The sequence below is a fragment of the Sphaerisporangium perillae genome, assembly GCF_023276435.1.
Classification (GTDB): Bacteria; Actinomycetota; Actinomycetes; order Streptosporangiales; family Streptosporangiaceae; genus Sphaerisporangium; species Sphaerisporangium perillae.
The window spans coordinates 1-56,204 of record NZ_JALLPO010000011.1; the positions used below are offsets into that span (position 1 = coordinate 1).

The 56,204-nt window shown below is 70.9% G+C and carries 51 protein-coding genes and 2 pseudogenes (1 of these 53 running past the window's edge); 30 read left to right on the plus strand and 23 right to left on the minus strand.

Features of this window, described 5'->3' with window-relative positions; all coding sequences use genetic code 11:
- Nucleotides 1-142: 142 nt before the first annotated feature.
- A complete protein-coding gene (locus MYF83_RS12480) occupies nt 143-1,759 on the minus strand; it encodes a recombinase family protein (RefSeq protein WP_248960617.1) in 1,617 nt (538 codons plus the stop codon).
- A 67-nt stretch (nt 1,760-1,826) separates the two neighbouring features.
- Nucleotides 1,827-1,931, minus strand: a pseudogene (locus MYF83_RS12485) (endonuclease NucS); the annotation flags it as partial.
- Nucleotides 1,932-2,040: 109 nt separating this feature from the next.
- Here MYF83_RS12485 and MYF83_RS12490 point away from each other — a divergent pair.
- The 4 genes from MYF83_RS12490 to MYF83_RS12505 all read left to right on the plus strand — a co-directional run bounded on the left by MYF83_RS12490 (nt 2,041) and on the right by MYF83_RS12505 (nt 5,523).
- The gene (locus tag MYF83_RS12490; RefSeq protein ID WP_248960440.1) at nt 2,041-3,513 is read left to right on the plus strand and encodes a 3-hydroxyacyl-CoA dehydrogenase; all 1,473 of its coding nucleotides are present in this window, start codon (nt 2,041-2,043) and stop codon (nt 3,511-3,513) included.
- Nucleotides 3,514-3,549: 36 nt separating this feature from the next.
- Nucleotides 3,550-3,870 (plus strand): Rv1322 family protein, encoded by a 321-nt coding sequence (locus tag MYF83_RS12495; RefSeq protein WP_248960441.1) that lies wholly within the window; start codon nt 3,550-3,552, stop codon nt 3,868-3,870.
- Nucleotides 3,871-3,950: 80 nt separating this feature from the next.
- A complete protein-coding gene (locus tag MYF83_RS12500) occupies nt 3,951-4,655 on the plus strand; it encodes an alpha/beta hydrolase (RefSeq protein WP_248960442.1) in 705 nt (234 codons plus the stop codon).
- Nucleotides 4,656-4,764: 109 nt separating this feature from the next.
- The gene (locus MYF83_RS12505) at nt 4,765-5,523 is read left to right on the plus strand and encodes an SDR family NAD(P)-dependent oxidoreductase (protein WP_248960443.1); all 759 of its coding nucleotides are present in this window, start codon (nt 4,765-4,767) and stop codon (nt 5,521-5,523) included.
- Nucleotides 5,524-5,583: 60 nt separating this feature from the next.
- Here the strand turns inward: MYF83_RS12505 and MYF83_RS12510 are convergent, their stop codons facing one another.
- From MYF83_RS12510 to mce, 3 genes are all read right to left on the minus strand, one after another.
- Nucleotides 5,584-6,969, minus strand: coding sequence for an AI-2E family transporter (locus tag MYF83_RS12510; protein ID WP_248960444.1), 1,386 nt, complete (start codon nt 6,967-6,969; stop codon nt 5,584-5,586).
- 198 nt (nt 6,970-7,167) lie between these two features.
- Nucleotides 7,168-8,460 (minus strand): DivIVA domain-containing protein, encoded by a 1,293-nt coding sequence (locus MYF83_RS12515; RefSeq protein WP_248960445.1) that lies wholly within the window; start codon nt 8,458-8,460, stop codon nt 7,168-7,170.
- 276 nt (nt 8,461-8,736) lie between these two features.
- Complete coding sequence (mce, locus tag MYF83_RS12520) at nt 8,737-9,165, minus strand: methylmalonyl-CoA epimerase (RefSeq protein WP_248960446.1); 429 nt, start codon at nt 9,163-9,165, stop codon at nt 8,737-8,739.
- 158 nt (nt 9,166-9,323) lie between these two features.
- Here mce and MYF83_RS12525 point away from each other — a divergent pair, with 158 nt between their 5' ends.
- A complete protein-coding gene (locus MYF83_RS12525; RefSeq protein WP_248960447.1) occupies nt 9,324-10,538 on the plus strand; it encodes an acetyl-CoA C-acetyltransferase in 1,215 nt (404 codons plus the stop codon).
- 22 nt (nt 10,539-10,560) lie between these two features.
- On the opposite strand, the gene MYF83_RS12530 is transcribed toward MYF83_RS12525, so the two are convergent.
- Complete coding sequence (locus MYF83_RS12530) at nt 10,561-11,811, minus strand: NAD(P)/FAD-dependent oxidoreductase (protein ID WP_248960448.1); 1,251 nt, start codon at nt 11,809-11,811, stop codon at nt 10,561-10,563.
- A gap of 148 nt (nt 11,812-11,959) precedes the next feature.
- On the minus strand, nt 11,960-13,504 hold the full coding sequence (locus tag MYF83_RS12535; protein WP_248960449.1) for a PucR family transcriptional regulator: 1,545 nt from the start codon (nt 13,502-13,504) through the stop codon (nt 11,960-11,962).
- 119 nt (nt 13,505-13,623) lie between these two features.
- Here MYF83_RS12535 and MYF83_RS12540 point away from each other — a divergent pair, with 119 nt between their 5' ends.
- Nucleotides 13,624-14,433, plus strand: coding sequence for an inositol monophosphatase family protein (locus MYF83_RS12540; RefSeq protein ID WP_248960618.1), 810 nt, complete (start codon nt 13,624-13,626; stop codon nt 14,431-14,433).
- A 98-nt stretch (nt 14,434-14,531) separates the two neighbouring features.
- Here MYF83_RS12540 and MYF83_RS12545 read toward each other — a convergent pair whose 3' ends face one another.
- From MYF83_RS12545 to MYF83_RS12575, 7 genes are read right to left on the minus strand one after another with little or no spacing between them, the layout of a single operon-like run.
- Complete coding sequence (locus tag MYF83_RS12545; RefSeq protein WP_248960450.1) at nt 14,532-16,190, minus strand: ABC transporter ATP-binding protein; 1,659 nt, start codon at nt 16,188-16,190, stop codon at nt 14,532-14,534.
- A 2-nt stretch (nt 16,191-16,192) separates the two neighbouring features.
- Nucleotides 16,193-17,368, minus strand: a complete 1,176-nt coding sequence (locus tag MYF83_RS12550; protein ID WP_248960451.1) for a serine hydrolase domain-containing protein — start codon at nt 17,366-17,368, stop codon at nt 16,193-16,195.
- 13 nt (nt 17,369-17,381) lie between these two features.
- Nucleotides 17,382-18,572: an anhydro-N-acetylmuramic acid kinase gene (locus MYF83_RS12555; RefSeq protein WP_248960452.1), complete on the minus strand. Its 1,191-nt coding sequence runs from the start codon at nt 18,570-18,572 to the stop codon at nt 17,382-17,384.
- Nucleotides 18,569-19,492, minus strand: a complete 924-nt coding sequence (gene murQ / locus MYF83_RS12560; protein WP_248960453.1) for an N-acetylmuramic acid 6-phosphate etherase — start codon at nt 19,490-19,492, stop codon at nt 18,569-18,571. The genes MYF83_RS12555 and murQ overlap by 4 nt, the downstream gene beginning before the upstream one ends.
- Entirely contained in the window at nt 19,489-20,376 is an 888-nt protein-coding gene (locus MYF83_RS12565) for an ABC transporter permease (protein WP_248960454.1), read from the minus strand. Before MYF83_RS12565 ends, murQ begins: the two co-directional genes overlap by 4 nt.
- A complete protein-coding gene (locus MYF83_RS12570) occupies nt 20,373-21,344 on the minus strand; it encodes an ABC transporter permease (RefSeq protein WP_248960455.1) in 972 nt (323 codons plus the stop codon). The genes MYF83_RS12565 and MYF83_RS12570 overlap by 4 nt, the downstream gene beginning before the upstream one ends.
- A 60-nt stretch (nt 21,345-21,404) precedes the next feature.
- Entirely contained in the window at nt 21,405-22,964 is a 1,560-nt protein-coding gene (locus MYF83_RS12575) for an ABC transporter substrate-binding protein (protein ID WP_248960456.1), read from the minus strand.
- Between the two features lie 167 nt (nt 22,965-23,131).
- Between MYF83_RS12575 and MYF83_RS12580 the strand changes: the two genes are divergently transcribed.
- Both MYF83_RS12580 and MYF83_RS12585 read left to right on the plus strand, forming a co-directional pair.
- On the plus strand, nt 23,132-24,037 hold the full coding sequence (locus MYF83_RS12580; RefSeq protein ID WP_248960457.1) for a MurR/RpiR family transcriptional regulator: 906 nt from the start codon (nt 23,132-23,134) through the stop codon (nt 24,035-24,037).
- Nucleotides 24,038-24,176: 139 nt separating this feature from the next.
- A complete protein-coding gene (locus tag MYF83_RS12585; RefSeq protein ID WP_248960458.1) occupies nt 24,177-26,975 on the plus strand; it encodes an FAD-binding and (Fe-S)-binding domain-containing protein in 2,799 nt (932 codons plus the stop codon).
- A gap of 46 nt (nt 26,976-27,021) precedes the next feature.
- On the opposite strand, the pseudogene MYF83_RS44250 reads toward MYF83_RS12585, so the two are convergent.
- Nucleotides 27,022-27,093: pseudogene (locus tag MYF83_RS44250) on the minus strand (hypothetical protein); the annotation flags it as partial.
- Nucleotides 27,094-27,182: 89 nt separating this feature from the next.
- Between MYF83_RS44250 and MYF83_RS12595 the strand changes: the two are divergent.
- Both MYF83_RS12595 and MYF83_RS12600 read left to right on the plus strand, forming a co-directional pair.
- On the plus strand, nt 27,183-28,016 hold the full coding sequence (locus MYF83_RS12595) for an alpha/beta fold hydrolase (RefSeq protein ID WP_248960459.1): 834 nt from the start codon (nt 27,183-27,185) through the stop codon (nt 28,014-28,016).
- 285 nt (nt 28,017-28,301) lie between these two features.
- On the plus strand, nt 28,302-29,408 hold the full coding sequence (locus tag MYF83_RS12600) for a CapA family protein (protein WP_279339457.1): 1,107 nt from the start codon (nt 28,302-28,304) through the stop codon (nt 29,406-29,408).
- Between the two features lie 150 nt (nt 29,409-29,558).
- Here the strand turns inward: MYF83_RS12600 and MYF83_RS12605 are convergent, their stop codons facing one another.
- Nucleotides 29,559-29,789 (minus strand): hypothetical protein, encoded by a 231-nt coding sequence (locus MYF83_RS12605; RefSeq protein ID WP_248960461.1) that lies wholly within the window; start codon nt 29,787-29,789, stop codon nt 29,559-29,561.
- 180 nt (nt 29,790-29,969) lie between these two features.
- Between MYF83_RS12605 and MYF83_RS12610 the strand changes: the two genes are divergently transcribed.
- The 5 genes from MYF83_RS12610 (at nt 29,970) to MYF83_RS12630 (ending at nt 34,614) form a co-directional block, all read left to right on the plus strand.
- Complete coding sequence (locus MYF83_RS12610) at nt 29,970-31,367, plus strand: sensor histidine kinase (RefSeq protein WP_248960462.1); 1,398 nt, start codon at nt 29,970-29,972, stop codon at nt 31,365-31,367.
- The gene (locus MYF83_RS12615) at nt 31,364-32,047 is read left to right on the plus strand and encodes a response regulator (RefSeq protein WP_248960463.1); all 684 of its coding nucleotides are present in this window, start codon (nt 31,364-31,366) and stop codon (nt 32,045-32,047) included. Before MYF83_RS12610 ends, MYF83_RS12615 begins: the two co-directional genes overlap by 4 nt.
- Nucleotides 32,048-32,083: 36 nt before the next feature.
- A complete protein-coding gene (locus MYF83_RS12620) occupies nt 32,084-32,728 on the plus strand; it encodes a protein-L-isoaspartate O-methyltransferase family protein (RefSeq protein ID WP_248960464.1) in 645 nt (214 codons plus the stop codon).
- Nucleotides 32,729-32,845: 117 nt separating this feature from the next.
- Nucleotides 32,846-33,418: a hypothetical protein gene (locus MYF83_RS12625; RefSeq protein WP_248960465.1), complete on the plus strand. Its 573-nt coding sequence runs from the start codon at nt 32,846-32,848 to the stop codon at nt 33,416-33,418.
- 404 nt (nt 33,419-33,822) lie between these two features.
- Nucleotides 33,823-34,614: an NUDIX hydrolase gene (locus MYF83_RS12630; RefSeq protein ID WP_248960466.1), complete on the plus strand. Its 792-nt coding sequence runs from the start codon at nt 33,823-33,825 to the stop codon at nt 34,612-34,614.
- Nucleotides 34,615-34,704: 90 nt separating this feature from the next.
- Here MYF83_RS12630 and MYF83_RS12635 read toward each other — a convergent pair whose 3' ends face one another.
- Together MYF83_RS12635 and MYF83_RS12640 are read right to left on the minus strand one after the other, a co-directional pair.
- On the minus strand, nt 34,705-35,394 hold the full coding sequence (locus tag MYF83_RS12635; RefSeq protein WP_248960467.1) for a DUF4230 domain-containing protein: 690 nt from the start codon (nt 35,392-35,394) through the stop codon (nt 34,705-34,707).
- 45 nt (nt 35,395-35,439) lie between these two features.
- The gene (locus MYF83_RS12640) at nt 35,440-36,873 is read right to left on the minus strand and encodes a hypothetical protein (protein WP_248960468.1); all 1,434 of its coding nucleotides are present in this window, start codon (nt 36,871-36,873) and stop codon (nt 35,440-35,442) included.
- Nucleotides 36,874-37,229: 356 nt separating this feature from the next.
- Here MYF83_RS12640 and MYF83_RS12645 point away from each other — a divergent pair, with 356 nt between their 5' ends.
- The 3 genes from MYF83_RS12645 to MYF83_RS12655 all read left to right on the plus strand — a co-directional run bounded on the left by MYF83_RS12645 (nt 37,230) and on the right by MYF83_RS12655 (nt 40,658).
- Nucleotides 37,230-37,841: a MarR family winged helix-turn-helix transcriptional regulator gene (locus MYF83_RS12645; protein WP_248960619.1), complete on the plus strand. Its 612-nt coding sequence runs from the start codon at nt 37,230-37,232 to the stop codon at nt 37,839-37,841.
- A gap of 216 nt (nt 37,842-38,057) precedes the next feature.
- On the plus strand, nt 38,058-39,017 hold the full coding sequence (locus MYF83_RS12650; RefSeq protein ID WP_248960469.1) for a tetratricopeptide repeat protein: 960 nt from the start codon (nt 38,058-38,060) through the stop codon (nt 39,015-39,017).
- Between the two features lie 231 nt (nt 39,018-39,248).
- Nucleotides 39,249-40,658, plus strand: a complete 1,410-nt coding sequence (locus tag MYF83_RS12655) for an NAD-dependent malic enzyme (protein WP_248960470.1) — start codon at nt 39,249-39,251, stop codon at nt 40,656-40,658.
- A gap of 40 nt (nt 40,659-40,698) precedes the next feature.
- Here the strand turns inward: MYF83_RS12655 and MYF83_RS12660 are convergent, their stop codons facing one another.
- Complete coding sequence (locus MYF83_RS12660) at nt 40,699-41,415, minus strand: hypothetical protein (protein ID WP_248960471.1); 717 nt, start codon at nt 41,413-41,415, stop codon at nt 40,699-40,701.
- A gap of 172 nt (nt 41,416-41,587) precedes the next feature.
- Here MYF83_RS12660 and MYF83_RS12665 point away from each other — a divergent pair, with 172 nt between their 5' ends.
- Nucleotides 41,588-42,166 (plus strand): YqgE/AlgH family protein, encoded by a 579-nt coding sequence (locus tag MYF83_RS12665; RefSeq protein ID WP_248960472.1) that lies wholly within the window; start codon nt 41,588-41,590, stop codon nt 42,164-42,166.
- Here MYF83_RS12665 and MYF83_RS12670 read toward each other — a convergent pair.
- A complete protein-coding gene (locus MYF83_RS12670) occupies nt 42,109-42,771 on the minus strand; it encodes a TetR family transcriptional regulator (protein ID WP_248960473.1) in 663 nt (220 codons plus the stop codon). The two genes, MYF83_RS12665 and MYF83_RS12670, sit on opposite strands and share 58 nt — an antisense overlap.
- A 136-nt stretch (nt 42,772-42,907) precedes the next feature.
- Between MYF83_RS12670 and MYF83_RS12675 the strand changes: the two genes are divergently transcribed.
- The 5 genes from MYF83_RS12675 (at nt 42,908) to MYF83_RS12695 (ending at nt 48,924) form a co-directional block, all read left to right on the plus strand.
- Nucleotides 42,908-44,479: a DHA2 family efflux MFS transporter permease subunit gene (locus MYF83_RS12675; RefSeq protein ID WP_248960474.1), complete on the plus strand. Its 1,572-nt coding sequence runs from the start codon at nt 42,908-42,910 to the stop codon at nt 44,477-44,479.
- 152 nt (nt 44,480-44,631) lie between these two features.
- Nucleotides 44,632-44,883 carry a DUF3039 domain-containing protein gene (locus MYF83_RS12680; RefSeq protein WP_248960475.1) on the plus strand — a complete coding sequence of 84 codons (252 nt, stop codon included), beginning with the start codon at nt 44,632-44,634 and terminating at the stop codon, nt 44,881-44,883.
- Between the two features lie 106 nt (nt 44,884-44,989).
- Complete coding sequence (locus tag MYF83_RS12685; protein WP_248960476.1) at nt 44,990-46,063, plus strand: zinc metalloprotease; 1,074 nt, start codon at nt 44,990-44,992, stop codon at nt 46,061-46,063.
- Between the two features lie 132 nt (nt 46,064-46,195).
- Nucleotides 46,196-46,879 carry a hypothetical protein gene (locus MYF83_RS12690; protein WP_248960477.1) on the plus strand — a complete coding sequence of 228 codons (684 nt, stop codon included), beginning with the start codon at nt 46,196-46,198 and terminating at the stop codon, nt 46,877-46,879.
- A 287-nt stretch (nt 46,880-47,166) separates the two neighbouring features.
- Nucleotides 47,167-48,924 (plus strand): DEAD/DEAH box helicase, encoded by a 1,758-nt coding sequence (locus tag MYF83_RS12695; protein WP_248960478.1) that lies wholly within the window; start codon nt 47,167-47,169, stop codon nt 48,922-48,924.
- 88 nt (nt 48,925-49,012) lie between these two features.
- Here MYF83_RS12695 and MYF83_RS12700 read toward each other — a convergent pair whose 3' ends face one another.
- Nucleotides 49,013-49,588, minus strand: coding sequence for a nicotinamidase (locus MYF83_RS12700; protein ID WP_248960479.1), 576 nt, complete (start codon nt 49,586-49,588; stop codon nt 49,013-49,015).
- A gap of 56 nt (nt 49,589-49,644) precedes the next feature.
- On the minus strand, nt 49,645-51,003 hold the full coding sequence (locus tag MYF83_RS12705) for a nicotinate phosphoribosyltransferase (protein WP_248960480.1): 1,359 nt from the start codon (nt 51,001-51,003) through the stop codon (nt 49,645-49,647).
- Nucleotides 51,004-51,048: 45 nt separating this feature from the next.
- On the opposite strand from MYF83_RS12705, the gene clpS reads away from it, so the two are divergent.
- The 5 genes from clpS to MYF83_RS12730 all read left to right on the plus strand — a co-directional run bounded on the left by clpS (nt 51,049) and on the right by MYF83_RS12730 (nt 53,791).
- A complete protein-coding gene (gene clpS / locus MYF83_RS12710; protein WP_248960481.1) occupies nt 51,049-51,339 on the plus strand; it encodes an ATP-dependent Clp protease adapter ClpS in 291 nt (96 codons plus the stop codon).
- The gene (locus MYF83_RS12715) at nt 51,336-51,863 is read left to right on the plus strand and encodes a DUF2017 domain-containing protein (protein WP_248960482.1); all 528 of its coding nucleotides are present in this window, start codon (nt 51,336-51,338) and stop codon (nt 51,861-51,863) included. The genes clpS and MYF83_RS12715 overlap by 4 nt, the downstream gene beginning before the upstream one ends.
- A gap of 9 nt (nt 51,864-51,872) precedes the next feature.
- On the plus strand, nt 51,873-52,283 hold the full coding sequence (locus MYF83_RS12720; RefSeq protein WP_248960483.1) for a M67 family metallopeptidase: 411 nt from the start codon (nt 51,873-51,875) through the stop codon (nt 52,281-52,283).
- A gap of 279 nt (nt 52,284-52,562) precedes the next feature.
- On the plus strand, nt 52,563-52,841 hold the full coding sequence (locus MYF83_RS12725) for a MoaD/ThiS family protein (protein WP_248960484.1): 279 nt from the start codon (nt 52,563-52,565) through the stop codon (nt 52,839-52,841).
- A gap of 2 nt (nt 52,842-52,843) precedes the next feature.
- Nucleotides 52,844-53,791 (plus strand): PLP-dependent cysteine synthase family protein, encoded by a 948-nt coding sequence (locus MYF83_RS12730; RefSeq protein WP_248960485.1) that lies wholly within the window; start codon nt 52,844-52,846, stop codon nt 53,789-53,791.
- Nucleotides 53,792-53,959: 168 nt separating this feature from the next.
- Here the strand turns inward: MYF83_RS12730 and MYF83_RS12735 are convergent, their stop codons facing one another.
- Nucleotides 53,960-55,585, minus strand: a complete 1,626-nt coding sequence (locus tag MYF83_RS12735) for a DUF3352 domain-containing protein (RefSeq protein ID WP_248960486.1) — start codon at nt 55,583-55,585, stop codon at nt 53,960-53,962.
- A gap of 212 nt (nt 55,586-55,797) precedes the next feature.
- Between MYF83_RS12735 and MYF83_RS12740 the strand changes: the two genes are divergently transcribed.
- Nucleotides 55,798-56,204: the 5' portion of a thioesterase family protein gene (locus tag MYF83_RS12740; RefSeq protein ID WP_248960487.1), read on the plus strand. The gene runs 385 nt beyond the window's last position; 407 of the gene's 792 nt are visible here — the first part of the coding sequence; it begins with the start codon at nt 55,798-55,800; the stop codon falls past the right edge of the window.

Consider the following 56,204-nt stretch of genomic DNA (forward strand, 5'->3'; position numbering starts at 1 on the left):
CTACCCCCCTACCCCCCTTCCCCACAGGTATCTGTAGGACTTCCCTGGGATGGTCCGGAGCAAGAAGAAAGGGAGGTCGGCCACCGGCCGTCCCTCCCCGTCCTCGTCACATGTGTATCGTGCGGACTTCTCGCGGATGGTCCTAACGCGCCTCGTCCCTCAGGGCCGCGTCGCTGTCCCTGCGCTGTGCCATGGCTTCGGCCGCCCAAAGGTCGGCCGCGTCGATGAACCCCGGTTCCACCGCGTCCGACAGCGCGTCGATGATGCGCTGCTGTAGGTCTTCGGGGATGAACAGGTCGAGGTCGGGAGCCTTGGGGTTGCCTGCCACGTACAGCCGGACTCCGGCCTTACGCAGAAGCTCGCAGCGGGTTTCCCAGGCGGGGTTGCGCTCCCAGAACTGGCGGAACGTCTCGCCGGTGCCGGACTCCTCCCACCGCGACGGGACCATGGGCAGGGCCTCAAGCTCGGCCAGGGCCGCCTCGTGTTCCTCGATCCCCTTGATCACCGCGTTCGCTCCGGCGCTCCCAGGCTTCATATGGACGAGGTTGCCGGCCAGGTTGTCCAGGGCCTCCCGGAGTTCCTTGATGTCGGAGGAGCGGTCGGAGCCTGGCACGTAGGTCTTGATCGTGATCTCAAGGTCGCCTGCGGCGGAGAGGAAGGCGTCCTCCAGATGGAGTTGCAGGACCTCCCTCTCCCAGGACTTCTGGTACTGACATTTGGTGCCGACCCGGATTGTCTTGCACAGGTAGTACGAGTAGTGCCTTGTCGAGCCATTGGCCAGTTTCCGGTCGGCCGAGTTGGCATACATCATCTCGCCGCACGCGCAGTAGAGGATGCCGACCAGGGGTGTGGTTTCTCGGTCAACGTTTCGGTACGCGCTGCCGCGACGGTCCAGCACATCCTGGAGCTTGTCGAATTCCTCGCGGGTGAGGATCGGTTCGGCCCACTGCACGGGTAGGCCGTTCTTCTTCAGAACCTCGCCCCGGTGGATTGCGTAGCCCATGAGGGCGGGCTTGGACAGGACCGCCTTGAGCGAGGAGGTCGCCCACTTGGTCCCCTTCACCTTGCTCATGGTTCCCTCGCGGCCTTCGGTCGCGTTGGTGTGCCGCTGATAGTCCAGGGTGGTCAGGATGCCGCGAGCGTTCCAGTCCTTGGCGATGCCGCCCATCGACTGGCTCTTGTTGACCAGGCGGTCGTAGGCTTCCCGGACCAGTGGGCCGGTGACGGGGTCGACGTCGAGCCGCCAGCGCATCCCGCCCTTGTGTTCCACGCGGACCGCCCGGTATCCGAAGGGCCACGTGCCGCCCGCCCAGAGCTGTTCTTCCCGGTACCACTCAAGCTGGTTGAGCTTCTTCTCCTGGACGGACTTCCGGTAGTTGGCTGCCTGTGTCGCTTTGATGTTGGCGATCATTCGGCCGTTGGGGGTGGACAGGTCGAAGGCGGGGTCATCGAGGATGACGACCGTCTTGTTGTTCTCCAGCACCCAGCCGACGAAGGCGGCCCAGTGCAAGTCGTCGCGGGTGATCCGGTCTTGGCTGGTGACCATCATGGCGTCCCATTCGTGGATCAGCGGCTCGCGTAGCCACTTCCCGAGGGATGGTCGTTTGTCCAGGTTGACCGCGCCGGAAACGGTGGCGTCCTCCACCCAACCGGCCACTGCGTGCCGGCCCTTCCTGATCGCCTCTGCTAGCTGAACGTCCTGGCGCTCAAGCGCCGAAGACTGCTCTGTGTCCCTGCTGATCCGCTTGACTGCCAGCACACGCAAGGCATGTCTCCCTAGTGCTCGTGGGTAACACCAGGGTAAAGGGAAGTTTGGACTACTGCAAAACCGAACCGTCCGTCTTTATCAGGATCAGCTGGGGCGCCATCGGGAGATGCGCCGTGAGCCTTCCCGCGTAATCCACGCTGCAACGCGCGATGACCAGCCGCATGACCGCCAACCCTACCGCCGCCCCGGCCCGGGCGGGCGCCGTTCGCGGGGCCGTTGGACGGCGGCGCCGGCCCCTCTGGGAGACTTGCCGGCAGGACAAGGAGGGCAGGATGGCACGCACGTTCCAGACCGTCGGCGTCGTCGGGCTCGGCACCATGGGCGCCGGCATCGCCGAGGTGTTCGCCCGCGCCGGGCTCCAGGTGATCGGGGTCGAGGTGAACGCCGAGGCGCTGGAGCGCGGGCGCGGCAACCTCGACCGGTCCCTGGACAGGGCCGTGAGCCGGGGCCGGCTGAGCGAGACCGAGCGCGACGGGATCTTCGGCAGGACGACGTTCACCGGCGCCCTCGACGACCTGCGCGACGCCGACCTGGTGATCGAGGCGATCCCCGAGATCATGGACTTCAAGCGCGCCCTGTTCACCGACCTCGACCGCGTCTGCGGGCCGGAGACCGTGCTCGCGACCAACACCTCCTCCCTGTCGGTCACCGCGATCGCGGCCACCACCTCCCGCCCGGGCCGAGTGATCGGCATGCACTTCTTCAACCCGGCCCCCGTCATGAAGCTCGTCGAGGTCGTGCACACGGTGGTCACCGAGGAAGGACTGGCCGGCGACGTCGCCACGCTCGCCCGGCGCCTCGGCAAGACCCCGGTCACCGTGGGCGACCGGGCCGGGTTCGTGGTCAACCGGCTGCTGCTCGGGTACCTCAACCACGCCGCGACGCTCCTTGAGCGCGGAGTGGCCGCCAAGGAGGACATCGACGCCGCCATGAAGCTCGGCGCCGGGCTGCCGATGGGCCCGTTCACGCTGCTCGACCTGATCGGCCTGGACGTCTCCCACGAGGTGTGCGAGGTGCTGTTCCAGGAGAGCCGCGACCGCGTGCACGCGCCCGCGCCCATCCTGCGGGAGCTGGTGACCGCCGGGCTGCTCGGGCGCAAGACCGGCCGGGGCTTCCACTCCTACGACGACGTGGCCAGGCCCGCCGCCGGGGCCGGGGGCAAGCTCGGCGTGGGGTCGGTCCACGTGCTGGGCGAGGGCGCGGACGAGCTGTCGGCCCGGCTGTCCGCCGCCGGCTTCAAGCAGGGAGAGGCGCACGAGGCCGACGTGGTCATCGCGCTGTCCAGCACGCCCGTCATCGAGCACGCCGTGCTGCTGCCGCATCCCGAGCGCCTGGTAGGGCTCCACCTGGTGGGCGAGGACATCGCCGAGGTCGTCTCGACGGTGCTCACCGTCCCCGAGGTGGCGCGGGCCGTCGGAGACCTGGTCAGAGTGCTCGGGCGCACCCCCGTTCCGTGCGCCGACCGCGCCGGGTTCGTGGTCGAGGCCCTGCTGTACCCCTACCTCAACGACGCCGTGCGGATGTACGACGCCGGATACGCCTCCATGGAGGACATCGACACCGCGATGCGGCTCGGGTGCGGGTACCCCGCGGGGCCGTTCGAGATGCTGGACGCCATCGGGCTCGAGGTCGTGCGCGACGGGCTGCGGGCGCTCTACGCCGAGTACCGCGAACCCTTCTTCGCCCCCACCCCGCTGCTCGATCGCCTGGTGACCGCCGGAGTGACCGGCATCAGGGACCGGTGACGGAAGAACACCTTCGGCATCGACGTTTGTGCTGTCATGAGCCCCCGCCGCGCCCGCCGTCCGGCCCCCCGAGACAAGGGGCGCGGCCTCGACGCGCCGCGTCCGCTCGACGGGGTGCTGCGCGGCATGGAACGGGTGGAGGAGGGGCCCGACGGCGAGTGGAAGGTGCGGAGCGTCTCCGGCGCGGGCTCGGACAAGATCTACCGCTGCCCGGGCTGCGACCAGGAGATCCGCCCGGGGCTTCCGCACGTGGTGAGCTGGCCGAACTGGTCCGGCGGCGAGGGGGAGCGCCGCCACTGGCACACCGCCTGCTGGCGCAAGCGGATCGACCGCGGCCCCGGCCGTTCCCGTTATTGACCCGTCCCGCCTGCCCTCCCTCCGGTCTCGGCCCGTTGCGCCGAGCCGGTGCCGGAGAGGCGATACCTGAGGAGTCCGCGTTGGAGATTCGCTCGTCGACGGTGCTGCCCGCCGTGCGGGAGGACATCGAGCTGCACACGGCCGACGGCCTGACGCTGGTGGGGGAGCTGGCCCGGCCCACAGAGGGAACCCCGGCGGCCACGCTCATCTGCCTGCACCCGCTTCCCACGGCCGAGGGCATGATGGACAGCCACGTGCTGCGCAAGGCCGCCGCCCGGCTGCCGGCTCTGGCGGGTGTCGCGGTGCTGCGCTTCAACACCCGGGGGACCGCCTCCGCGCGGGGCAAGTCCGAGGGCGCCTTCGGCGACGGCGAGGAGGAGCGGTTCGACGTCGCCGCGGCGCTGGAGTACGCCGAGTTCCACGACCTGCCGAACCCGTGGCTGCTGGGCTGGTCGTTCGGCACCGAGCTGGCGCTCAAGTGGGGGCACGACCCGCTGGTCCGGGGCGCGATCCTGCTGTCGCCTCCCCTGAAGCGGGCCAAGGACGCCGACCTCGCGGCGTGGGCGGAGTTCGGGCGGCCGCTGGTCGCGCTGGTCCCGGAGTTCGACGACTATCTCAGGCCCGAGGAGGCGCGGCAGCGGTTCGCCGCCGTCCCGCAGGCCGAGGTGGTGGGCGTCGACGGCGCCAAGCACCTCTGGGTCGGCGAGCCCTACGTCCGGATCGTCCTCAACGAGATCGTCAAGCGCGTCAACCCGGCGGCCTATCCTCTGCCCACGGAAGTCTGAGTCCCGTCCCCTGTGCCCCACGGAAGTCTGAGTCCCGTCGCCGGATGTCCGGTGACGCCGGGCCCGCGCCCCCCATAGAATCTTGTTCGGTTCTATCGAGGAGGCTGCCGTGCAGGCGTTTGATCTATCCGGGCGGAACGCGTTCGTGACCGGCGCGTCGCGGGGCATCGGGCGGGCGATCGCACTGGCCTACGCCGAGGCGGGCGCCGACGTGGCGCTGGTCGCGCGGACGGCCGAGACCCTGGCCGGGGTCGCCAAGGAGATCGAGGCGTTCGGGCGCCGTGCGCACGTCATCCCGTGCGACCTGACCGACAGGGACGCGGCCGCCGCGGCCGTGACGCAGGCGATCGAGGCGCTCGGGCACCTGGACATCGTCGTGAACAACGCCGGCGGATCCAACTTCATCGTGCCCTTCAACGACCTGCGGCTGTCCGGGTGGGACAAGATCATGAAGCTGAACCTGGACTCCGCGATGGCGGTGTGCCACGCGGTCGGGCCGCACCTGCTGGAACGCGGGACCGGTTCGGTGATCAACGTCGCCTCCGTCGCCGCCCTGGGCGCCCCCTTCATGGCCCCGTACGCCGCGGCCAAGGCCGCCGTGGTCGCCCTCACCAAGACCCTGGCGCTGGAGTGGGCCGGGAGCGGCGTGCGGGTGAACGCCCTGTGTCCCGGCTGGACCGCAACCGAACTCAACCGCAGCCTCTGGGAGGACGAGAACGCGAGCAAGACCCTGATGGCCGGCGTCCCCATGAGCCGCTGGGGCACCCCCGAGGAGATGGCCCACCCCGCGGTCTTCCTGGCCGGATCCGCCTCCGCGTACATGACCGGCCAGGTCCTGTTCATCGACGGCGGCGCCGCCGCCACCTGACCCCCGCGACGGCCGGACGCGTCTCCGGAACCCCAGGAGTGACAGGACCATCCTCGGCGGCTAGAGCTGCGCCTGGCGGGGCAGGACGACTTCGCGGATGATGAGCGCCACCGCGGCGGCCACGGGGATGGCGAGCAGCGCGCCCACCGCGCCGAGGAGCGCGCCGCCGAACAGGGCGGCGATCACGGACACCGCCGGGGCCACGTCCACCGACCGGCTCATCACGCGGGGGTAGATGACGTAGTTCTCGACCTGCTGATAGATCACGAAGAAGATGACGCAGGCGATGCCGAGCGGTGCCGACTGCAGGAAGCCGACCGCCGACACCAGCACCGCCCCGACCGTCGCGCCCACCAGCGGGATCAGGTCGGTCACGGCCACGACCAGCGCCAGGGCGAGGGCGTACTTGGCCCCGGCGATCGTCAGGAACAGCCAGGAGAGGCTGCCCGCGATCACCGAGATCAGCACGTTGCCCGCCACGTACCCGCCGATCCCGGCGAGGATCTCATCGCCGATGGCGCGCGTGCGGGGACGGCGGGTCGCCGGCACCAGCAGAAGCAGGTACTCCTTGATCGTGGGCAGCGACCCAAGGAAGTAGAGCGTCAGCACGAGCAGGGTGAAGCCGGAGAAGAACGCGTCGAGCACGACCGCCCCCGCGCCCAGGATCCCGCCGGCCACGGTCGCGCCCAGGCCGCCGCTGGTGATGTACGACTGGAGGTTGGCGAGGATCTGGTAGTCGGTGTCGAGCTGTTTGATCGTCGGGTTCGACGTCAGGCTCTGCACGTAGCCGGGCACGGCGCCGACGAAGTCACTGGTCTCCTGGCTCACCGGCGGGACGATCGCCAGGCCGAACAGCGCGAAGAGCAGGGTCACGCCCAGGAACACCAGGGAGATCGCCCAGCGCCGGCTCATGCCGCGCCGCTGCAGGGCCTCGACGATCGGGTTCAGCCCCACGGCGAGGAAGGCGGCCACCACGATCAGCACGATCACGCTGCGGGAGCTGACCAGCGCCTGGGCCAGACCCCAGGCGGTCAGCACGCCCAGCGCCGCCGTCAGCCCCCACAGGAACGGTCCTCTGGTGAGCGGCTTGCCGGGCAGGCCGTACGGCATCGCCGCGTCGTCTTCGGCCCCGTCTTCGGCGGGCCCGCCGGTCCGGCGGTCGCGAGAGCCCTGGCGTCCTGGCCCGGTCTCCGGGCGTGCGGAGTCGGTCGTCCGGGACCGCGAGGAGTCGCTCGCCCGGGGCCGCGTCGGGGCCGCCGTCGCGGATCGTGCGGGTTCGGCGGCGCTGGTGTGGGAGGACGTGGCACCGCGGCCCGCGCCGGGAACGGCGGCCGTCGCAGGCAGGATGGCGGTCACCTCGGCCGCGTCGGGGCGGGCGTCACGCGCGCCCGGGGCCGTTCCGGGACCAGGGGGGACGGGCACCGCATCGGGAGCGGGGTCGGGCACGGGGTCTGCTCCTCGGCGTCGGAGGTCGGGGGGGCGAGCGTTGACGGCCTGCCAGGGAGACGGCAGCCGGCGCCAGGGGCGGACCGCCGGCGTCGTACACAAGGGGGCGGACAACACAGGAGAGCCTAGCGACCATGTGATCGCCAGGCTCTCCCGGTAGCCGTCCCTAAAGCCCCCTGTGCGGTGAGGAGCCGGTGCCTACTCCTGCCACCACTCCGAGTCGTCCTCAGCCGGTGCGGCGGCCCGCTGCGGAGCCGGCGCGGGGCTGGGCTTGTCGTTCACGACGGGCGTCGCCGCGAGCGCCGGCTTCGGCGCCGGGGCGGCGACCGCCGGGGCCTCGTCCATGCCCGGCAGGGCCGCGCCGCCGAGCAGCTGGCGCAGCTGGGCGAGGTGGCTGGTGATGCTGTCGCGCTGGCGGGTCAGCTCGTCCACCTGGCGCTGGGCGATCGTCCTGTTGCGCTCGGCCTCGGACTTGGCCTCGGACACGATGGACTCGGCGCTGGCCTTGGCCTCGGCGACGAACTGGTCGGCGTTCTTGCGGGCGTTGGCCAGCAGCTGCTTGGCGTGGGTGTCGGCCTCGCGGCGGGTCTGGTCGGCCTGCTGGGTGGCCTTGGTGGCCCGCTGCTCGGCGGTGGCGGCGCGCTGCTCGGCCTCGGCGACGAGCTTCTGCGTCGCGGCCTGGGCGGTGGCGTGGCGCTCGGACTCCTGGCGCTCGGCCTCCTCGCGGCGGGCGGCGAGCTGGATCTCGAACTCGGCCTCGTCCTGGGCGCGCTTGGCCTCGGACTCCTCCAGGACGCGCTGGGCCTGGGCCCGCATCTCGTCGGCCTGGCGCTTGGCCGTGGTGAGCACCTCGTCGCGCTCACGCTTGGTCGAGGCGCGGAGCTGGGCGACCTCGCGCTCGGTGGTGGTGCGCAGCTTGGCGATCTCGCGCTCGGCGTCGGCGCGCTTCTCGGCGACCTCGTGGTCGGCAGTGGCGCGGAGCTTGGAGACCTCGCGCTCGGTGGTGGAGGTCAGCTCGTCGGCCTCGCGCTTGGCGGTCGAGCGGATCTCCTCGGCCTCCCGCTCGGCCATGGTGCGCATCTCGTCGGTCTCGCGGGTGGCGAGCGCGCGCTTCTCAGCGGCCTCGTTCTCGGCGGCCGCCCGGACGTCCGCCGCGTCGACCTTCGCGGCGGCCTTGATCTCGTTCGCCTCGGACCTCGCGGCCTGGACGAGCTCGGTGGCCTGCTCCTCCGCGAGACGCAGCAGCTGCTCGATGCGGGCACCGAGACCGGAGTAGGTCGGGCGCTCCTGCTCCTGCAGCTGGCGCTGAGAGTCGGACAGCTCCCGCTGCAACGCGGAGAGCTGCTCACGAGTCTGCCGCAGGTCGGTGTCGAGCTGCTTCAGGTGGTCGTGAACCTGGTGCCGGTCGTAGCCACGGAGAACCACGTCGAATTCCCGCGTGGGGGCGTCTTCAAAGAAATTGTTCAGCTGGGCGTCGATGTCGGACTGCATGAGGCTCGATCCTGGGTTGTCGAGACGGCTACACGGGCCGGACGGGGGGGCGGACATCCGAGGCGGGAAACCCGCCTATGGTCGCGCTCGCTCGGGCACTCGCCTACGGGGGCCGGCTGTCGCTGGCCCCTGTCGTTCTCGTGCTCGGCTCGCCCGTCCATGGCGAGGATCCACGTCCGGATGGTAGGCCAGCGTACTCTGGTGTTGCCGAATTGGAGGTCCCGTCCGACTTTCTGCGCGACTTGTTACGAATAAGCCATTGTTGAGTTTCGTCAGCTAGGAGGGGCGAGGAGGGGACTCGACCAGCTCTGTCAAGACTCCTCCCACATCTTTCGGATGAAGAAACGCGATCGAGGTGCCCATTGCGCCGTGCCGGGGGTGTGAGTCGATCAAACGAACACCCCTGCCCCCGATCTCTTCGATGGCTGCGGTGACATCCGTCACGCCGTAGGCGACGTGGTGGATGCCCTCACCTCGCTTGGCCAGGAACCTCCCGACGGGCGTGTCGGGGTGCAAGGGCTCCAGCAGCTGGATGTAGGAGCCTCCGCCTTCGCCGTCGGCCACGTGCAACATGGCCTCTTTCACCCCCTGCTCCTCGTTGAGCTCCTGGCTGACCACGGTCACGCCGAAGGTCGACTCGTAGAACGCGATCTTCTCTTCGAGATTCTCGCAGGCGATGCCCACGTGGTCGATTCTCAGCAGCATTGCGTGTCCTTCCGTCCGTGCCCGGCCGTAGCGGCCGGAATCCCCGGGAGAGCCGGTCCCGGGCCGGGTGGCCGTCCGGGGTGAGACCTCCTTGGGGGCATGTGGTGCCTCATGGGTATGGTGGCAAAGTCGCCGCAGACCCCATCATGGAGGCCCTGGTGTCCCGTCCTTCCACCCCGTCCGGCACTTCGCGGTCCGTCATCGTCGCCGGGGCGCGCACGCCCATCGGCCGGTTGCTCGGCTCGCTGTCCGGCCTGTCCGCCGTCGAGCTCGGCGGGCTGGCCATCAAGGCGGCCCTGGAGCGTTCCGGCGTGGCTCCCGAGCAGGTCGAGTACGTCATCATGGGGCAGGTCCTGCAGGCGGGCGCCGGCCAGATCCCCTCGCGCCAGGCGGCCGTCAAGGCGGGCATCCCGATGAGCGTGCCGTCGGTGACGATCAACAAGGTCTGCCTGTCGGGGCTCGACGCGATCGCCCTGGCCGACCAGCTGATCCGCGCCGGGGAGTTCGACATCGTGGTCGCGGGCGGCATGGAGTCGATGACCAACGCCCCCCACCTGCTTCCCGGGCTGCGCAAGGGTGTGAAGTACGGCGGGTCCGACATCCTCGACGCGATGGCGTTCGACGGGCTCACGGACGTGTTCGACCAGGTGTCGATGGGCGAGTCCACCGAGCGGCACAACACCCGTCTCGGCCTCGGGCGCGAGGAGCAGGACGCCTTCTCCGCCCGCTCCCACCAGTTCGCCGCGGCCGCCATCAAGGACGGCAGGTTCGACGACGAGATCGTCCCGGTCTCCCTGCCGCAGCGCAAGGGCGACCCGCTGGTCTTCTCCACCGACGAGGGCGTCCGCGGCGACACCACCGTGGAGACGCTCGGGCGGCTGCGGCCCGCGTTCGCCAAGGACGGCACGATCACGGCCGGCTCGGCGTCCCAGATCTCCGACGGCGCCTGCGCGGTCGTGGTGATGTCCCGGGCCAAGGCCGAGGAGCTCGGCCTGACCTGGCTCGCCGAGATCGGCGCCCACGGCAACGTCGCGGGCCCGGACAACTCGCTGCAGTCGCAGCCGGCCAACGCCATCCGCCACGCCCTCGGCAAGCAGGGGCTCGCCGTGGACGATCTCGACCTGATCGAGATCAACGAGGCGTTCGCCGCGGTCGTGCTCCAGTCGGCCAAGGAGCTCGGCGTGCCGGAGGACAAGATCAACGTCAACGGCGGCGGCATCGCCCTCGGTCACCCCATCGGCGCCTCGGGCGCGCGCATCGTCCTGACCCTCGCGCACGAGCTCCGCCGCCGTGGCGGCGGCACCGGCGCCGCGGGCCTGTGCGGTGGCGGCGGCCAGGGCGACGCCCTGATCATCACCGTTCCCGCTTCCTGACCCGCGGCGCCCGGCCGATCGGTCAGCGGGTGGGGTCGAGGTCCCGCAGGGCCAGAGGCTGCTTGCCCGTGGTGATCTGCTCGGCGAGCATGCGGCCGGTGATCGGCCCGTGGGTGAACCCCCACATGCCGTGCCCTCCGGCGACGTACCTGCCCGGAGCGCGGGTGGCTCCGATGAGGGGCCGCCCGTCGGGCGTGACCGGGCGCGGCCCGACCCAGGTGTCGGTGCGCTCCTCCCAGGAGACGCCGGCGAGCAGCGGCCGGGCGGACTCGATGATCGCCTCGACGCGCTTCGGGTACAGGGGGGCGTCGGCGTCGCGGAACTCCATGGTCCCCGCGACGCGCAGCTTGCCCTGGTACGGCGTGCACGCCACGCGCACGGCCGGCAGGTAGATCGGGCCGGGCACGGGCTGGTCGGTCGGCACGGTGAAGGAGTAGCCACGCCCGGCCTGCACCGGTACGCGGACGCCCCAGTCCTTGCCGAGCCGGTTCAGCCAGGCGCCGGTGGCCAGGACGACGGCGTCGGCGCTCACGGAGTCGCCCGCGCCCGACCGCACCGTGAGCCTGCCGGAGGCCTCGTCCACGCCGGTGACGCGGAAGCCGGACCTGATCGTGCCGCCGCGGGCGACGACCGAGTCGGCCAGCGACCTGGTGAACGCGCCGGGGTCGACGTAACGCTGCCCGTCCAGCCGGACGCCGGCCTTGGCGTGGGCGGAGAGCTGCGGAGCCTGCCGGGCGAGGTCGTCACCTTCGAGCGCGGTGTACTCGATGTGCAGCCCGGAGCCGTTGATGCGCTGGAGTTCGTGCAGGAGGCTCACGGCCTGCCGCGGCGTCTCGAACGCGGCCATGATCGGGGCCTCCACGGTGGCCGCCTCGACGCCGTTGGAGGTGAGCACGTCGAACGCCTCCAGGCACTCCTCGTTGAAGGGGAGGTTGGCGCGCACCGCGCGGCCCCACGACTTCCAGCCGCAGTTCAGCGCGAACCTGGTGAGGAAGGACCACAGGCGCACGTCCGGAGTGACCGGCACGTGCAGCGGGGCGGCCGGGTCCATGAGGGAGCGCAGCCCGTAGCGCAGCACCCCCGGCTCGTTCAGCGGGATGGCGAGCCCGGGGGAGAGCCAGCCCGCGTTGCCCCACGAGGCGCCCGAGGCGACCCCGTCGCGGTCGACCACGGTGACCTCGACTCCGCGCTCCTGAAGGAACCAGGCGGTGGAGAGTCCCACCACGCCCGCGCCGATGACCACCGCCGTGCGCGGCCCGCCGTCGATACCCATGACCACATATCTCCGCTCTGACGTCCTGATACCTGCCCTTCAGCATCACTGGTGCGGCGCCGGAACGGTTTGTCCGTTCCGACAAGGACGAGGGCGGCCGTTGTCCGGCGCCGACAATGCCCGCGCCACGCCCCGGCCTCGCCGAGGATCAGCGCCGCCCGGCCTGCGCGACGGCCAGGGCGATGATCATGGCGAGGCGCTTCTCCGGCTCCTCCAGCCGCAGGTCGGTGATCTCGGCCATCTTGCGCAGCCGGTAGCGCACGGTGTTCGGATGGACGTCGAGGCGGCTCGCGGCCAGCGCCAGGTCGCCCTGGGCCTCCAGCCAGGCGCGCAACGTCGGGATGTAGCGGGTTCCCTGCTCGGCGTCCCGCCGGGTCAGCTCGGCCACCGGCCCGCGCGCGGGAATGCGTCCCGCCGAGGCCGCCGCCCTGAGGCGTTGCAGCAGGATCTCGTCCCACGACTCGTCGTAGACGACCGGCCGCGCGTCACCGGGCGCCGCCGCCCGCAGGGCCAGGCTCTCGTCGGCCTCCTGCCTGCTCGCGGGCAGCTCGGCCGGCCCGGCCACGCCCCCGACGCCGGCGTACACCGTGACCCCGCGCGGCAGGGCGTTCCCGACCGCGGCGAGCCAGTCGCGGGCAGGCGCGGCGTCGTTGCCGCAGGGCAGGACCGTGTACAGGGTGTTGCCGAAAAGAGTGCTGCGTCCGGGCCGCGACCAGCCGAAGCCGGTGGTGGCGCGCTCGTAGGCCAGCAGGATCGCGGCGTGCCGCTCCTCGGCGACGTGCGCCTGCAGGGCGATCACCCGGTACGCGTCGTGGGGCAGCCCGAGCCTGCTGATCAGGGCGGGCGCGTCGGCCGTGCCTTCCAGCAGCCGGATGACCAGGTCGGACTCCACCTGACGCTCCAGGTCCGCGCCGACCCGGGAACGCAGCAGGTGCAGCGCGACCGCCCGCGCCCCGTCCGCCAGGGCGGTGCGGCGCTCGCCGGACAGCGGGCGCTCGCACTCCACCCAGATCGACCCGAGCAGTTCGCGTCCGGCGCGCACGGCGACGACCATGCGCCCGCGCAGGCCGTGCGCCGGCGAGGGCTCGACGAACAGCGGCTCGTCGGAGGCCGCCAGGTGGGCGAAGACGCCTCGCTGCTGGAACAGCCGGCTCATGCCCTCGGGCACCCGCCGGCCGAGGATCGTCTCCAGGCGGGCCGGGTCGGCGGCGTGCTGGGAGCCGGAGTAGGCGAGGACGCGCGACATCTGGTCCTCGATCGTCACCGCGTAGCCGAGCGTCCCGGCGAGGGTGTCGGCGAAGGCGAGCAGGTCGGTCGGCCCTCGCCCCGCCTCGGTCTCGCGGCCTTCGAGCACCAGGCCGTACACCACGCCGAACAGCTGGCTCCAGGAGACCTCCGGTTCCACCAGCAGCACGGCGATGCCGGCGTCGCGGGCCTCGGCCAGCGCGTCCTCGTCGAGCGGCGGGTTCCCGCGCACCAGCACCGCGGCGGCGCGCGCCGACCGCGCCAGCCGTACCGCGCCGGCCGCCGAGTCGACTCCGACCGACAGGAAGACATCACCGGTGGCGGGGCGGGTGTCGGTCGGGTCGTGCACCACCACGCTGCGCAACTCGACCTCGCGCGACGCCGGGGCGCAGCACAGCCGGGCCCCGTAGCCCCCGAGGACGTTCACCAGCCGGTCGAGGTTCAGCATCCGCCTACCGCTCGTCCGGATTCATCCGTGCCACACCGTTGATTCTCCCCTGATTCCGCCGAGCCCCCGTCGTCGGGCCGGCGCCTGAAAACGGCCGAGGCTATCCTGCTCGCGTGCCGATGGTGAATGCGGAAACTGATGCGGAGCTGGCCGTCACTGCGGCGCAGGCGGGAGCCGCCGTGGTGCGCGATATGCACGGGGGGTCGCTGACGCGGTTTGAGAAGTCCGCCGGTGACTTCGCCACGGTCGCTGATCTCGAAGCGGAGAAGGTCATCCTCGACGTCATTCGAACCGCTCGACCAGATGATGCCATGACGGGCGAGGAGAGCGGACGCACGGGTGCGGACCGCACGGAGCGTATGTGGCTGGTCGATCCCTTGTGCGGCACCCTGAACTACGCCGTACGGAACATGCTGGTCGCGGTGAACGTCGCCCTGCTGGTGGGGACCGACATCACCGCGGCGGCATCGGCCGATCCGTTCGCCGAAGAGGTGTTCTGGACGGACGGCGAACGCGCCTATGTCCGTAGGGACGGCGTGGACGAGGAACTCAGGCCGTCGCCCGAGTCACGGTTGGTGGATGTCAACCTCGATCCCCCGTTCCCGAACGAGCCGGGCTTCCGGGCGGTCCGCCTTCTCGCCGGCACAGAGTTCGCCGAGCGGTTCCGGCCGCGCGTCGTATCCACCACCCTCGCGGTGGCCTGGGTCGCCGCCGGCCGGCGAGCCGCCTACGTCACCGACGGCCATCTGCGCGACAACGTGCACTTCGCCAGCGGGATCGCATTGTGCCAAGCGGCCGGATGCGTGGTGACCGGCATCCACGGTCAACCGCTGCACACCGGTGCGGGCGGGCTCGTCGTGGCGGCCGACCAAGAGACGCACGCCGCATTGCTGCGGATGATCGGCGATCAGGTCCCATCCGACCAGTAGCCGACCTGCCTGTTCCAGACTCAGAACGCCGAAGTGGCCGGGCGCGCGCAATAGTGATCACACCAACCTCGTCCACAACTTGGTCGCGCCAGGGCGCGTCAGGCCGCTCGGCGGGTGCCGGGGATCGCGGCCAGGAGTTCGCGGGTGTACTCGGCTCCGGGATGCTCGAAGATCTCGCGCGGCGTGCCGGTCTCCACGATCCGCCCACCCTGCATCACGTGCACGGAGTGCGAGATCATCCGGACGACGGCGAGGTCGTGGCTGATGAACAGATAGCTGAGACCGAGCTCCCGCTGGAGCTCGGCGAGCAGCTCGAGGATCTGTGCCTGCACGAGCACGTCGAGCGCCGACACGGCCTCGTCGAGCACGACGAGCTCGGGTGAGAGCGCGAGTGCTCTCGCGATCGCGACGCGCTGGCGCTGCCCGCCGGACAGCTCGTGCGGCAGCCGTCCGGCCATCGACGAGGGGAGGTTGACCTGGTCGAGGAGGCGGGCCACGGCCTGCTTGCGGCTCGCCGCCGTGCCGACGCGATGCACGCGCAGCGGTTCGCTGATCGACTTCTCCACCGTGTAGCGAGGGTCGAGGGACGCGTAGGGGTTCTGGAAGACGGGCTGGACCCGGCGGCGGAACGCGAACAGCTCGCGTCGCCGGAGCGAGGTGAGGTCGGTGCCGTCGAACAGGATCCGTCCCGAGGTGATGTCGTCGAGGCCGAGCAGCAGGTTCGCGGTCGTCGACTTGCCCGAGCCGGACTCGCCGACGATGGAGACGGTCTCGCCGCGCGGAATGCCGAAACTGACCCCGTCGACCGCCGCGAACCGGGTGGGCGCGCCGGTGCCCGCGGCGCGGATCGTGAAGACCTTGCGCAGGTCCTCGATCCGGACGAGGTCGCCCGCCGGGGCGGGGGGCGGCGTCTCGGTCCGTTCCCGTGCGGTCGTGGCTGGCGCGGTGACCATGCTGGTGGAGGACAGGCTCGGAACCGCCCTGAGCAGGCGCTGGGTGTACTCGTGCCGTGGACGGGCGAGGATCTCGGCGGCGGCGCCCGCCTCGACGATCTCCCCGTGGTACATGACCACGACGGTGTCGGCGCGTTCGGCGGCGAGGGCGAGGTCGTGCGTGATGAGGAACACCGCCGTGCCCATGTCCGTGGTGAGGCTCTCGAGCTGGTCGAGGATGCGCCGCTGCACGGTGACGTCGAGTGCGGAGGTGGGCTCGTCGGCGATGAGGAGCTTCGGCCGGCAGGCCAGGCCCATGGCGATGAGCGCTCGCTGGCGCATGCCACCGGAGAACTCGTGCGGGTACTGGTAGGCCCGTCGTGCCGGGTCGGGGATGCCGACCATCTCCAGCAGTTCGACCACCCGTTCGCGGGCCGCCTTGCCGGTCGCACGGCCGTGGACTTCGAGGGCTTCGGCGATCTGGTCGCTGATGCGCATCAGCGGGTTGAGGTTGGACATCGGATCCTGCGGCACGAGCCCGATCCCCGCTCCGCGGATCGCGGTCATCTCCCGCTCGCTCGCACGGGCCAGGTCGCGTCCCTCGAAGAGCACCTCGCCGCCCGTGATGCGGCCGGTCTCGGGCAGGAGCCGGTTGACCGCCGCGGCCGTGGTCGACTTCCCGGAGCCCGACTCGCCGACGACCGCGACGGTCTGGCCGGGCACGATCTCCATCGAGACGTTCTTCACGACCGTGACGTCCTGGCCGCCCGTGCGGAACGCGACCGACAGGTCACGGAGTTCCAGGAGTGGGGTGGGGGTCGTCATGGTCACCTCGGTCGTTGCGTGAAGGGGACGGGTGGGGCGGGGACGGCCGTCAGCAGCTCGTGCCAGAGCGCCTCCCCGGGTACGGGGGTGCCTTCGACCAGCAGGCGGTTGCTGGCGAGGGCGAGGGCGACATCCCGGTCCGGCACGAAGCCGACGGCGCATCCGACATGACCGGGGTGACCGAGCACGGTGAGGGTCTCGCCGGGAAGTTCCAGCCGGTACCTGCGGAAACCGAGCGCCTGCCCCTCGTCGGGGCCCGGCGCGAAGAACTCCCGCGCGACCTGCGGCCGGATGAGGGTGTCGTGCTCCCGGTAGCGGGAGAGCGCGGTCGCGAAGCGCAGCAGGTCGGGGACCGTCGAGAAGAGCCCGGCGTGGCCGGAGATCCCGCCGAAGGCGTGGTAGGCGTTGCCGTCGGCGACCTGCCCGTGCACGGGCTCGCGGCGCCAGCCTGCGAAGTCGCCGCTGCGGTAGGGCACGGGGTACGGCTGGCCCGAGTCGAGCATGGCGATCTCGATCCGGTCGTCACGCGCCCCCGTCGCCACGGGGTCCCCCGCCGGTGCCGCGTACCGGGTCGCGCCGAGGCCGAGCGGCTCGGTCACGAGATCGGACACCGCCTGTTCGAGGCTGAGGCCGGTGACGGAGGCGATGACCCGCCCGAGCAAGATGAAACCGAGGTCGGAGTAGTGACGCTCCTCGCGCGGCCGGTATCGCAGGGGCAGCTCTTCGACGAAACGGTGCGCCTCCTCCGGGCTGCCGGCCGGGATGTAGAGCGGATGCCACTCCCACAGCCCGCCGCGGTGCAGGAGCAGGTCGCGTACGGTGACGCCGTCCCGCCCGCCGCCGCGGAAGCCGGGAAGGTGGCGGCGCACCTCCGTGTCGAGGTCGACGAGCCGGTCGGAGACGAGGCGCATGAGCGCGGTCGTGGTGCCGAGGACCTTGGTGACGGAGGCGAGGTCGTGGTACGTGCCGATCGTCATGGGCTCTTCGCCCACGCGCACGCCGTCCTCCCAGCGGACGGTGCGGTGGCCGGCGCACGCGGCCACGTCGAACCACGGGGTCCGGGCGGCCAGGGCGACGCCGGGCGGCGGCCGCATGCCGTCCGTGGAGCCCGGCGGGGTGCCGGGCCCGTGGGGGACGGCCGAGACGAGGCGTTCCGCGGTCGCGGCGAGGGCGTTCATCGGTGACGCTCCTTCACGTCCGCGCCGGATGCGAATCCCGCCCGGTGAGGGTGAGCGCGCGGGGAGCCTCGGTGGCAGGGGAGGGCAGGACGAGCGGTCCCGCTCCGGGCGTGAGGGTGCCGAGGACGCGGGCGGCCCGGGCCCCCGTGCCCGCCGGCACGGTTCCCGGCAGGCCGTGCGCGGTGTACCAGCCGATGAGGGCGAAGGCGATCGCCTCCTTGTCGTCGGCGGGAGCGCCGTAGGCGTCGGAGAGCGCGATGGTCACGCCGGGAAGGGCGCGGCGCAGCCCGTCCATCAGTACGGGGTTGCGGCACCCGCCACCGGAGGCGACCAGGAGGTCCACGCCGCTCGCCGTCACATCCCTCGCGACCGTGCGCACGGTGAGCTCGGTGAGCGTCGCCACGAGGTCGGCCGCGGCGGGCCGGCTGCCGGCCTTGGCCATCGCGTCCTCGACGTAGGCCAGGTGGAAGAGCTCCTTGCCCGTGCTCTTCGGGGCGGGCCACCGGTAGTAGGGGTCGTCGAGCAGAACCTCCAGAAGGCGCTCGTCGACCGTTCCGGAGGCGGCGATCCGCCCGTCCTCGTCGAATCCGCGCTCGCTGAGCCCGTCGCGCACCACGACGGCGTCGATGAGCGCGTTCGCCGGCCCGATGTCGTAGGCGACCAGGTCGTCCACGCCCCGCACCAGGGTCATGTTGGCGATGCCGCCCAGGTTGAGCGCGGCGGCGGTGCCCTCGTGGCCGGCGAGGAGGAGGGCGTCGAGCAGGGAGACCAGGGGAGCGCCCTGGCCACCGGCCGTGATGTCGCGGATGCGCACGTCGGACAGCACGGGCGCGCCTGTGCGCTCGGCGATCCAGGCGGGCTGGCCGATCTGCAAGGTGCCGCGGGCGTGCCCGCCGTCGACCCAGTGGAACACGGTCTGACCGTGCGAGACGATGAGGTCGACCGCACCGGCTTCCGCGATCGCCGCGGCGGCGGCCTCGGCGAAGCCCTGGCCGATGAGGGTGTCGAGCTCGCACACCTCGGCGAGGGTCGTCGCCGCCGGCGGGAGCGCTTCGATGAGGCGGGCGCGGAGCTCGGCCGGGTAGGGCGTGCTCGCCGTGTACTCGACCACCCCGCTGAGCGTGCCGTCGGCGCCGTGGAAGTCGACCAGGGCCGCGTCGATTCCATCGTGCGAGGTGCCGGAGATCATTCCGAGGATTCTCATGATTGTTCTCCGAGTGCGACCCGGAGCCGGCCGCTGCTCTCGACGAGGCGTGCCACGGCCTCCTGCGGGGTCAGGCCGAGCCGGAAGGCCACGATCGCCTGTTTCACGTTGTAGTCATTTCTGTCGAGGGCCGTGATCGCCTCGTCCCGTCGGGCGCCGGTGATCGTGCGCATGATGCGGATCGCCCGCTCGCGCAGCTTGTCGTTGGTGGCCTTGACGTCGACCATCAGGCTGCCGTACGTCTTGCCGAGCTGCACCATGACGATCGTCGAGAACATGTTGAGGACGAGCTTCTGCGCGGTGCCGGCCTTGAGCCGGGTGGAGCCGCTCACGACCTCCGGTCCCACGATCACCTCGATCGCGTGCTCGGCCACCTCGCTCAGCGGGCTGCCGGTGTTGCACGAGAGTCCCACGGTGAACGCCCCGCGCTCCCGCGCCCGCCGGATCGCCGAGAGGACGAACGGGGTCCGTCCGCTGGAGGTGATGCCGACCACGGTGTCGAGCGATCCGATGGCGGCGGCTTCGATCGCCGCGACCGCGGCGTCGGTGTCGTCTTCGGCCCCCTCGCACGGGGAGACGATCGCGCTCCGGCCTCCCGCGATGATCCCGAAGACCAGCTCCGGCGGGGTGCCGTAGGTGGGAGGGCACTCCGAGGCGTCGAGCACTCCGAGGCGTCCGGGGGTTCCCGCGCCGACGTAGACGAGGCGTCCGCCGGCCTTCATGTGTTCCGCCGCCGTCTCGATCGCGCTCGTGATCTGGGGGAGCGCCCGGGCGACCGCGCCGGGCACCGTGGTGTCGGCCTCGTTCATGGCCGCCGCGAGCTCGGCCACCGTCATTTTGTCGATTTCCGCGTACCGGGGGTCGGTGGCCTCTGTCGTGAGATCGCCGAGCCGGGCGGATTCGGAGGAGTTGACGCTCAACGCTTTCCTCGGTTTCTCGGATCGAGAGTGTCACGCAGGCCGTCGCCGAGGAGGTTGAGCCCGGCCACGAGCAGCACGACGACGACTCCGGGCGCGATCATCGTCCACGGAGCGATGGAGACCAGGGTGCGCGCCTCGAAGATCATCGACCCGAGCGAGGGCGAGGGCGGAGGTGTGCCCAGACCGAGGAAGCTCAGTGATGCCTCTGTGAGGACCGCCCAGGACAGGGACAAGGCCACCTGGATGATGATGATCGAGGTGATGTTCGGCAGCACGTGCCGCATCATGATCATCCATTGGCTCTGACCGGTGCTCGTGGCCGCCTTCACATACTCGATCTCCCGCAGCGAGAGAACGGGGCCGCGGGTGACGCGGATGAAGATGGGCACGTAGACGATCGCGATCGCGACGGCGACCGTGAACCAGTTCCGGTCGAACACCGACGCGAGCGATAGGGCCAGCAGCAGAGGGGGGAAGGCGAACAGCACGTTCGTCACTCCGCCGATGACGCCGTCGGCGAAGCCGCGGTAGAAGCCGGCGACGAGCCCGCCCATGGTGCCGATGACCGCGGAGAAGGCCACGGCGACGACCGAGATGAGCGCCGAGCCGGCGACGCCGGCCGCGACGCGGGAGAAGATGTCACGGCCGAACTGGTCGGTGCCGAGCAGATGCCCGGCCGAGGGAGGCAGGAGCCGCGCGGGCGGATTCTGGGCGATCGGGTCGTACGGGAGCACATGGAAGAAGGACGAGAGCGAGACGATCGCCAGCACCACGATGATGATGAGGCCGGTGAGGCCGCTCGGGCTCCTCAGCAGGCTCCGGAGACGGTGGCCGCCCTTGCGGGTGCCCGGCGGCAGCTGAGCGGTCCGCGCGATATCGGTCATGAGGCCCGCACCCGGGGGTCGATGACGCGGTAGAGAAGGTCGGTCAGGAGATTGACGATGACGAACGTCAGCGCGATGACCAGAACCGTGCTCTGAACGACCGCGTACTCCTTCTGCTGGATCCCGAGCAGTACCTGCCGCCCGATGCCGGGGACCGAGAAGATCTGCTCGACGACGACGGCGCCGCCCAGGAGGTAGCCGAACTGCAGGCCGGTCATCGTGACGATCGGCACGAGCGCGTTGCCGAGAACGTGCTTGGTCTGAAGGCGGCGCGCCGGGACGCCCTTGGCGCGTGCGGTGCGGACGAAGTCGTCCGAGCGGATCTCCAGAACGGCGGTCCGCGTGGTGCGCAGGATGGGCGCCGCGATGCCGAATCCGAGCACGATCGCGGGCATGAGCATCTGCCGCAGGTTGAGCAGGGGATCCCCGGCGAGGGTGGCGTAGCCCTGGCCGTTCGGGTTGAAGCCGAACGATGACGCGAAGACCGAGAGCAGGGTCGTCGCGAGAAGGAAGGCCGGGACCGAGAGGCCGGCGAGGCTGACGAACTGGCCGAAGGCGTCCCTGCCGGAGTCGGGCTTCGAGGCCGCGAGCATGCCGAGCGGGATGCCGATCAGCAGGGCGAGGATGATCGAGAGCACGGCCAGCTCGAAGGTGACCGGCAACGACCGCAGGGTGAGGTCGAGCACGCTCTGCTGGGCACGCGCGGAGTAGCCGAGGTTGCCGGTGAAGAGGTTGCCCAGCCAGGAGAAGAACTGCGTGAACAGCGGCTGGTCGAGACCGTAGTAGCGCTGCAGGGCCTCCTGCTGGGCGGGGGAGAGCGCCGCGGCCTCCGTGCCGAGTCCCGCCGTGATCTGGTCGCCGGGAATCGCCCGGAGCATGATGAACACGAAGACGGCCACGCCGAGGAGTGTGCCGATCATGCTCGCCACGCGCCGCACGATGCGGTTGTGGATGAGTTTTCGCAGCATATGCCTGGGTCCTCGCCCCTGGTGGGGTGCCATGGAGGCGGCACCCCACGAGGAAGGCGGCTAGTTGACGGCCGTGGTGCGCAGGTACTGGAGCGAGGCGTTCGCCATCGGGATGAAGCCCTGTACCTGGGATGTGGTCGCGGTGTAGGCGTAGCTCGTGAACAGCCAGATCCATGGCGCGTTGTTCTCGAGCTCCACGGACACCTTGTCGTAGATCGCCTTGCGCTCGTGCTGGTCGGTCGACGCCTTGCCGGCGGCGAAGAGCTTGTCGAGCTCGGGCGAGCTGTAGCCGGTGACCTTGTTGAGGTTGCCGGTGCTGGTGAAGTAGCGGTTGTACATGCCGTCGGGGTCGGGGCGTCCGCCGTTCAGGGCGACGGCCGCGTCGAAGTCGCCGGCGACCCAGCGGTCGACGTACGCGCCGGACTCCAGCACCTCGAGATCGAGGTTGATCTTGGCTTCGGCCAGTTGCGCCTTGAGGCTCTGGGCCTCGTTGACCGATGTCGAGTACTCGCCCTGGGAGACGATCGTCTTGATCTTCACTCCGGCGCTCTTCCCGGCCTTGCCGAGGTACTCGGCGGCCTTGGCGAGATCGCGCGCCGGGCACGGACGCTGGTCGGGGTTGGACTTGAAGGCCGGCGCCGTGATCGGACCGGTCACCGTGCCCTCGCCCAGGGCGGCGGTGTCGAGCACCTGCTTGCGGTCGATCGCGCACTGGACGGCGAGGCGCACGTTGAGGTCGGTGAGATCGCCGCGACGCCCGTTGAGCTGGAGGACGTGATAGCTCAGCTGCGGGGTCTTGGCGACGTTGAGCTGCGCCGCCGCCGCGGTCTTGGCCACGAGCGGGTCGTCGAAGACCGCGAGCTGCACGTTGCCGGACTGCATCGCGGAGACGATGGAGGACTCGTCCGGGATCACCCGGAACTCGATGCTGCCGAGCTTCGGCTTGTCGCCCCAGTATTTGTCGTTCTTGACGAGGGTGAGCGACTGGCTGGCGACCCGGTTCTTCAGGACGAACGGCCCGGTGCCGTCGGGGGTCGTGTTGAGCGACGCCTCGGTGTCGTCCGAGGAGAGCATGGCCATGTTGACCACGGCGAGGTTGGAGGGCAGGGCGGCATCCGGCGCGCTGAGGTGCAGCACCACGGTCTGCGGGTCAGGCGCGTCGACGGAGGTCACCGAGGCGAGCGAGGCGGCGGCCACGGCCGCCGTGGCCTCGTCCTTGATCTTGTCCAGAGAGTACTTGACGTCCTTGGAGTCGAAGGCGCTGCCGTCACTGAAGGTGACGCCGTCACGAAGAGTGAAGTTCAGCGTGCGGCCGTCCTTCGACGTCTCCCATGACTTGGCGAGCCCCGGCACGGTGTTCAGGTCCTTGTCGAACTCGGTGAGGGTGCCATAGATGTTCTGCAGCACGTTCACCGCCTGGAACTGCGTGGCCTTCCAGGGGAAGAGCGTGTCAGGGTCGGACGTGACGCCCACGACGAGCGCGCCGCCGGTTCCACCCGAGGCGCCGGGCTTGGGCGCCTGCGTGGCGGGTGACGAGCAGCCGGTCAGCACGGAGGACGCGGCTGTGGCGACCCCGATCGCCAAGAGCGCGCCACGGGTCAATCGTGATCTCTGCCACATACGGTCTCCTCAGTGACATTCGATGCTGCGCTGCCGGCGCGCTGACCCGCGCGGTCACCCAGGGAAGCATCCGTAGTCCAAGTTGGGCATAAAAGTACACGTGTTGGCCTGTTTTGTGTAATTTTATTTCCGGGAGGACCGGAGAACACTCGATCGAGGGAGTGGAGATGAGTGCAGGCGGGGCCGGTCTCACGGAGGCCGGAGCGGTACTGGTACGGATCCGGGCGGCCTTACCCGGTCTACGCCCATCAGAGAAGCGCCTCGCGCAGGTCTTCCTCGACGATCCGGCGGCGGCGGCCAACCTGTCGATCGCGGAGCTCGCCTCCCAGTGCGGCACCTCGACCACCTCGGTGGTGCGCTTCTACCAGCGCATGGGCTACGCCCACTACAAGGACTTCCGGATCGACCTGACCCGGGAGGTGACGCGGGAAGAGCTCACGACGGCGAACATCTCCGAGATGTCCGGCGACATCGACCGCGACGACACGCTCGACGAGATCGTGGCCAAGGTCGCGATGAACGAGACGCTGTCCATCGCCGACACCGCCCGCACACTCGACACCGGAGCGCTCAGCCGCGCCGTCGCGCTCGTGCTCTCCGCCCGCCGCCTCGACAGCTTCGGCGTCGGCGCGAGCTCCTTCGTCGGGCTCGACCTCCAGCAGAAGCTCACGCGCATCGGCCGTACCGCCATCAACTGGCGTGACTCGCACTCGGCCTGGACCTCCGCGGCCACCCTGGACGACCAGTGCGTCGCCATGGCCATCTCGCACACCGGCGCCACGGTCGACACCGTCGAGTTCCTCGCGATCGCCCGCAGAGCCGGCGCCGCGACGATCGCCATCACCAACTTCCGCGAGTCGCCGCTCGCGGCCACGGCCGACGTCGTGCTGACCACCGCCGCCCGGGAGACCCGATTCCGCTCCGGGGCCCTGGGAAGCCGCATCGCCCAGCTCATGGTCGTGGACTGCCTGTTCACGGGGGTCGCTCAGGCCTCCTACGATGAATCGATGGAGGCGCTGCGCAGCACCTACACCATCGTGCACGATCGCGACGCCCAAAGGCGCGCCCGATGAGTGCCAGGGCCCGAGGGGCGCGCAGAGCCCGATGGGTGCAAGTGAGGGCAAGAGCCCGATGAGTGCGAGAGCCCGATGAGTCGAGAGCTTGGCGTGTCCGATGGCCCGCTGAGCCCATGAGCCGAATGAGCCGAGCCAGATGAGACAGACGCGGCGGGACGATGCCGTGCCCACCAGTTCCCGGTCGATGGACCGGCTGGCGATGGCCCATGACGCCTCGCACTATCTCCTCGTGCCGGAGTCCGTCGCCACGCCCCGGCGGGCCGAGGACCTCGCGCGCCTCTTCCGTGACAGCAGGACGCGGGGCGTGCCACTGACCTTCCGCTCCGGCGGCACGAGTCTCAGCGGCCAGGGTGTCACGAGCGGCGTCCTGGCCGACACGCGCCGGAACTTCCAGCGGATCGACGTGCTCGACGACGGCGCGCGAGTACGGGTGGAACCCGGCGTGACGATGCGCCAGGTCAACACCCGTCTCACCCGGTACGGACGCAAGCTGGGCCCGGACCCGGCCAGCGAGGTCGCCTGCACCGTCGGCGGTGTCGTCGCCAACAACTCGAGCGGCATGGCCTGCGGCACGGAGCACAACACCTATCGCACGCTCGACTCGCTGGTGATCGTGCTGCCGAGCGGGACGATCGTCGACACCGCCGCGCCCGATGCCGATGATCGGCTGCGGCACGTCGAACCGGAGCTCTGGCACGGGCTCACCCGCCTGCGCGACCGCGTACGCGGCAATCCGGAGTCGGTCCGTACGATCCGCCGGCAGTTCGCCATGAAGAACACCATGGGGTACGGCGTCAACTCCTTCCTCGACTTCGACCGGCCGGTGGACATCCTCGCCCACCTGATCGTGGGGAGCGAGGGCACGCTCGCCTTCATCGCCGAGGCCACCTTCCGCACCGTTCCGGCCCTTCCCGCGGCGGCGACAGGTCTGGCGATCTTCCCGAGCCTGAGCGCCGCGACCGCGGCGCTCCCCGAGATGGTGGGCGCGGGCCTCGCGACGATCGAGCTGATGGACGCGACCTCGCTCACCGTCGCGCAGGGCTCCGAGCGGAGCACGCCGGAGCTGTCGGCGCTCCAGGTCGACGGTCACGCCGCCTTCCTCATCGAGTACCTCGGGGAGACGGCCGAGGACGTCGCGAGGCTGCGCGCGGCCGGCGCGGAACTGCTCGGCTCGCTCGAGGTCGTCTCGCCGGTGTCGCTCACCCAGGACGCCCGTGAGCGGGCGGCCCTGTGGAGCATCCGCAAGGGCCTCTACACCTCCGTCGCCGGCGCCCGCCCCTCGGGAACGACGGCGTTGCTCGAGGACGTCGTGGTGCCGGTGCCCCTGCTGCTCGGCACCTGCGAAAGCCTCCTTGAGCTGTTCGAACGGCACCGCTACGAGCAGAGCGTGATCTTCGGGCACGCGAAGGACGGCAACGTCCACTTCCTGCTGAACGAGCGCTTCGAGGATCCTGCCGGCCTCGACCGCTATCAGCGCTTCACCGAGGACATGGTCGACGTCGTGCTCGGCAACGGCGGGTCGCTCAAGGCCGAGCACGGCACCGGGCGGATCATGGCGCCGTTCGTGCGCCGCCAGTACGGGGACGAGCTCTACGAGGTCATGCGCGAGATCAAGCGGCTCTGCGACCCCGACGGCATCCTCAACCCGGGCGCGGTGCTCTCCGACGATCCCGCCTCCTACGTACGTGATCTCAAAAGCGTGCCCACGGTCGAGCCCGAGGTGGACCGATGTGTCGAGTGCGGCTACTGCGAGCCGTCGTGCCCCTCGAAGAACGTGACCTTGACGCCGCGGCAGCGCATCGTGCTCAGGCGGGAGATGCGGAGCGCGGAAGCGACGGGCGATGAGGCGCTGCTCGCCGAGCTGCGGGCCGACTACGCCTACGAGGGCGTCGACACCTGCGCCGCCGACGGCATGTGCCAGGTCGCGTGCCCGGTCCAGATCAACACCGGCGACCTGGTACGGCGGCTGCGTGCCGAGAACGCGGGCGCCGTCGAGCAGTCGATGGGGAACGTCGCCGCGAAACACTGGGGTGCCGTCGCCCGGGCCGCGGGCGTCGCGCTGTCGGCCGCCGACGTCCTTCCCTCCCCGGCCGTCACGGCGGTGACGCGTCTCGGGCGGGCGGCGCTCGGCGCCGACACCGTGCCGCTCTACGACGAAAGGCTCCCCCGGGGCGGCGCGCGACGTCGTCCGCTCGTCGCGGAGGAGCCCGAAGCCGTCTACTTCCCGGCGTGCATCGGCACGATATTCGGAGCGGCCGGGGGCGGAGCGGGCGTCTCCTCCGCCTTCCTCGCGCTGTGCGAGCGCGCCGGCGTCGCGGTGACCGTTCCCGACGGCATCGCGTCGTTCTGCTGCGGGACTCCGTGGAAGTCCAAGGGGCTCACCCGGGGCTACGACCGGATGACGCGGATCGTGCTCCCGGCGCTGTGGGAGGCCTCGCGCGGTGGTGCGCTGCCGATCGTGTGCGACGCGGCCTCCTGCACCGAGGGGCTCGACACGATGCGGCAGGCCGCAGGCCGTGCGGGCGGTGACCACGCCTCGCTTCGCTTCGTCGACGCGATCGAGTTCGTGCACGGCCGCGTGCTCCCCGGGCTGACGGTGACGGCTCCGCTGTCGTCGATCGCCGTGCACCACACCTGCTCTTCCACCCAGCTCGGTACCAACGCCATGATGACCGCGATCGCCGAACACATCGCGGGGGAGGTGCTGGTTCCCCTCGACTGGGGGTGCTGTGGCTTCGCCGGTGACCGGGGACTGCTCCATCCCGAGCTCACCGCCTCGGCGACCGAGCGGGAGGCGGCGGAGGTGAAGGCCGGGGAGTTCCAGGCGTACGCCTCGGCGAACCGGACCTGCGAGCTCGGCATGAGCATGGCGACGGGCCGCGACTACCAGCACCTGCTGGAACTCCTCGAACGCGCCACCCGCCCGGTCGTCTGATCGCGATTCCGCCGGTCTCCAGCCGCTTGAGCAGCGGGGAGACGGTGTTGTAGTCGAGCTGGAGCTCCTCGGCGATCTCGCGAACCGTGCTCGGGCCCTCGCGCCATAGAAGCACCATCACCAGGTACTGCGGGTAGGTCAGTCCCAGAGGGTCGAGCAGCGGCCGGTAGACCGCAAGCCGAACGACCGACCCGGAAGGAAAGCGCCATGGCGTACGTCACCGTAGGCAGCGAGAACAGCACCCCGATCGACCTTTATTACGAGGACCACGGCTCCGGGCAGCCCATCGTGCTCATCCACGGCTACCCGCTCGACGGGCACTCCTGGGAGAAGCAACTGCCCGCGCTGCTCAAGGCCGGCTACCGGGTCATCACCTACGACCGCCGCGGCTTCGGCCGCTCCAGCCGGCCCACCACCGGGTACGACTACGACACCTTCGCCGCAGACCTGGACATCCTGCTCAGGGAGCTCGATCTGCGCGACGTCGTGCTCGTCGGGTTCTCCATGGGCACCGGCGAGGTCGGGCGCTACCTGGCCAACCACGGATCCGAGCGGGTCGCCAAGGCCGCGTTCCTGGCCTCACTGGAGCCGTTCCTGCTGAAGACCGACGACAACCCCACCGGCGTCGACCAGGCGGTGTTCGACGGCATCATCGCCTCCGTAACCGCCGACCGCTACGCCCACTTCGACGACTTCTACGCGAACTTCTACAACACCGACGAGAACCTCGGCGGCCGGCTCAGCGAGGCGGCGCTGAGGGCGAGCTGGAACGTCGCCACCGGAGCGTCGGCCTACGCCTCGGTCGCCTGCGTGCCGACCTGGATCACCGACTTCCGCGCCGACGTCGCCGCGGTCGACGTCCCCACGCTGATCCTGCACGGCACCGCCGACCGCATCCTGCCCATCGACGCCACCGCACGCCCGTTCCACCGGATGCTCCCGAAGGCGACCTACGTCGAGATCGACGGCGCCCCGCACGGCCTGCTCTGGACCCACCACGCCGAAGTCACCGAGGCGCTCCTCGCCTTCCTCAGGAGCTGACCGGCCCCACCCGCGCGGCCGGCCGCCGACTCCGACAACTCCCCCCATGCGCCTGGGGTGCCTGACCGGGCGTCGTATAGTGCGCGGTCGATCTTGTGGCCATCATTTGCGGGGGTTTGTCGGCTATGGGGGAGCCGGGCAAATCACGACAATCCCATCGGTGTCGGGCTGCCGGGTCGTCGTCGGCCGGCTCGTGGTGCCCCGGCGACGCCTGCCGGAGCGGCGCTCTCTCGGGCGGTTACCACTGGGTGCGGGCGGGTTACGGATAGCTCCTAGCATGGAACCATGGGACGTCGATCTTTGACGTTGTCCCTCTGTGGTGACGTCATGCTCGGCCGCGGCGTCGACCAGATCCTTCCGCACCCCGGTGACCCGGTGCTTCGGGAGCCGTGCGTCACCGACGCTCGCGACTACGTACGGCTGGCGGAGGCGGCGAACGGGCCGATCCCCCGTCCGGTCGGCTTCTCCTGGCCCTGGGGAGACGCGCTGGAGGTGCTGGAGGAGGCCGCTCCTGACCTACGGGTGGTGAACCTGGAGACGAGCGTCACACGAAGCGACGACTTCGCCCTCGGCAAGGCCGTGCACTACCGGATGAACCCCGCCAACCTGCCCGCCCTGGCCGCCGCCCGTCCGGACGCCTGCGTTCTGGCGAACAACCATGTCCTGGACTTCGGCCGCCGGGGACTCGCGGAGACGCTCGACGCACTGGCCGCCGCGGGCCTGCGCGCGCCCGGGGCCGGGCGGGACGAGGAGGAGGCGTGGCGGCCCGAGGCCCTCGACGTGGCGGGTGGCGGGCGGGTCCTGGTCTTCTCGTGCGGGACCGCCTCCAGCGGCATCCCGGCGAGCTGGGCGGCGACCCGCGACCGGGCCGGCGTCGCCTTCGTGGCGGAGCGGCCGGAGGAAGGGGTCGCCGAGATCATCGGCCGGGTGCGCCAGGTGAAGCGTCCCGGCGACGTCGCGATCGTCTCCCTGCACTGGGGTTCCAACTGGGGCTACGACGTTCCCCTCGCTCGCCGGCGCTTCGCGCAGATGCTGGTCGACGGCGGCGCCGACGTCGTGCACGGGCACTCCTCGCATCATCCCCGGCCCTTCGAGGTGTACCGGGGCAGGCTGATCCTCTACGGCTGCGGCGACCTCATCGACGACTACGAGGGCATCACCGGCTACGAGGAGTACCGGGACGATCTGCGGCTGCTGTACCTGGTGTCGCTGGACGCGCGGTCCGGCGAGCTGGACGGGATGCGGATGGTCCCCCTGAGGGCGCGCCGGATGCGGCTGCACCGCGCCGACAGCGAGGACGCCGAGTGGCTGCGCGGAGCGCTCGGCCGGGCCTGCCGTGATTTCGGATCAGAGGTCGGCCTCGAGCCGGACGGATCGCTCGCCCTGCGATGAACCCGGTCCCCTCACCCCCGCAAGTCCCGCCTCAATCCGGCTCGTCCGGCAAATCCCGGCTCAGTTCGACAGTCCCCGGCTCGGTCCGCCACTTCCCGGCTCCATCCTGCTCACTCCGGCAGTCCGCGGCTCGGTCCGCCGGTCCCCGGCTCAATCCGGCAGGCCACGGCCCGAGGCGAGGACCATCACGACGCCCAGAGCGGCCAGGACGAGGTTCGCGTACAGCTCGTAGCCGGTCAGCAGGTCCACTCGCGGGATGATCACGCGGTTGAAGAAGTTGAGCAACGCGCCGAAGAATGGCTGCACGGCCACGCGGTCGATCGCGCCGCTGATCCCTTGGAGGGCGAATACCAGGCCGACGAACTGGACGATTTTGCTCATGGCCGAACGCTAGAGAGCCGCCGTACCCGGCGGGAACCGGTCATCGGGATGCGTCGTCCCGACCGGCGTCGCCGTTCCGCGGGCCCGGCGCCGCCGAAAGTACCCCTCCTTGCAACTTCCGTATCGCCTGCCGCTCACGGCGGGCCGGGCATCCCGCCACGCCGTAGGCTCGCGGACAGGATGAACGGATCTGCGACCGCGCCCGCCCCCCGGCGCCCCCTCCGTGACCTGCTCGTCGACACTGGCATGTTCCTGCTCGCGGCGGCCTTCGGGATCTTCACGGCCGTCGAGCGCCTCAACGCGACCATGCCCGTGCCCGCGTGGCTCTTCGATCTCGACCAGGTCATCGGCGCGCTGGGGTGCGCCGCCCTGTGGTTGCGCCGCCGCCGGCCGGTAGAGCTCGCCGTGGTGCTGATCGCCCTGTCGGCGTTCTCGGAGATGGTCGCCGGCGCGATGCTGGCGGCGCTGTTCACTGTCGCGGTGCACCGGCCCCCGCGGATCTCGCTGGCCGTCTTCGGGCTGAGCCTGGTGACCGCACTCCTGTACGTCCGGCTGCGGCCGGAGCCCGACATGCCCGGCCTGCTGCTTTTCCTGCTGGGGGTGACGATCCAGGGCGCCGTGGTCGGCTGGGGCCTGTTCGTCCACCACCGGCGCCGGCTCGTGCTGTCGCTGCGCGACCGGGCGGCCCGCGCCGAGACCGAGGCCCATCTACGCGCCCTCCAGGCACGGCACCTCGCCCGCGAGGAGATCGCCCGGGAGATCCACGACGTGCTCGGGCACCGGCTCTCGCTGCTCAGCGTGCACGCCGGCGCCCTGGAGTACCACCCCGGCGCGTCACCCGAGGACATCGCGCGCGCCGCCAAGGTGATCCGCGAGAGCGCCCACCAGGCGCTGCAGGACCTGCGCGACGTCATCGGCGTCCTGCGCGCGCCGGTCGGCGAGCTGCCCCAGCCGACCCTCGCCGACGTGCGTCACCTGGTCGCCGAGTCGCGCCTGGCAGGGATGCGGGTGGAGTTGCGCGAGGAGCTGGCGGGGCCCGTACCGGACGCCGCGGGCCACACGGCGTACCGCATCGTGCAGGAGGGGCTGACCAACGCCCGCAAGCACGCCCCCGGAGCCGAGGTCCGCGTACGCGTCGCGGGAGCGCCGGGCCAGGGCCTGCACATCGACCTGACCAACACCGCTCCCGCCACGGCCCCGGGCACCGAGCCCGCGCCCCCCGGTACCGAGCCCGCGCCCCTCGGCACCGAGCCCGCGCCCCTCGGTACCGAGCCCGCGCCCTTCGGCACCGAGCCCGCCCCAGCGCCCACCCCTCTGCCCGGCCCCGCCTCTACTCCTGCCCCCGCCTCTACATCTGCGCCCGCCTCTACACCTGCCCCTGCCTCTACATCTGCGCCCGCCTCTACACCTGCCCCTGCCTCCGCGCCCGCTCTCGCCTCCGCGTCCCGTGCCCGGCCGGGGCAGGGCCTGATCGGGCTGGCCGAGCGTGTCGCGCTGGCCGGCGGGCGTCTGGAGCACGGGCCGGCCGCGCCCCAGGGTGACTGGCGGCTGTCGGCCTGGCTACCGTGGCCGGCATGACCTCGACCGAGCCCAGGACGGTTCGCGTGCTCATCGTCGACGACGACCCGCTGGTGCGCGCCGGGCTGGTGATGATGCTGGGCGGAGCCGCCGACATCAGCGTGGTCGGCGAGGCCGGCGACGGCAGCCAGGTGCTGCCCTTGGTGGACCGGCACGCCCCCGAGGTGGTCCTGATGGACATCCGCATGCCGGTGATGGACGGGCTGGCGGCCACCGAAGCCGTGCGCGCCCGCCCCGGCGCGCCGGAGGTCATCGTGCTGACCACCTTCGACGCCGATGACCAGGTCCTTGGCGCCCTGCGCGCCGGAGCCGCCGGTTTCCTGCTGAAGGACACCCCGCCCGGCGAGATCGTGGCCGCCGTGCGCAAGGTGGCGCAGGGGCATCCGGTGCTGTCCCCGGCGGTGACCCGGCGCCTCATCGCCCGCGTCGCCGATTCCGAGCACGACCGGCGCCGCGCGCAGGCCAGGGAACGGCTGGCGGCGCTGAACGACCGCGAGCGCAAGGTCGCCGTCGCGGTCGGCCAGGGCAGGTCCAATGCCGAGATCGGCGCCGTGCTCTTCCTCGGCGTTCCGACGGTCAAGACCCACGTCTCCAGCATCCTCACCAAGCTCGCCCTCAACAACCGCGTCCAGATAGCCCTGCTGGTCCATGACGCCGGCCTGCTGGACGACCGGGAGTGACGGCCCGGTGCGAGTCCGCCGTGACAAGCTTGAAGCGTGACCGGAGAAGGCTCTCCTGAAGATCTTGTCAGGGCCGTCCGGGCGGCGGGGGTCCGTGACGAACGCCTGCTCGAGGTCGTGCGCACGACGCCGCGCGCGGGGTTCGTGCCCGCGCGGAGTGCCGCCGACGCCTACTATGACCAGCCCATCCCGATCGAGCACGGGCTCGTCACCACGCAGCCTTCGCTGTCGGCGAGGATCATCGAGGGCCTGTGCCTCGCCGGGGACGAGCACGTGCTCGAGGTCGGCACGGGCCTCGGCTTCCAGACGGCGCTGCTCGCCCGCCTGGCCGCCGATGTCGTGAGCATCGACCTGTGGCCCGATCTGGTGGAGCAGTCGCGCCGGAACCTCGCTCGGCAGGGTGTCGGCAATGTCGTGCTGCTCGCCGGGGACGGCACCTGCGGCGTTCCGGACCATGCTCCTTATGACGCCATCGTCGTGTCGGCGGCGTTCCCCGTAGTCCCTCCGCCACTGGTCGAACAGCTCCGGCCCGGCGGCCGCCTCGTACAGCCCATCGGGCCGGGCGGAGGGGAAGAGGTGGTCCTGTTCCAGCGCACCGCGACCGGGCTGGAGCGCCGGCGGGTCCTCACGCCTGCCAGTTTCGTCCGCCTCCATGGACGGTACGGCTTCCCCAACTCGTGATGGCCTCCGGCGTTCCCCTGCCGCGTCAGCGCCCCTCACCGGGATCGTCACCAGTGGTCATCAAATGATCCGCAAGTCGGCGTCGCTAGCCTCGCCGCCATGATGAGAAGATCGATCTTGTTGATCGCGGTGGCCGGGGCCGCCGTGCTGATGGCCCAGTCGCCCGTGTCCGCCGAGGCCACTTCCTCCTCCACCGCGCTGCTGCGCCTGCGGGGTGGCCTGACGCTGGAGATCCCCGGCTCGTGGCGGGTGTACGGGAACGCGGACCAGGTCCGGGTGGTGACCGGTTCCTGCGCCCGGCCGAAGGGTTCCTACTTCGAGCCCAAGTGCGACAGCTTCTGGGTGATGGGGCCGGAGGCCCTGAAGACCGGGGGCGAGGGCTTCCGCCGCTACGACCCCGATCAGGGCCCGTTCTATCCGGCGTCCGACGTGCCCCCCTGTCCAAAGAACCCCAAGTACGGTCAGGTCATCGGAAAGGCGATCGCGGTGGGGTACCGCGACATCGGCGCGGCGCACAAGGCGAGCTACCGGGTGTGGCCGGGCCGGTGCGTCGGGTACGTCGACGGGAAACAGCGGTCGACGTTCAGCCAGCGTGAGTGGTACCTGCCCAAGACCAAGATCCTGGTCGTCGACCAGTGGAACACCCCTGGCCTGGCCGGGATCCTGAAGAACGCCGTCTGGGCACGCTGAATCCATCTCGCGGCGGCGAGGCCTGAGCCGGCGAAGACCTCGACGTCGCGCGTGGGCCACGCGCCCGCCTCGACGCCGATCCCGGCGTCCAGCAGCGTGACGGGCCAGATCGCGGAAACCCGGCTCGGAAAGGTTGCAGGAGGCGAAATCGGGCCGGGCCTCCCGCGGACCCGCCGCGCGACTCCCGTTGAGACATGCCTTCAGCCACACGCCCCCAAGGTACCCGTCCGATCATCGGGCGACGGGGCGGGCCGGGGGGAACGCGGGCGGTCAGGTTCCGCTGTACCCGAGAACCTGCTCATCGCGCTTCTGGGGCCGACATCATAGGGAGCACCGGTGCGTGGCACCGCGCCCGCCGGCCCGCCGGCCGGTCGGGCCGCCGAGCGACAAGGGGGCCTCCGCTCATGACCAAGCCTTGGATCGCCGACGGCGACTACGGCGTTCCCGGCTCGCTGGCCCGGGTGCTGTCCGACGTCGCCGTCGAGCGGGTCGCGCAGGACGCGAAGTGGGGGCTGGCGGAGCATGCCGACGGCACGGGCCCCGAGCGCACGGCGGCCGCCGACCGGGCCAAGCGCGCGGTGGAGGAGGCCAAGGCCGGGCAGGGGGTGACCTGGCGGCACATTTTGCACGAGGAGGTGCTGGAGGCGTTCGCCGAGGACGACCCGGACGCCCTGCGCGCCGAGCTGGTCCAGGTGGCGGCGGTCGCGGTCAAGTGGATCCAGGCCCTCGACCAGCGCGGACGCACGGATTCCGTCGCGCAGGAACCTCCTGCCGAGCGGCGCTTCCGGGCGATCATCGACGTCCACGTGCTCCTCCTGCGCGACGGCGAGCTGCTGCTCGCCCGCCGGGCGGGCACCGGGTACGGCGACGGCCGGTGGCATCTGCCCAGCGGGCATCTGGAGGACGGGGAGAGCGTGACGGCGGCGGCGATCCGCGAGGCCCGCGAGGAGATCGGGGTGACGATCGACCCGGCGCATCTCGTCTTCGCCCACGTCATGCACCGCGCGCCGGAACGGGTCGGGCTGTTCTTCACCGTCGAACGCTGGGACGGCGAGCCGTACAACGCCGAGCCGGACAAGTGCTCCGAGATCGCCTGGTGGCCGCTGGACGACCTCCCGCACGACACGATCGACTATCCGGCGGCCGCCATCCAGGCCATCGCCGCCGGACGGCCCTTCGCGCTGCACGGCTGGTGACCGCGACCGCCGGCGACCGACGGCGGCCGACCGCGACCGTCGGTGACCGTGCCACCGGCGACCGCGGTGCCGGGCCCCGCGGCGCCGGGCTCAGGGCTCGTCGCTGAACTTCACCGTGACCTTGGTGAAGCCGAGTGACTTCAGCATGCCCTCCAGCATGAGCTTGGTGTTCTGGTCGGCGCGGTTGCGCAGGTCGCTGGCCTGGGCGGCCTCGGCGATCTTCTTCTCGGCCAGGACGTAGAGCTCCTGCTGGTTCTGCGGGGAGTTGGACAGCATCTCCTGGACGCGGTCGAGGATGCCCCGCTGCTGGGCGTAGACGTAGGACCTCTTGTTGTCGAGGTTGGGCTTCTCGAGCTGGGCGCGCGGCAGCCGTACGGTGACCTCGGTGCGGTCGGGGGAGACGGTGATGGCGTTCTTGGGCAGGCCGGAGAAGTCGATGTAGGCGTCCACGGCGCCGGCCCCGACGAACAGGGTGCGCGAACCCTTGACCGCGTCCGGCAGGAAGGGGGCGTCCTTCTCCAGGTCGACGATCACCTGGAAGTTGCCGCTGGCGGCCTGGAACCGGCTCATGTTCTGGATCGACTGCAGGAGCACCGGCTGGCTGCGGTCGATGGTCGTCTCACCGAAGGGGTTGAGGTAGGACCAGGTCAGCTTGACGCCCACGACGAGCAGCACCAACACGGTGAGGGTGCCCGCGAGGTATCGCCAGCCGCGGCGGGACCGGCGTCGCGCCGGTTCCGCGGCCGCTGCCGCTTGGGGGGTCGACGTCTGGCGGTTCACGGCCGTTCTCCTTCCCGGGATGAGGGGTTTCTCACCTTTGCCAGGTCAGCGGCCCGTGCTGGGCGGGGGCGGTCCGGGCATGGTCGGGTACGGCGATCCGGGGACGGGGGACTGGGCCGGATAGCGGGTGGCGCTCATGCCCGAGGGCGTGGGAGCGGCCACGCCGTTCTCGCCACGCTGCAGGGGGCGAGCGGCGGGGCCCGGCGTCGCGCCGCCGGGGCCGAACACCCCACTGCCGGGAGCGGTGAGCCCGCCGCCGAAGTGCGAGCCCTTCAGGTGGCAGGTGGCGAAGTCGGTGTAGAACATGCGCAGCCAGTCGCGGCGCTGGCTCTCGGTCAGGGCCGAGAACCACGAGGCGGCGGCCTGGTGGCCCGGCAGCGGGCCGCTGGGCAGCGGCTCGCCGCGCAGCCAGGCCGTCACGATGGCGCGGTAGCCGCCGGCGCGGGCATCCCCGCAGGGCGTGGCCAGATGCTCGACGAACTCCGCCGCGGCCCGGGTGGCGTACCCGGGCGCGAGGTCGTCGACGTGGATCGCCACCGCGCCTGAGGCCGACGCGCGGTCGTCGTCGCGAGGGCGCTGCTCCACTCGCGAGAACGCGGCCGGCGTGCCGGTCAGGCGGGCGGCGATCGTGGTGAACGTGGCCCCGAGCTCGGTCAGCCCGCTGCTAATGCCGGGATGGACGCACACCGTGATCGGCCACTCCTGGCAGCTGTAGATCATGGGCTCGGTGGCCGCGACGGCCCGCGGCTCGCTCAGCACCCGGGCCATGCCCGTGCCCGCCGCGAGCACCGCGAGCAGCGCCGTGGCGAGCGCGAGCGCGCGCCGGGTGACGACGGCCGCCCAGGTGAGGAGCAGGGCGGCGGTGACACCGAGCAGCCAGAGCGTCTGGTTGGCGAACGCCGCCCGGCTGAGCCCCTCGAACGGGTCGTACGGCTCGGACGTGGCGGGCGCGAGCTTGCCGGCCCAGCCGGACCTTCCGGCCAGCGAGGTGAACAGCCCGTAACTGCCGACGCCGGCCACGAACGGGGTGACCGTCCACGGCAGGGCCCAGCCCGCGATCCAGCCGATCACCGCGTAGAGCGCGAGCCCCGCGGCGCCCACGGCCAGGCCGGTGGGCGCCAGATGGCCCGCCTGCTCGGTCAGGACGGCCTTCATCGCGAGCATGGTGACGGTGGCGCCGAACGCGCCCACGACGACCACGAGGATCGCCAGCGGCGCTCTCAGCACCTGCCAGGTGCCCGGCAGCGGCGCAGGCGCCGCACGGCGCTTGCGCACGGCCACCCAGGCGGCGAACGCCGCGGCGACCGGCCCGGTCAACCGGAGCGAGCCGATGACCGCGACGACGATGTTCTCCCATGCGGAAATGCCCGGTACTAGGACGCTCCACGCGGCGAGCAGGCCAAGCGCCAGCAGTATCCCTACCGCCACAAGCGCGCTGTGCTTCAGCTCCTCGCGTGAAACGCCCCTCTGCTCAAGCACGGCCCCGCGTGGACCGGAGGTCCGGCCACGTCGCCCGTGCTGTCGCACACATGCTCTTCATTTAGAACCCCCGTGCCCTGGATGAGCGGCGCGTCTCGGCACCGGTGCCGGCCCCTTGGCACCCGGTGCCCGATCCAGACTCGCCACGCCGTACGCCCGCCGAGTCGCATAGCCGCGTCTCGCCTCGTACGGCGCGGCTTTCCCCATGCTTTGGATCGGGCTTTGCCGCGCCTCACCTCTTGACATGCACACCATAACGGAGCGTGATGTTTGGCGTCCCGGTTCTTGGGGTAACCCTTAGAACTCAGTGACACTGCGTCAGTACGGTCGGCAGGCGCTAGCGTAGCGTTGTGTCCATCGGTGTACCGAAGCCGCTTAACCTGCCCTTCGACCCCATCGAACGCGCCGCCGAGACGTGGCGCGTCCGCTTCGGGCCGTCATCCGCCATGGCAGCCGTCACATCGATCATGAGAGCGCACCAGATCCTCCTCGGGCAACTGGACACGCTGCTCAGGCCGCATGACTTGACTTTCGCGCGCTACGAGGCGCTCGTCCTGCTGACCTTCAGCCGGACCGGCGCGCTGCCGCTCTCACGCATCGGCGATCGGCTCATGGTGCACCCGACGAGCGTGACCAACACCGTCGACCGGCTGGAGCGCGCCGGGCTGGTCCGGCGCATGCGCAACCCCAAGGACGGGCGCGGGGTGCTCGCCGAGATCACCGACAAGGGGCGCGAGGTGGTCGAGCGGGCGACCGCCGATCTCATGGCCGCCGACTTCTGCATGACGATGTACCCCGAGAACGACCTGGCCGAGATGTTCGGCCTGCTGCGCACCATGAGGGTGGCCGCCGGCGACTTCGAGACCTACGAGGACGGCGAACCGCTCGCGCCGGGCAACGGGACGGCCGGCCGGGCGGGAAAAGGGAAGGGGCCCCTCCCGAAGGAAGGGCCCCCTGAGGCGTCATAGGGGACGTCGACGGTGAAGTTGCGGCTGAGCGACTTGTCGAGGTTCGCCGCGATGTCGGGGTGAGAGCCGTCGACCCCGGTGTCGATCGTTCGGGATATCCACCCCACATGACAGTTCCGTGAAAATTTCGGATGAAGGCGTGACATAACGGAGCCGCCCCCCGCTCTGGTACGCCCGGCGACCATGAGCACACGCCGGATGCGGCAGGATTGGACTATGAGCCCAGCGGACTTCACTCGACCGGCATCGTTGCAGGGGGCCGTGGACCTCGGTGCGCGCAAGCAGGCACTCGAAGCCCAGGCCCGTCGCGAGGCGGCGGCGGCACAGGGCGCCGCGGGAGGCGCTCCGGCGACTCCCGCGGGTGCCGTGGTGATCGACGTCACCGATGAGACCTTCGCCACGGAGGTGATCGAGCGCTCCATGCGCACGCCCGTGGTCCTCGACCTGTGGGCCACCTGGTGCGAGCCGTGCAAGCAGCTCAGCCCGATCCTGGAGAAACTCGCCGCCGAGGCGGCCGGCCGGTGGGTGCTCGCCAAGGTCGACGTGGACGCGAGCCCCCAGATCAGCGGCGCCCTGCAGGTGCAGAGCATTCCGACCGTGCTGGCGGTCTTCCAGGGCCAGGCGGTGACCGGCTTCCAAGGCGCGCTACCCGAGGCGCAGGTGCGGCAGTGGCTCGACCAGCTGATGCAGGCCCTCGCCCAGTACCTCCCGCCCGAGTCCGAGGCCCCGCAGGGCGAGGAGGGCGAGCCGGCCCAGCCGCAGGCCGACCCCGACCTGCTCGCGGCCGAGAAGGCCATCGACGAGGGCGACCTCGACGCCGCGGCGGCCGCCTACGAGCGGCTGCTCGCCCGTTCCCCCGCCGACCCGGACGCCAAGATCGGCCTGGCCGGGGTGGGGCTCGTCCGCCGCACCCAGGATTTGGACGCCGACGCCGTGCTGCGCCAGGCCGCGGAGAACCCGGCCGACGTCGAGGTCCAGACGCGGGCCGCCGACATCGAGATGCTGAGCGGCAGGGTGGAGGAGGCGTTCGACCGGCTCATCCAGCTCGTCCGCCGCACCTCCGGCGACGAGCGCGACCGTGCGCGCCGCCACCTGCTCGGCCTCTTCGACGCGCTGCCCGCCGGTGATCCGGCCGTCGCCCAGGCCCGCCGGGCGCTCGCCAGCGCCCTGTTCTGAGCCGCGGCCGGCCGCCCGTCCGGCTCCGGCCGCCCGGACGGCGGGCTCCGGCGCGCCTACTTCCACCGTGCGCCATTGGTGTCTGAAGTGTCACGTTTGTCCGCCTGACGGCGGAAGTGCTCGGCCAGGTCTGGCACGATGGATATCCCGTAAGGGAGCAGGCGGGTCCGATGCGCGGCAAGGAGCACCAGGGCCTGCCCGACCATCACCCCCGCAAAGGAGCGGATCGACGTGGCCACCGTGCCCAGTGTGTCGTACTCGATCACCGTCCGTCTGGAGGTGCCGGCGGGCGGCAAGGCCGTCAGCCAGCTCACCCACGCGGTAGAGAACGCCGGCGGTGTGGTGACCGCCCTCGACGTGACCAACGCCGGTCACGAGAAGCTGCGCATCGACGTCACCTGCGCGGCCAAGGACACCGACCACGCGCAGGCCATCGTCGACAGCCTCGACGCCGTCGAGGGCGTCGTCCTGCACAAGGTCAGCGACCGCACCTTCCTCATGCACCTCGGCGGCAAGATCGAGATGCAGTCGAAGGTGCCGCTGCGCAACCGTGACGAGCTGTCGATGGCCTATACGCCCGGTGTCGCGCGGGTGTCGCTGGCCATCGCCCGCAACCCCGAGGACGCCCGCCGCCTGACCATCAAGCGCAACACCGTCGCGGTGGTCACCGACGGGTCCGCCGTGCTCGGCCTCGGCAACATCGGGCCCGCGGCGGCGCTGCCCGTCATGGAGGGCAAGGCCGCCCTGTTCAAGCGGTTCGCCGGCATCGACGCCTGGCCGATCTGCCTGGACACCCAGGACGTCGACACGATCGTCGAGGTCGTCCGGGCCATCGCGCCCGGGTTCGGCGGCATCAACCTGGAGGACATCTCGGCGCCGCGCTGCTTCGAGATCGAGCGGCGGCTGCGCGAGCTGCTGGACATCCCGGTCTTCCACGACGACCAGCACGGCACCGCCATCTGCGTGCTGGCCGCGCTCACCAACGCCCTGCGCGTGGTCGGCAAGTCCCTGCCCGACGTGAAGATCGCGATGGCGGGGGCCGGCGCGGCCGGCACCGCCGTGCTGCGCCTGCTGCTCGCGGCCGGAGCGCGCAACGTCGTCGTCTGCGACTACCTCGGCGCCGTGCACAAGGGCCGCGACGATCTGGACGCGTCGCTGCTCTGGATCGCCGAGAACACCAACGCCGAGGGCTACAGCGGCGACCTGCGGGGCGCGGTCAAGGGCGCCGACGTGTTCATCGGCGTCTCGGCCCCCGGCATCCTCACCGGCGACGACATCGCGGCCATGGCCGACAAGGCCGTGGTCTTCGCCCTGGCCAACCCCGAGCCCGAGGTGTCACCCGACGACGCCAGGGACCACGCGGCGGTCGTGGCCACCGGCCGTTCCGACTATCCGAACCAGATCAACAACGTGCTGGCCTTCCCCGGCGTCTTCCGCGGCCTGCTCGACGCCCAGTCGCGCATGGTGACCGAGTCCATGCTGCTGGCCGCGGCCAAGGCCCTCGCGAGCGTCGTGTCGGTGGAGGAGCTCGGCCCGAACTACATCGTCCCGAGCGTCTTCCACCCCGACGTCGCGACCGCGGTCGCGGCGGCCGTGCGCGAGTCGGCCGGCGGCAAGGTGCGCGGCCTCACGGAGGCGTAGCCCGGGTTCAAGGTCGGCCGGACGGAGGCTTGGCCTCGGTTCACAGCCGGCCGGGGCGGCGGCGGGCGCCGTACGCCTCGCGGGGGCGCAGCAGCGGCTCGGCGGGTGTGCGGCGCGGCCAGATCATGCCGATCCACCAGAGCATGCCGCCGAAGACGACCATCCCCACGGCCGTGGCGATCTTGCCGTACAGGTCGGCGGGCGGTCCGGTGTAGGGCAGGCGGTCCAGCGGCTGCCTGCGCAGCAGGGGGTTGTACCGGTGGCTGCGGACCCCCTCGGCGCGGTGCCCGCCGCTCCGCCGGTCGCTGCTGCCGGTGCTGCTCTCGCTCTCGCTGTAGACGCTCTCGCGGTACTCGCCGTAGGACTCCTCACCGCTCTCGCCGCTCTCGCAGTGTGACCAGACCTGGTACCTCGTGGTGCCCTGCCCGTCCAGGACGACGGTGACGCGCTCGCTCTTGCGCGGCTCGATGTAGACCGGGATGGTGCGCTCGACGCCCGGCCAGAGGATGCCGTTGCGCACCAGGGTGCTGCCGCGGTAGACGGAGTATTCGACGGTGTCCCGGTTGCGGGGCGCGGTCATGACGACGTTCGCCTTGCTGGCGGGGCACTCCACCTTGGAGACGGAGACCTGGACGCGCCCCGGGTCGCTCGTGGCACGCACGTCCGCGCCGGTGTCGGCGGCCTGCGAGGCGCGCGCCGCGGGGACCCCGGCGGCCACGCCCACCGCCATGAGCGCCACCAGGATGAGACGGTTCATCGGACCCCTCCCTTTCCTCCATGGCGTGGTGTCCGCAAACTGATCCTCCATCGATGATCTATGCATACGGAGCGTGCCCACTCGAGTGCGAGAAGTAACATAAGGCGAGGTGACAGCCCTCTGTGGCCGGGGGCAGGCGCGCGGCCGGGCCATCACGCGTCATGATGGATGCATGGCGGAGGCGATCTACGTCGGCGGGCTGCTGGTGGCGACGCCACTGCTGGACGACCCGAACTTCCGGCGCGGCGTCGTGTTGATCCTGGAGCACGATGAGGACGGCGGCACTCTCGGTGTCATGCTCAACCGGCCGAGCGAGGTCACGGTGACACAGGTGCTCCCCTCCTGGGACGCGCTCGTGTCCGGGCCTCCCGTGCTCTTCGAAGGGGGGCCGGTCCAGACCGACAGCGCGCTGGCCCTGGCGTCGGTGCCGAGCGGCCAGGAGCCTTTGGGCTGGCGCAGGCTGCACGCGGGCGCCTCGGCGGTCTCCAAGCTCGGCACGGTGGATCTGGACGCGCCTCCGGAGATCCTGGCGGGCGAGATAACGCAGATGCGCATCTTCGCCGGGTACGCCGGCTGGACGGCGGGCCAGCTGGAGAGCGAGATACGCGAGGGCTCGTGGTACGTCGTGGAGGCCGAGCCCGGCGACACGTTCGACTCGCGGCCGGCGAACCTGTGGCGGTCGGTGCTGCGGCGTCAGCCGGGCGAGCTGGCCTTCGTGGCGACCTGCCCGGACGATCCCAAGCTCAACTGATCCCATCCGGGCCCCAGGGCCGCCTCGACGAGGTCCAGGGTGCGCTCCACGTTGGCGACGAGGCTGTCGAGGTAGTGATCGCCGTCCACTGAGCACTCGAAGCCGACGCGGACCGCGGCGGCGATGAGGGCCACCAGCAGCCGCGGGCGTGGGTCGGTGCCGGGGTCGATGCCCTGGCGCCTGGCGATCTCGGTCGTGAGCTTCTTCTCCACGTCGGCCATGCGCGCGAAGCTCGTGCACAGGAGGACGGGGTTGGCGTCGATCACGCGCCGGTGCCGCAGGAACCGCTCGGTGTCCTCGGAGGCGTTGGTCTCCATCCCGTGGATGAACTCGCGGAAGGCGCGGGCGAGGGCGGTGATGGGCGGCTCGTCATCGGGGCGTGCGGCCAGGGCGCAGCCGATGAGCTCCTCGTACTCGACGGTGAAGTCGAGGGCGAGCTCCTCCTTGCTGCCGAAGTACCGGAAGAAGGTGCGGGGTGAGACGTCTACCGCGGCGGCGATCTGATCGACCGTGGTGGCCTCGTACCCCTGGGCGAGGAACAGTTCGAAGCCCGCGTCGATCAGGGCCAGCCGGGTCTGGTGCTTCTTGCGCTCCCGAAGACCCATACCGGACACCTCCATGCAATATTCACTTCACATTCTGCCACATGTCACGATCTGTCGGATAAAAGAGTTTGTCATCTGTCATGGACTGACATAAATTGCCGTGCGTTGAACCATCATCGAAACAGGGGGACCTTCCATGGCACAAGCGCTGGCCGCGCCCGTAGACGCGCCTGCCCGACGTGGCCACGGGCATCCGTGGCTCACGCTGCTCGCGGTCGCACTTGGCGTGATCATGGTAATGCTCGACGGCACCGTCGTCGCCATCGCCAACCCGGTGATCGGCAAGGAGCTGGGGGCGTCGCTCTCGGACCTTCAGTGGATCACCAGTGGCTACCTGCTCGCTCTCGCAGTCTTCCTCATCACCGCCGGCAAGCTCGGTGACCTGTTCGGGCACAAGAGGGTCTTCCTGATCGGCATCGCGGGCTTCGCCCTCACCTCGCTCGCCATCGGCCTGACCTCCTCCATCGGCATGCTGATCACCTTCCGGGTCCTGCAGGGCCTGTTCGGCGCGCTGCTCCAGCCCGCCGCCCTCGCGCTGCTGCGCGCCGCCTTCCCCGCCGAGCGGCTCAACATGGCGATCGGCATCTGGGGCGCGGCCATCGGCGTCTCGAGCGCCGCAGGCCCCATCATCGGCGGCCTGCTGGTGGAGAACGTCAGCTGGCAGTCGGTCTTCTTCATCAACGTGCCGGTCGGCGTGATCGCGCTGATCGTCGGGCTGTGGGTCATCAAGGAGAGCAGGTCCGAGTCCCTGTCCAGGGTCGACATCCCGGGCGTGCTGCTCCTGTCCGGCGCGATGTTCTGCCTGGTGTGGGCGATCATCAAGGCCCCCGGCTACGGCTGGGGCGACGCCAAGACCATCGGGTTCTTCGCCGGCGCCGTCGTGCTGGGCGCGGCCTTCCTGGTCTGGCAGGCCCGGGCCGCCGAACCGCTGCTGCCGCTCACCCTGTTCCGCAACGCGTCGGTCTCCATCGGCACGGCGCTGATGGTGCTGATGGCCTTCTCGATGTTCGGCGCCATGTTCTTCCTCACGTTCTACTTCCAGGGCGTGCACGGGCTGTCCCCGCTGGAGTCGGGCATGCGCATGCTCCCGATGAGCGCCGGCATGATCGTCGCCTCACCGCTGGCGGGTCTCGCGCTGAGCAGGTTCGGACCCAGGGTTCCGATCGCCGTCGGCATGCTCATCACCGCGACCTCGATGTTCCTGCTCTCCCGTCTCGGGCTCGAGGCCGGTTACCTCGACACCGCGATCCCGTTCGCGCTGCTCGCCTTCGGCCTCTCGCCCGTCATGGTCGGCGCGACCGAGGTCATCGTCGGCAACTCCCCCGAGGAGCACAGTGGCGTCGCCGGAGGCATGCAGCAGTCCGCCATGCAGGTCGGCGGCTCGCTCGGCACGGCCGTGCTCGGCGCCCTGATCACGGCCAAGGTGGCGGACGTCCTGCCCGGCCACCTCGCCGCCGTGCAGATCCCCGCCACGGCCGCGCAGGTCGAAGCCATGAAGAACGTCGTCGCGCTCGGCGTCGCCCCCGTGCCGCCGGGCGCGCCCAAGGCCGTCGCCGAGGCGCTGACCCAGGCCGCGCACTCCTCCTTCCTGGAGGGCATGCACTTCGGCTTCGGCGTGAGCGTCGCGGTGGCCGTACTGGCCGCGATCCTGGCCCTGTTCGTCAAGGCCGGCCGCAAGACCGCGGACGTCCCGGTCCACGTGGGCTGACCCTCACGCCCGGCTCCGCCCGGTACGGCTCGCGCGCCCGCGCCGGCCCGTACCGGGCGGATGTGAGGTTCCCCGGGCCGCAGAGGGCGTGCGGCCCCGCGGGACGCATTCACCCGCCCGAGCGCGCCCGGGCGCACGTAGACTCGGATGTCGTGAGCACGAAGATCCTTCCCGAGAGCGAAGTACGCCCGAACCTCTCGCACGGCGACGAGGGGGACCACGAGCGGTTCTCGCACTACGCGGACAAGAACAAGATCACCGAGAGCATGGTGACCGGCACCCCCATCCGCGCCCTCTGCGGCAAGGTCTGGGTCCCGAGCCGCGACCCCAAGAAGTACCCCGTGTGCCCCGAATGCAAGGAGATCTACGAGGGGCTGCCGCAGGGTGGCGACCCGGGCAAGTAACGCCTGCTCAGGGTGAACCCGCGGGCGGCAACCGAGTGTTGCTCCCGGCCGATCGGCGTCCCGGAAGCTAGCGTCAGCACTCCGACCTGACTTGACGGGGGAGTGCATGGTGCGGCGCACGGTGGCCGTGTCTTTGGCGTGCCTGTTCACGATCGCGGGCGTGCCCGGTCACGCCCGCGCGGCGTCCACGCGCTCATGCGGGCCCGCCGGGCCGCCACGGACGGAGACACGGAGCCCGGAGACGCAGGGCCCGAAAACGCGGGACCGCGAGACGCGGGACCTGGAGACGCGCGGCGCTGAGACGCTGAACCTGAGAACGCGCGACGCCGATGCGCGCGACCTTGGGACGCGGGACCTGGAGACGCGCGGCGCCGATGCGCGCGCCCCTGAGAGACGGGGCCCGGAGACGCGCGGCGTCGAGCCGTACGCGCCCGACGCCCGCGAGGCCGCCCGGCTGCTCTCCGACATGCGCAGGCGGCTGGACGCGCTCCATCCGCGTCCCCGGGTGGCCACGGTCACGGTGCCCCTCTGGGTCCACGTGATCACCGACGGGCAGGCGGGCGCCCCGGAGGCCGCGGTCACCGCCCAGGTCGAGACCCTCAACGCCGCATACGGTGGGCGGCAGGGCGGCGCCGACACCGGCATCCGGTTCGCCCTGCGGGGCGTCACGCGCACCGACAACGCCGCCTGGTTCCGCCAGCCGCTCCCCAACGAGGCGGCGATGAAGCAGCGGCTGCGCAAGGGCGGCGCCGATGCCCTCAACCTCTACATCGCGCAGTTCAGCGAGCTGGTGCTGGGCTATGCCACCTATCCGCACTGGTACCAGACCAACCCCGCCCTGGACGGCGTCGTCGTCGACTGGCGCAGCCTGCCCGGCGGCGCCCTGCGCGACTTCGGCAAGGGCTACACCGCGGTGCACGAGATCGGCCACTGGCTCGGGCTGCTGCACACCTTCGAGAACGGCTGCGCCTCGCCGGGCGACTCCGTCGACGACACCCCGCCCGAGGCGTTCCCCACCCAAGGCTGCCCGCCCCGCAAGGATTCCTGCCCCGACAACGGCGACGATCCCGTCCACAACTTCATGGACTACGCCCACGACCGCTGCATGTCGGAGTTCACCGCCGGCCAGGCCGCCCGCATGCGCGACATGTGGACCGCCTACCGCACCCCCGCCGTCTGACCCGCCGCGATCTGGCCCGCCCGCGATCTGGCCCTGAGCCGCCCCCAGGCGGTGATTCGGATGTCCTATTCAGATGTTCGTTGACGGATGGACGCCTTCGGTGCGGATACTCGGAGCACGGGAGGAGGCGCCGTGGACGAGCACCGCACCGGGCGGCGACGGCCGTACGGCGGGCCCGTGTGGCCTCCGCCGGAGGAGGAGGGGCTGCCGCCGTCGGCGAGGCTGTACGGCGCGCCGGCCGCTCCCTCGCGAGTCAGGGTGCCCTACCGGGTCAGGAGGGTGGCGTTCTACGTCGCCGTCGTGGCCGCGGGGACGGCGCTGGTGGCCGGGACGGTGGCCTTCTTCGTGAGCCGCCCCCGCGCGGAGCCGGAACCGTCCGTGGTCGTGGACGGGGTCGCCGGAGTCGGTTTTCCGCTGCCGCCGGGCTGGCGGCGCGGCACGATCCCGCCGGTCACCGGGTTCACCTCGGTCGCGACCATGGACGGCTCCGCGCTCGTCATGACCCGGCCCGGGGAGTCGGTCGCGGTGTCGGGGCCGAGGGCCGCCACGCTGGAGCTCGCCGACCTGTACGGGCGCTTGCTGCTGCACGGCGACACCGTCGACGTGGTGGACGACCGGTCGATCACGGTGGGCGGCTACACCGGTCACTCGCGCGCCCTCCGAGCCACCTACACCGATGTGGTCAACCAGCCGTCGTACCTGAGGGTGACACTTCTCACCAAGGGAGACGGGAGCGTCGTGGTGCTGGGGCTCGCCCAGCCCGACGATCCCCGGCGACGGGCCGAGATCGACGCCGTCATCCGCGGCCTGAAGTAGCCCGTCAAGGGCGCAGAACGCGCCGCCGGACGCACGATGACCCCGGCGGAGGGGAGTGGCGGGGGCCACGTGGCGGAGGTGGGCGGTCGCCGCAATAGCACGCGGAGACGCGCATGGCGAGCATCCCCGGGGTCGGCACGTCTTGTCGGTGTCCCCCGCTATCGTGGCTTCACTGTGAGGGAGCGAAACGAGCGCGACGACAAGATCATCAGTGGGGGCGTAGGCCCAGAGGTCCGGAAAGGCCATCTGACGAGGGTCCGGCGAGGCCAACTGACAAGGAGGTCGGCGTGAGCTCGTTTGCCGCGTCCCATCTGTCACCCTCCTATCCCGACCGCGCCGCGTGGGGCACCGCGCCCAAGCTCCGCGCGTGGCAGCAGGAGGCGTTCGATCTCTACTTCCGCCGCGAGCCGCGCGACTTCCTGACGGTCGCGACCCCCGGCGCCGGCAAGACGACGTACGCGCTGCGCATCGCCAGCGAGCTGCTGAGCCGGGGCGTCATACAGCGGATCACGGTCGTCACGCCGACCGAGCACCTCAAGCGCCAGTGGGCCGACGCGGCGAGCAAGGTCGGCATCGCCGTCGACCCCGAGTTCAAGAACAGCCAGGGCGCCACCTCCCGCGACTATGTCGGCGTGGCGGTGACCTACGCGCAGGTGGCCATGCATCCCGCGCTCCACCGTTCCCGCACGGAGAACCGCCGGACCCTCGTCATCTTCGACGAGATCCACCACGCGGGCGACGCCAAGTCGTGGGGCGACGGGGTGCGCGAGGCGTTCGAGCCGGCCACCCGGCGGCTCGCCCTCACCGGCACGCCGTTCCGCTCCGACACCAACCCGATCCCGTTCGTGACCTACGCCGAGGACGGCGAGGGCGTCCGGCGCAGTCTCTCCGACTACTCCTACGGCTACGGCCCCGCGCTCGCCGACGGGGTGGTCCGTCCCGTGATCTTCCTGGCGTACGCCGGGGAGATGCGCTGGCGCACCCGCGCGGGCGACGAGATCACCGCCACGCTGGGCACGCCGCTCACCAAAGACCAGCTCGGCCAGGCCTGGCGGGCCGCCCTCGACCCGAAGGGCGACTGGATCCGCCAGGTCCTGCAGGCCGCCGACAAGCGGCTCACCGAGGTGCGCCGGGGCGTGCCCGACGCGGGCGCCATGGTGATCGCCACCGACCACGAGACGGCGCGCGCCTACGCCAGGCACCTCCGGGCGATCACCGGCGAGGGCGCCACGGTCGTGCTGTCCGACGACCCGGGCGCTTCCGACAAGATCAAGCACTTCAGCGCCTCCGAGGAGCGCTGGCTGGTCGCGGTCCGCATGGTCTCCGAAGGCGTGGACATCCCGCGCCTCGCCGTGGGCGTCTACGCCACCAGCGTCTCGACCCCGCTGTTCTTCGCCCAGGCGGTGGGGCGTTTCGTGCGCGCGCGGAAGCGGGGCGAGACGGCCTCGGTGTTCCTGCCCTCGGTCCCGACGCTCATGGGCCTCGCGGGCGAGATGGAGGCCGAGCGCGACCACGTTCTCGACCGCAAGCTCCCCGAGGAGGGCCTTGACGACTTCCTGGTCGATGAGGCCCGCCAGAAGAAGGACAGCCCCGACGTCCTCGGCGACGAGCTGCCGTTCGAGACCGTCGAGGCTTCGGCGACCTTCGACCGCGTGCTCTTCGACGGCGGCGAGTTCGGCACGGCGGCCGAGCCCGGCTCCCCCGAGGAGGAGGACTTCCTCGGCCTTCCCGGGCTGCTCGAGCCCGACCAGGTGGCCGTGCTGCTGCGCAAGCACCAGGCCGATCAGCAGGCCGCCAGGAAGCGCAAGGCGGCCGACGCCCCCGCGCGCCCGGCCCTGGCCCCGCACGAGGAGATCGCGGCCCTCCGCAAGGAGCTGAACGGCCTCGTGGGCGCCTGGAACCACCGCACCGGCCAGCCGCACGGCGTCATCCACGCCGAGCTGCGCAGGGCCTGCGGCGGCCCCGCCATCGCCCAGGCATCCGCCGACCAAATCCGCCAACGCATCGAAACCATCCGCAAATGGGCCACCCAACGCTCCCGCTGACCCCAGCGCCACGCACGTACGGCAAGAGCACTCTTGGGCGGCGCGGGCGATCGGGCCGGTGATCGTGCCTGTGTCGTCTGGGGGCCTGTCAGGCGGGTTTCAGGACGGGGGTGCCGCTGATCTGGACCCCGGCGGAGCGGAGTTCGCTGAGGGCTGCTTCGGTGGTCGCCGGGGCCACGCCGGCTGTCAGGTCGAGCAGGACGCGCACGGCGAAGCCGTTCTTGGCGGCGTCGAGGGCGGTCGCCCGTACGCAGTGGTCGGTGGCGATGCCGACCACGTCCACCTGCTCCACGCCGCGTGACGTCAGCCACTCGGCCAGGCCGGTGCCTTCGGCGCTCGCGCCTTCGAAGCCGCTGTAGGCCGCGCTGTGCCGGCCCTTGCTGAACACCTCCTCGACGGCGGAGGTGTCGAGCGCCGGGTGGAAGTCGGCGCCGGTCGTCCCCACGACGCAGTGGGCGGGCCAGGTGCGCACGTAGTCGGGACGGTCGGCGAAGTGGTCGCCGGGATCGACGTGGTAGTCACGGGTCGCCACGACATGGTCGTAGCCCTCGGCGGCGGCGTACGGTCCGATGGCCGCGGCGATCTCGGCGCCCCCGCCCACCGCGAGGCTGCCGCCCTCGCAGAAGTCGTTCTGCACATCGACGATGACAAGAGTGGTCTTCATCAGGCCCGCTTCCCTTGCTGCTGCGGAGGTGTGGTGGTGGGTGAAGGTGAGGGGTGTCAGGAGAAGAGGGTGGGGATGATGGGGTCGCCTTGGGAGAGTTGGTGGGCTAGGGGGGGCAGCTCGGCCACGGAGGCGTGGTGGCGTTCTCTCGCGGCCGCCAGTGGTTCCCGGCCGACGATCTGGCCGCCGCGCACCAGCTCGTGAAGGAGCGGCCGGGCGCCGGAAGCCACCCCGCCGGCCATGGGCTCACCGGAAGCAGGGCCGCCGGGCGCAAGGGTGTCAGAAGCGAAGCCGGCAGGGGCCGGGGTGGCCGGGGTGGTGGTGATCAGTTCGGCGGTGGCCGTGCCGTTCTGCAGGGCGCGGAAGGCGTTCTTCCTGCCGCCCTTGCTGGGCTTGCCGACCGACTTCTTCGCCACCGGCTGGAGTTTGCCCTCGCTGTCCTCGCGGGCGACGAGCTTGTAGACCATGGCCGCCGTGGGCGCGCCCGAGCCGGTGACGACGGAGGTGCCGACGCCGTACCCGTCGACGGGGGCGGCGGCGAGGGCCGCGATGGCGTACTCGTCGAGGTCGCTGGTGACGACGATGCGCGTCTTGGTGGCGCCGAGCGCGTCGAGCATCTGCCGTACCTCGCAGGCGGCGACGGCGAGGTCGCCGGAGTCGATGCGCACCGCGCCCAACTCGGGCCCGGCCAGTTCCACGGCCGTGCGCACCGCCTTGCCGACGTCGTAGGTGTCGACGAGCAGGGTGGTACCGGGACCGAGCGAGTCGATCTGGGCCTGGAAGGCCTCGTACTCGCTGCTGTGCAGCAGGGTGAAGGCGTGCGCGCTGGTGCCCGCGGTAGGCACGCCGTACACGCTGCCGGCCATGAGGTTGGAAGTGGAGGAGAAGCCCGCGATGTAGGCGGCCCGCGCCGCTGCCACCGCCGCCAGCTCGTGCGTGCGGCGGGAGCCCATCTCGATGATCGGCCGCGAGCCGGCGGCGTGGACCATGCGGGACGCGGCCGAGGCCACCGCGGAGTCGTGGTTCAGGATGGAGAGGATCACCGTCTCCAGCAGGACGGCCTCGGCGAACGTGCCGTCCACGACCATGATCGGCGAGCCGGGGAAGTAGCACTCGCCTTCCAGGTAGCCGTACACGTCGCCGGAGAAGCGGTAGGACGCGAGGAAGTCCAGCGTCTGGTCGTTGACGACGTTGTGCTCGCGGAGGAAGGCGAGCTCGGCGTCGCCGAAGCGGAAGTCCGCGAGCGCGTCCAGCACCCGTCCCGTGCCCGCGACCACGCCGTACCGGCGTCCATGGGGCAGGTGGCGGGCGAAGACCTCGAACACGGCTCGGTGGTGTGCGGCGCCGCTGCCCAATGCCGCCTGCAGCATTGTCAGCTCATAGTGATCGGTGAGCAACGCGCTGCTCATGGCCATCTTCACAAGTCGAAGACTACGACCGGGGTAGGGCAGGATGGGAATGTGGGTAGTACCGCTCCAGCCGAGGTCGAGCGTCCGTCGACGGACGTCCGTCCCGATCTCCCGTGGCTGACGATCGTGTGGAACGACCCGGTCAACCTCATGTCTTATGTGACTTATGTCCTGCAGACGGTCTTCGGCTACCCAAAGGCCAAGGCCGAGAAACTGATGCTCGACGTGCACCACAAGGGCAAGGCCGTCGTCGCCAGTGGCACTCGTGAGGAGATGGAACGCGACGTGCAGACCCTGCACTCCTACGGTCTGTGGGCCACCGTCCAGAGGGATTCGGCGTGAGCACCGGTTTCAGCTCCGCGCACAGCGGCGGGGTCACGATTTTGCTGGACGCCGGGGAGGCCTCGATCCTGCGCTCGCTGGTGGCGCAGGTCCTCGGTCTCGTCGAGCCGGGCGCCACCGGGGAGGATCCGCTCGAGCGGGCCCTTGGCATCGGCTCGGCGAAGGTGCCGTCCGATCCGGTGCTGGCCCGGCTGTTCCCCTCGGCGTACGCCGACGACGACGAGGCGTCGGCCGAGTTCCGGCGCTACACCGAGGCGACCCTGCGCGAGGGCAAGCGCGCCGACGCCGAGACGCTGCTGGAGACCGCCGAGCAGGGCAAGGTCGAGCTCACCCCCGAGCAGGCGCAGGCGTGGCTGCGCGCGCTCAATGACGTGCGGCTGGCCCTCGGCGTGCGCCTGGAGGTCACCGAGGAGGTCCACGAGGAGCTGGCCGAGATGACCGAGGACGACCCGCGCTACCCGGCGTACGTCACCTACGACTGGCTGACCTACCTCCAGGACACGCTGGTCCGCGCCCTTTGGTAGCTTCCAGGCATGCTGAGCATCTCGCAGGAATTGGTCGACAAGATCATCGCCCATGCCTGGGCCGATCATCCGGACGAGGCCTGCGGGGTGATCGCGGGTTCGGTGGGCTCCGACCGCCCCGAGCGCTTCATCCCCATGGAGAACGCCGAGCGGTCTCCCACGTTCTACCGGTTCGACTCGATGGAGCAGTTCCGGGTGTGGCGTGAGATGGACGACCGGGACGAGGAGCCGGTGGTCGTCTACCATTCCCACACCTCGACCGAGGCCTACCCGTCGCGAACGGACATCAGCTACGCCTCCGAGCCGAACGCCCACTACGTGCTGGTGTCCACGGCCGATCCGGACAACGTGCAGTTCCGCTCGTTTCGCGTGCTGGACGGCGTCGTGACCGAGGAGAAGGTCGAGATCGTCCAGGCATGAACCGCTCGCGCAGCCGCACGTGCGGGACCGGGAATCTCGGTCATCGGGCTGCACCTCGGAAAGCTGTAGAGTTGGGAACATGCTGACGATTGACCCGGATTCGCGGAGCGCTGGAGTGCGCCCTGGGCATTCGTCACCCGTGCAGAACCACCTTTTCGCGCACACTCCCTTCTCCGTCGTCTACGACTGTTCCTGATCGCAGGAATCCCCGCCCAGCCGCGTGTGTTCGCACTCGTTGGGCGCCCCGTGACGACCACTGACCAAGGAGATCAACCCGCGATGGCCATCGAGGTTCGCATTCCGACCATCCTCCGCACCTATACCGACGGCGCCAAGTCCGTGAACGCCGCAGGTGCCACGCTCTCGGACCTGATCGGCGATCTGGAGTCCCGGCATCCGGGCCTGAAGGAGCGCATCGTCGACGACTCCGGCCTTCGCCGCTTCGTCAACGTCTACCTCAACGACGAGGACGTGCGCTTCCTCGGCGGCCTGGACACCCCTGTCGCCGACGGTGACACCGTGACCGTGCTGCCCGCCGTGGCCGGGGGCAAGCGCTAGCCATGCGCTTCGACTCGCTGATCGACTCGGTCGGGAACACCCCGCTGGTGGGGCTGCCGAGGCTGTCCCCGTCCCCGGACGTGCGCATCTGGGCCAAGCTCGAGGACCGCAACCCGACCGGGTCGGTCAAGGACCGCCCGGCGCTGTGGATGATCGAGCAGGCGGAGAAGGACGGCCTGCTCACTCCCGGCTGCACGATCCTGGAGCCCACCTCCGGCAACACCGGCATCTCGTTGGCCATGTCGGCCAGGCTCAAGGGATACAAGCTGATCTGCGTGATGCCGGAGAACACCTCCGAGGAACGCCGCCAGTTGCTGCGCATGTGGGGCGCGGAGATCATCTCCTCGCCGGCGGCGGGCGGGTCCAACGAGGCCGTGCGGGTCGCCAAGAAGCTGGCCGCGGAGAACCCGTCCTGGGTGATGCTCTACCAGTACGGCAATCCGGCCAACTGGCGCTCCCACTACGAGTCGACGGGGCCGGAGATCCTCCAGGACCTTCCCTCGATCACCCACTTCGTCGCCGGGCTCGGCACCACGGGCACGCTGATGGGAGTCGGGCGCTACCTGCGCGAGCACGTGCCCGGGGTGCAGATCGTGGCGGCCGAGCCCCGGTACGGCGAGCTGGTGTACGGCCTGCGCAACGTGGACGAGGGGTTCATCCCCGAGATCTACGACGCGGACGTGCTGACGACCCGCTTCTCGGTGACGTCGGCGGACGCGCTGCGCCGCACGCGCGAGCTTCTCGGCACCGAGGGGATCTTCGCCGGCATCTCCACCGGCTGCGCCCTGCACGCGGCCATGGGCTTGGCCGCCAAGGCCGTCAAGGCGGGCGAGCGCGCCGACATCGCGTTCATCGTGGCCGACGGCGGGTGGAAGTACCTCTCCACGGGCGCCTACGAGGGCACGATCGACGAGGCGGAGGACCGCCTGGAGGGCCAGCTCTGGGCCTGATCGGGCCATCCGGTTCGTGACGCGGACGGGCCGCCTCTCCTTGGAGAGGCGGCCCGTCGGTGTCTTCCCGTCCCGCCGGCCGAGAGAGCCTTCGGCCGGGGAGCCCCGGGGAAGCTCACCCCGGCCGGGGGGAGACGCCCGGCCGGGGTGAGCTTCGGTCCCGAAGCGTCAGTTGAACAGCACGCGCAGGCTGAAGGACGTGGTGTCGTCGGCCTGCCTGGCGCTCAGGCCTATCGCCCGCAGCGCCTGGGCGTTGGCCCGGTCCTCGCCCTGCAGGTCTTTCAGGTAGTACTTCTCGATCTTGTCCAGGTCGATGTAGAGCGCGGCCGACGCGGAGTCCGCGTCCGGGATCGCGGTCGTGAAGGTCTCGCTCTCCCCGAGCGTGCCGTCCTTGGCCAGCAGGTCCGCGTACTCCTGGGAGTTCGCGAGGACCAGCCGCCCATCGGCCGCCACCTTGACGAGCTGCGGGGCCGCGGTCCCGGAGTCGGCGGCGAACTTCTCGAGCTTGGAGACGATCTCCTGGGCCTTGGCCGGGTCGGTGGTGAGGACGGCGCCGGCGTTCGGCAGGTCGCCGTCGAGCCCCCGCTCGTCCAGCGCCACGGTGACGTTCTTGCCCAGCAGGGTGACCAGGTCGTCGGGGAGCGCGAGGCCGTAGGACTGCCGTGCCTGGGCGACGAAGTCGGAGAACGACCCCGACGTGCCATCGGCCGCCTTGGTGAGCTGTGCCCACTGCTTGGACAGCAGTTCCCCGAGGCCCGACACCGACAGCGCGCCCACGGTCGAGGCGGGCAGCCGCGACAGGCGCGAGCCTTCGGCGTTCGCGGCGGCGCGCATGGTCCCGCCGCGGGTGATGCCGGTCAGCTCGGCGTACCCGCCGTCGAAGCGCAGCGCCCCGGCGAAGCGCACGTTCTTCACCATGTCCAGCGCCGCGGCGCCGGAGGACGGCGACACACCGACGGCCTCCGCGGCCTTGGTGAGCCTGCCCGCGTCGCCCCAGAACGACAGCACGCCCGGATCCCCGAGGGCCTTGAGGTCGGCGGCGAAGCCGGCTTCGCCCGACAGCGGCGCGGCCTTGGCGTAGCGGTCGGCCTCCGCCTGGGTCTCGGCGAGGATCGCGTAGTCCTCCCGGAACGCGAGGCCCTTCATCTCGCCGCCGGTCAGCTTGGGCAGCCCGGTGCGGGCCTGGGTCTGGTCGGTGACCTGCACCGCCACGGCCACCCCGGGGGTGGCGGACCCGGCGCGCGGCGCCAGGACGCCGATCCCGACGCGGTCGCCGAGCCACGGTTCGACGTCACGCGCGTAGTCGACGCCGGCCAGGTCCTTGCTGTCCTTGCGCAGCAGCTCGAACAGCGCCTTGCGGGGGTCGTCGCCGGTGAAGGCGCTCCGGGTGGCGGAGAACTTCTTCGCGAGCTGGAACAGCGCCACCTTCTGGCCGGCGCTCGGGTCGAGGTCGATCCGCACGTACGCCATGGTCCCGGAGGGCAGGACGTCCTCCGGCTGGGTGCCGCCGCCGCTGAGCAGGTTCATGGCGTACACGCCGCCACCGCCGATCAGGGCGACGACGACGGCCGCGACGATCGCCAGCACCCATCCCCGTCCTCTCTTCCTGGTCGGGGGCTGGGGCGGGCCGAGCTCGGCGTGCTGCCAGGGAGGCGGACCGCCGGGGGGCTGCGCGGAGTGCGCATAGGGCTGCGTGTACGGGCCAGGGGTGGGGCCGGACGCGGGGTGCCGGTAGGACACGGTCCGGTCGGGGTCCTGGTTGAAGGGGTACGGGGGGTGGGGTTGGCCTGCCATGGCTCGCTCTCGATGGCTAGGAGGGGATTCACGGTGAGGCTAGATCATGGCGGTAGCGAAACACTTGCAGGGTGCTTTCGGGCGCCAGGGCGTCTCGATCGTGACCGGTTCCGTTCACCGTCCCGCCTGGGCGTGACGGCGCGGGCATCGGTAAGGTGGGGGAGCTAGAACAACATTCGGGTGCGGTGCGCGGAGCGAGGCAAAGAGTACAGATGACGAAGTTCGACGAGGCGACGCAGGCGATCCGGGTCGACGAGACCACCTACGACGTCTGCCTCGATCCTGGCTACGCGATCGGAGGGCCGCTCAACGGCGGCTATCTCATGGCCGTGATACTGCGGGCCGTCGTCGACGCCTCGCCGTACGAGCACCCGGTCACCACCGCCGCGCAGTTCCTGCGGTCGCCGGGCCCCGGACCCGCCCGCGTCCGGCTGGAGCAGCTCAAGACCGGCAAGACCGCCGCGATGACCCGGGCGACCCTGATCCAGGACGACACCGCCTACATCGAGACCCTGGTGACCACCGCCACGCTCGGCGGCGGCGCCAGCGAGTGGACCGGCGAGCCCGCGGTGGTCATGCCCCCCGTCGAGGAGTGCCTCGGGCTGCCTGACCCGAAGCC

What these genes read in the sequence shown, in the direction of transcription:
- MYF83_RS12490 (WP_248960440.1), top strand. Translation starts at nt 2,041, where the DNA reads ATGGCACGCACGTTCCAGACCGTCGGCGTCGTCGGGCTCGGCACCATG.
- MYF83_RS12630 (WP_248960466.1), top strand. Translation starts at nt 33,823, where the DNA reads ATGACCAAGCCTTGGATCGCCGACGGCGACTACGGCGTTCCCGGCTCG.
- mce (WP_248960446.1), bottom strand. Translation starts at nt 9,165, where the DNA reads ATGCTGCTGAGAATCGACCACGTGGGCATCGCCTGCGAGAATCTCGAA.
- MYF83_RS12535 (WP_248960449.1), bottom strand. Translation starts at nt 13,504, where the DNA reads ATGCTGAACCTCGACCGGCTGGTGAACGTCCTCGGGGGCTACGGGGCC.
- MYF83_RS12675 (WP_248960474.1), top strand. Translation starts at nt 42,908, where the DNA reads ATGGCACAAGCGCTGGCCGCGCCCGTAGACGCGCCTGCCCGACGTGGC.
- MYF83_RS12735 (WP_248960486.1), bottom strand. Translation starts at nt 55,585, where the DNA reads ATGGCAGGCCAACCCCACCCCCCGTACCCCTTCAACCAGGACCCCGAC.
- MYF83_RS12670 (WP_248960473.1), bottom strand. Translation starts at nt 42,771, where the DNA reads ATGGGTCTTCGGGAGCGCAAGAAGCACCAGACCCGGCTGGCCCTGATC.
- MYF83_RS12720 (WP_248960483.1), top strand. Translation starts at nt 51,873, where the DNA reads ATGCTGAGCATCTCGCAGGAATTGGTCGACAAGATCATCGCCCATGCC.
- MYF83_RS12540 (WP_248960618.1), top strand. Translation starts at nt 13,624, where the DNA reads ATGGTGAATGCGGAAACTGATGCGGAGCTGGCCGTCACTGCGGCGCAG.
- MYF83_RS12545 (WP_248960450.1), bottom strand. Translation starts at nt 16,190, where the DNA reads ATGACGACCCCCACCCCACTCCTGGAACTCCGTGACCTGTCGGTCGCG.
- MYF83_RS12555 (WP_248960452.1), bottom strand. Translation starts at nt 18,572, where the DNA reads ATGAGAATCCTCGGAATGATCTCCGGCACCTCGCACGATGGAATCGAC.
- MYF83_RS12610 (WP_248960462.1), top strand. Translation starts at nt 29,970, where the DNA reads ATGAACGGATCTGCGACCGCGCCCGCCCCCCGGCGCCCCCTCCGTGAC.
- MYF83_RS12730 (WP_248960485.1), top strand. Translation starts at nt 52,844, where the DNA reads ATGCGCTTCGACTCGCTGATCGACTCGGTCGGGAACACCCCGCTGGTG.
- MYF83_RS12530 (WP_248960448.1), bottom strand. Translation starts at nt 11,811, where the DNA reads ATGGGTATCGACGGCGGGCCGCGCACGGCGGTGGTCATCGGCGCGGGC.
- MYF83_RS12665 (WP_248960472.1), top strand. Translation starts at nt 41,588, where the DNA reads ATGGCGGAGGCGATCTACGTCGGCGGGCTGCTGGTGGCGACGCCACTG.
- MYF83_RS12495 (WP_248960441.1), top strand. Translation starts at nt 3,550, where the DNA reads ATGAGCCCCCGCCGCGCCCGCCGTCCGGCCCCCCGAGACAAGGGGCGC.
- MYF83_RS12705 (WP_248960480.1), bottom strand. Translation starts at nt 51,003, where the DNA reads ATGGCCATGAGCAGCGCGTTGCTCACCGATCACTATGAGCTGACAATG.
- MYF83_RS12685 (WP_248960476.1), top strand. Translation starts at nt 44,990, where the DNA reads ATGGTGCGGCGCACGGTGGCCGTGTCTTTGGCGTGCCTGTTCACGATC.
- MYF83_RS12595 (WP_248960459.1), top strand. Translation starts at nt 27,183, where the DNA reads ATGGCGTACGTCACCGTAGGCAGCGAGAACAGCACCCCGATCGACCTT.
- MYF83_RS12570 (WP_248960455.1), bottom strand. Translation starts at nt 21,344, where the DNA reads ATGCTGCGAAAACTCATCCACAACCGCATCGTGCGGCGCGTGGCGAGC.
- MYF83_RS12615 (WP_248960463.1), top strand. Translation starts at nt 31,364, where the DNA reads ATGACCTCGACCGAGCCCAGGACGGTTCGCGTGCTCATCGTCGACGAC.
- MYF83_RS12660 (WP_248960471.1), bottom strand. Translation starts at nt 41,415, where the DNA reads ATGAACCGTCTCATCCTGGTGGCGCTCATGGCGGTGGGCGTGGCCGCC.
- MYF83_RS12600 (WP_279339457.1), top strand. Translation starts at nt 28,302, where the DNA reads ATGGGACGTCGATCTTTGACGTTGTCCCTCTGTGGTGACGTCATGCTC.
- MYF83_RS12650 (WP_248960469.1), top strand. Translation starts at nt 38,058, where the DNA reads ATGAGCCCAGCGGACTTCACTCGACCGGCATCGTTGCAGGGGGCCGTG.
- MYF83_RS12565 (WP_248960454.1), bottom strand. Translation starts at nt 20,376, where the DNA reads ATGACCGATATCGCGCGGACCGCTCAGCTGCCGCCGGGCACCCGCAAG.
- MYF83_RS12550 (WP_248960451.1), bottom strand. Translation starts at nt 17,368, where the DNA reads ATGAACGCCCTCGCCGCGACCGCGGAACGCCTCGTCTCGGCCGTCCCC.
- MYF83_RS12585 (WP_248960458.1), top strand. Translation starts at nt 24,177, where the DNA reads ATGAGACAGACGCGGCGGGACGATGCCGTGCCCACCAGTTCCCGGTCG.
- MYF83_RS12580 (WP_248960457.1), top strand. Translation starts at nt 23,132, where the DNA reads ATGAGTGCAGGCGGGGCCGGTCTCACGGAGGCCGGAGCGGTACTGGTA.
- MYF83_RS12575 (WP_248960456.1), bottom strand. Translation starts at nt 22,964, where the DNA reads ATGTGGCAGAGATCACGATTGACCCGTGGCGCGCTCTTGGCGATCGGG.
- MYF83_RS12605 (WP_248960461.1), bottom strand. Translation starts at nt 29,789, where the DNA reads ATGAGCAAAATCGTCCAGTTCGTCGGCCTGGTATTCGCCCTCCAAGGG.
- MYF83_RS12700 (WP_248960479.1), bottom strand. Translation starts at nt 49,588, where the DNA reads ATGAAGACCACTCTTGTCATCGTCGATGTGCAGAACGACTTCTGCGAG.
- MYF83_RS12515 (WP_248960445.1), bottom strand. Translation starts at nt 8,460, where the DNA reads ATGCAGTCCGACATCGACGCCCAGCTGAACAATTTCTTTGAAGACGCC.
- MYF83_RS12725 (WP_248960484.1), top strand. Translation starts at nt 52,563, where the DNA reads ATGGCCATCGAGGTTCGCATTCCGACCATCCTCCGCACCTATACCGAC.